The sequence below is a fragment of the Methylobacter sp. S3L5C genome (genome assembly GCF_022788635.1).
In the GTDB taxonomy this organism is placed as follows: domain Bacteria; phylum Pseudomonadota; class Gammaproteobacteria; order Methylococcales; family Methylomonadaceae; genus Methylobacter_C.
On the sequence record NZ_CP076024.1, the window covers coordinates 863,150 to 920,820 of the forward strand.

Sequence of the window (57,671 nt, forward strand, 5' to 3'; positions counted from 1 at the left end):
CATCAAACAGGTTGATGAAAGAACACGTAGCAAAACCGGAATTAATGAGCTATTAAGGGATTAATTATACCGGCCGGGTTAACCTTAACTTAATCCGGCCACTGCTACTGAATCACCGGGGAGTTATCTACGCTACGCATGAAATACAGGTAAATTCCTTCATCGCAGCCGGATAACATACCTAAAAACACTACCCAATAAAAAATAAGTTTATGATTAATAATGATGTATTACGCCGGGTTCGCTACGCTTTGGATCTAAACGACCAAGCCATGATTGATATTTTTGCCTTGGGCGATACCGAGATAAGTCGGGATGATTTACTCAACGTACTTAAAAAAGATAATCAGGAAGATTATGTCGAACTTGATAATCAACTGATGGATGCTTTTTTAAAAGGTTTAATTATTTATAAAAGAGGGAAATTGGATGAGCAACCCGGGCAAGTGAAAAAGCCGTCGGTGCCGGTAACCAATAATAGTATTCTCAAAAAACTAAGAATCGCCTTAAACTTTAAAGAAGACGATATGCTTAACACCTGGAAACTGGCTGATTTTGAAATATCCAAAGGTGAACTCAGTGCTTTTTCCAGACAAAAAGGCCATAAAAATTACCGGGAATGCGGCGACCAAATACTGAGAAATTTTTTACAAGGCCTGACTATTCATTTTAGAAATCCAAGCGAATAAACTGCCGTTAAACAGCAAAGAGCCTGTAGACTATAAAATGCTATCCGGACAGCCTCTTAGGTAAAGTAGATAAAAAAGGCCTTGCCAACCAAGCTGATTAACCACTTTTAATTTTTTTCTTAACCTTAACCACACTTATACCATGACTGAAAAAATCTCAAGTAATGCCATGATTTACGCCACACTGGCCCTTAACAGTGAAGTAGACCTACAACGAGAATATCTGGAATCCGATGATATTCTTGAAGATGACCGCGAAAACGAAGAAGAAATTCTGGCCGATCTCGAACAAGCCTTTATGGAATTTGTCGACCTGTATAAAAATCGTTGTAAAACTGACAAAGAATTACCCAGCATTGATGAGTTATTAAACAGCCAATTATAAGCACAAAGCCATGTACACGCTTTACGGCATAAAAAACTGCGACACCGTCAAAAAAGCGCGGCAGTGGCTGGATCAAAACGGCATAGCCTATCAGTTCCATGATTTTCGGACTGATGGGCTAACCTCGGTACAGCTCAATAACTTTGCCACGCGCGTAGACTGGAACACCTTACTTAATCGCAGCAGTACCAGTTGGCAACTCAGTGCGGAGCAACAAAGCGATTTAACAGCAGAAAAAGCAATCGCATTGATGGTAAACACCCCAACCCTTATTAAACGTCCGGTTTTAGATACCGGCGATAAACTGATTATTGGCTTTACTACCAAGGACGGAGGCTATGCTGCACACCTGCCGGAAGCCGGTAAAGTAAAACCCGACCATAACCAAACCGAATGACTATGAGTGAAACCCTGGAACTTCTTAAAGACCTTGTTAGCAGGGAATCAGTCACGCCTGAAGATGCCGGTTGCCAGGATGTTATTGCGGAACGCTTAACCCGACTAAATTTTAAAGAAGAACGTCTGGATTTTAATGATACTAAAAATATCTGGCTTAGACGTGGCGATGTAAAGCCGTTGTTTACCTTTCTTGGCCATACCGATGTTGTACCGCCGGGGCCTTTAGATGCATGGTTATCACCACCGTTTGTGCCGACTGTTCGTGATGACAAGCTCTATGGCCGTGGCACCGCTGATATGAAAGGCGGCATTGCCTGCTTTATTACGGCCGTTGAGCGTTTTATCACCAAACATCCCGACCATAAAGGCTCTATTGCCGTTATGTTGACCAGTGATGAAGAAGGTATCGCTACCAATGGCGTGGTTAAAGTGGTGGAAATACTGGAACAACGTCATGAAAAAATTGACTGGTGTCTGGTAGGTGAACCTTCCAGCGATAAAAAGATGGGGGATGTCATTCGTGTCGGTCGACGCGGCTCTTTGTGCGCCAAATTAACCGTTATTGGTGTTCAGGGGCATGTCGCCTATCCTGAAATGGCAGACAATCCGATTCATACCTTTGCCCCGGCATTAAAAGAACTAACCGAAGAAATCTGGGATCACGGTAATGTTTTTTTTCCACCGACCAGCCTGCAAGTTTCAAATATCAATGCCGGAACCGGCGCGGAAAACATTATCCCGGGCTTTGCAGAAGTACAGTTTAACCTGCGTTTTTGCACCGAATTAAACGAAGAAACCATTAAGCAACGCACCTGCGCCATTCTTGATAAATACGGCTTTAAATACGAGATAATATGGCGCTTGTCCGGCAATCCTTTCTTAACTGAAAAAGGCCAATTAATCGATGCTACCCATGCCGCCATTAAATCGGTAACCGGCTTTGATACGCTGGATGATACCGGCGGTGGCACCTCGGATGGACGCTTTATTGCACCAACCGGCGCACAAGTAGTTGAATTGGGGCCATTGAATGAAAGCATTCATAAAATCAATGAAAATGTGACCATAGGAGACTTGACGATTTTAACCAATATCTACGAGCAAATATTGGTTAATTTACTGGTGTAGCCGACTTTACAAATCACTAACGAAGCTGTGTATTCCGTTCTACCAATACGGACTCTTGGCTTGCTAAAGAATTAAAACCATTATCATCACGAAGGTGGCGAGGTATATTTATTCATATCCTTCGTGATAAATAAAATATTTTTTGTGACAATAATACTAACATGCTATAACAAGCATCAGACGTAACCTGGAATAAGACCGCCAAGCCGTCTGGAGCTTATCGTAGGTCGTAGTAACGTTTGCTGCATTCACACGATGTATGCAGGAAACGCTTGTTCTCGCTTACGCTTTAAAAAGCCTTATTCCAACCTATCGGTTTCTGATATTGGTTATATAGATTTTCAGATAAATAATTTCCATGCTGACAGATACAATCCCTTGAAGGAATGTTATCTGTGTGGACTTACCGCGATATAAATTGGAAGTTTAATTTCTGAGAGTCTAAATACTGGAATCAAACTCTTTAAAAAATTCACAAAAATCGATGATTTCGGCTACCTCATAGTTATTCTGAATCGGGAAACATACGATGATAAAAGCCGGAGATCAGTACCTATAAACAAATAGTTATTTCTATGAGAGGGTATTATGAAACGTTATTTATTATCCATCTATCTGTTGTTATTGAGCGCTTGCTCAAATCTCCCACCGGCAATTGAGGACCCGCCTTTATTTGATCTTTTGTATAGTCAGGCAACCCAGAAAATTTCCCAGTATAAAGAAGCGCCTGTAAGATGGGGCGGCATTATTATTGATGTGGAAAATGAACAAAACTTCAGTCTTGTTCAAGTATTATATTACCCCCTTAACAGCTATGGTCGACCACGACTGGATCAACCCAACAAAGGACGTTTTATTTTTAAAAGCGCCGAGTTTCTGGATCCGGCTGTTTATACAAAAGACACAGAGGTTACTGTTGCCGGAACACTTAAAGGCGATATCGAACGTTCTGTTGGAAAAAAAATACTTCGATTGCCCGTCATTTCAGCTACCACTATCCATCTGTGGCCAGTTTATGTACCCGTTAATTATTATGGTTACGATGGTTATGGCGGCTATGGCTATCGTGGTTTTGGCTATGGTTACCCTTATTACGGATACTATGGCTATTACCCCCGTTATTGGGGGGGGTACTATTATCCTTATTGATGTAAAAATCAATCCAGCGGCTTGATAGCTGTAAGCTAAAGATGGGAATAACGTTCAGAATGCTTTAGCCGTTATTAACTATAACGGCTAAAGAAAGTATTTTTCAGCTTATTAATTATCGATAAAAGGTATAAATACTGCCTGGTTATAGCAATAAATAAGCATACACCGATTAATTTATCAAAAAGATGTTGTTTATTAAACGATTAAGAACTTAACTAGATCGTTGGCTTCTGGTATATTCGGTTGCTGGCGATTTAATTAACTAAACTGACCGGATGCGTCTCTTCGGCCGGTAACAATAAAAAATAAATTTAAGAGTTGGAGAGCGGTTATGTTTGAAGTGTTGTTTATATTAACTACAATTTTTGTTGCTTATGTTGTTTATGAAGTGGTAAATGAAAAAAAATCAGTACCTAAACCTGAAGCGCCAAAAGTATCTGTAGAACAACCTGTGCCTGAAACCATTGTCGAAAAAATTAAACCGACAAAAATTAAATCGGCAGCTCTTAAAAAAACCACACCTAAAGCAGCAACTCAAAATATAGTTAAAAAAGGCTTACGCGACCCAAAAACCGGAGAAGTAGCCACTACCTATAATAACTATCGTTTCACCAAGCGCTGGATAAAAGATGCCTTGGTTACCGAAGGTTTACTTGAAAAAGTCTATAAAAATAACGAACTGGATCCTGTAATTGAAGCATTAATAAAAAGTGCCCTGATTAAACTTGAAGCCATCGATAACTATAAGCCTTAGGTGATATCCGGGAGGCTGTACGAAAGCTGCCTAGGTAAATCATGGCGTCGATGTAAAAACTTAAAAAAACTTGCCGGACTTTACCGGTCAATCAGGAGCAACAAATGAATATTCATGAGTATCAGGCCAAACAGTTGTTTCAGATTTATGGAATACCTGTACCCGATGGAAAGCAGGCGACAACGCCAGATAATGCCGAACAGATTGCCCGCGAGTTAGGCGGCGATGCTTGGGTTGTTAAGGCTCAGGTACATGCAGGAGGCAGAGGTAAAGTCGGCGGCGTAAAACTGGCTAAAAATTTGGCTGAAGTCGCCGGATTTAGTCGGGATATGTTGGGCAAACGACTGGTTACCATTCAGACCGATAGCGCAGGATTACCTGTCAATTCTCTGTTAATAGAGAAAATGTACCCGATTAAACGTGAATTATATCTGAGTATGCTGATTGACAGAGCCAGTGAACGTATCAGTTTTATCGCCTCGGCAGCGGGTGGCATGGATATAGAAACGATTGCCCATGAATCGCCTGAACAAATTACTTCGGTACACGTTCATCCTGCCGCAGGCTTAAAAGTCTATCAATGCCGGAAAATTGCCTACACATTGGGTCTTAAAGGATCGCAAATCAAGGCGTTGGAAAAAATAATGCAAGGCATGTATAACTTGTTTTTAGCCAAAGATGCCAGTCAAATTGAAATTAACCCGCTAATAGAAACCGAGAGCGGCGATTTATTGGCATTGGACGCTAAAATTAACTTTGATGATAACGCGGTAGCCATTCATCCTGATATTTTAGCGATGAAAGATCCTGCCCAGGAAGATGACAAAGAAAACCACGCCCAGCAATTTGGGCTAAATTATATTACCTTGAAAGGTAATATAGGCTGCATGGTTAATGGTGCAGGACTGGCAATGGCCACTATGGATCTGGTTAAATTAAAAGGTGGCCAGCCTGCAAATTTTCTTGATGTTGGCGGCGGTACCAATGTTGAAAAAGTCTGTGAAGCATTCAAGTTGATTCTGTCTGATACCAGTGTAAAAGCGGTACTGGTCAATATTTTTGGTGGCATCGTGCAGTGTGACGTTATCGCAGCGGGTATTTTGGCCGCTATAGAACAGATTGACGTTACCGTACCTGTGGTAGTGCGTCTGGAAGGTACCAATGTCGAAGAAGGCAGGGCTTTATTGAGTAATACAGGCCATAACATATACGCTGCAAATGATTTGGCACAAGCGGCAGAACAAGTAGTTGCTTTGGCGGAGATGGCATGAGCATTTTAATAAATAAAGACACTAAAGTTATTTGCCAAGGCTTTACCGGTAAACAAGGCACGTTTCATTCCCAACAAACCCTGGACTACGGCACCCAATTAGTGGGAGGCGTTACTCCTGAACGTGGTGGCGATATCCACTTGGGATTACCAGTTTTTAATACCGTTCAAGATGCCGTTAACAGCACCGGCGCTTCCGCCAGCGTAATTTATGTACCGCCTTTTTACGCAGCGGATGCCATTCTGGAAGCCGTAGATGCTGGTATCAAACTCATCGTTTGTATTACCGAAGGCATTCCCATTTTACAAATGTTGCGGGTCAAAGCGGCAATGGCCAATACGGGAGCCTTATTAATCGGCCCCAACTGTCCGGGGATTATCACCCCTGGCGAATGTAAAATTGGCATTATGCCGGGTAAAATTCACTTACCCGGGTCTATCGGTATAGTGTCACGCTCAGGTACCTTAACCTATGAATCAGTTCATCAAACGACTCAGCAAGGTCTTGGACAAAGTACCTGTGTAGGTATCGGCGGTGATCCAATTCATGGTATGAACTTTGTCGATGTACTCAGTCGTTTTCAGGCGGATGACCAAACCAAAGGTATCATCATGGTTGGTGAAATAGGTGGCAGCGAAGAAGAAGATGCCGCTGAATACATTAGATCTTACGTGACTAAACCCGTTGTTGCCTATATCGCGGGACAAACCGCCCCTGCCGGAAAACGCATGGGCCATGCAGGTGCCATTGTAACTGGCGGAAAAGGCACTGCGACAGGAAAAATTGCTGCATTAAAAGCGGCCGGGATTGAAGTTTGTTTATCACCAACTGATCTTGGCGTAGCCATGAAAGGTTGCTTGTAAAAAAACCATAACCGCTAAATCTATAGATTCTCAAATAAATAATTTCGATACTATCAGATACCATCCCTTCAAGGGATGTTATCTGTATGAGCTTAAAGCGACGTTTATTGGAAATTTAATTTCTTAAAATTCATACAATAATTTTAAAGAGTATCAACACGAAGAAATAAACTTCGTATCTTCGTGTTTTTGATCCGATCATGGCTTTCCAGCTCAACCCGCGTTCTAACGGTTCTTGATCCATAGCCAGTCTTTGTGACTTTTTATAATTACCACAACCTTCTTGTCTCCAGTCAAGTCATCGGTCTTTTTCTTTTATTCACTGATGTTGCGCAGCAGTTAATCGTAATTTTTGTTTGCCGCCCCGAGCACCTAAACAATAAAAGCTATCGCGATAACGATACTAAAATTCTTCCCTGCTACTCATTACAGTCGCCAAGACTTCTTGCAATAAATCCGCTTGCCCGGTCTGAAAACTGATTGCATCCGTTTCTCTACGTAACCAGGTAAATTGGCGTTTAGCTAATTGTCGGGTCGCGATAATGCCTTTTTCTGTCATACTTTCAAGACTGTCCTCACCTTGCAGATAGGCCCAGATTTGACGATAGCCTACGGCACGAATTGCCGGCATTTTTTCGTTTAAATCACCACGTTGGTAGAGCGCTTCTACTTCACTAATAAAGCCTTGTTCCAGCATATTTCGAAAACGTTGAGCAATGATATCATGTAGAATTTTCCGGTCTGACGGGGCAATAATCAGTTTTATTTGTTGATAAGGAAAGTCTTCACCCTGAACTGTATCAAAAAAAGAGGACAAGGGTTTGCCACTAATTTCGTAGACTTCCAAAGCGCGTTGAATTCGTTGTGGGTCATTTGGATGAATCCTCGCCGCCGCCAGTGGATCAATATCAGCCAGCCGTTGATGCAAGGCCTCTTTACCCAAGCGTTCTAAATCGTCATCCAATTTAGCTCTGATCGCCGGATTGGCTTCAGGTAATACGGCAAGTCCCTTTAATAGCGCATTAAAATAAAGCATGGTACCACCCACTAAAATCGGTATTTTTCCACGCCCGGTTATAGAGGACATTAAAGCAAGTGCTTGTGTTCTAAACTGGCCGGTAGAAAACGATTCTGATGGATCCAAAATATCTATCAGATAATGGGAAATACCACCTCTTTCTTCCAGTGTGGGCTTGGCTGTACCGATGTCCATGCCTTTAAATACCAACGCAGAGTCCACACTAATAATCTCACCATCCAACTCCTGCGCCAATTGAACAGATAGAGCCGTCTTCCCTGAAGCCGTTGGTCCCATTAAGAAAATAGCTGGCGGCAATGGCTGTTTTTTTATCATACCGGAATTCTGTTACGCATTACTGATATCGGTTATTGACCGCGCATGAAAAATTTATCAAGATCGTTAGTTGATAATTCTATCCAAGTCGGCCTGCCGTGATTGCATTGTCCTATTCTTTCGGTTTGCTCCATATCCCTAAGCAATGCGTTCATCTCGTCTACGCTCAAACGGCGACGCGCACGGATAGCACCATGACAGGCGATAGTTGCCAATAACCGGTTGGATTGTTCCTGTATACGCTGACTCATGCCATGCTCGTTTATATCAGCCAGTACATCACGTATCAAGGTTTCTTTATCAATGTTGCCCAATAAAGCTGGCGTTGATCGCAAAACAATCGTTTCAGGGCCGGACCGGTTAAGCTCAAACCCTAACGTACTAAAAAACTCATGTTCTTGTTCTGCCAGATCAGCTTCTGCCAAACTGACGTTTATCTTAATCGGCAGCAACAAAGGTTGGCAAGGTATCGACCCTAATTGATATTGCTTTTTCAGACGCTCGTAGGTCACTCGTTCATGGGCTGCATGGGCATCAACGAGAATGATGCCTTTAGGAGTTTCGGCCAGAATATAAATATTATGCAAATGCGCGATAGCATAGCCTAACGGATGAGTATCCTGTGTTGAAGATAGTACTGGTACTGGGGCTAGCGATGGTTGCTGCTTTTGTACAAACTGATCGTCCGGATACAATGAAGCATAAGCGCTTATTGTTTCCGCTACCGTAGGCAGTGACGTTTGTAGAGGCTGCCTTGGACTATAATCCGGTTTACGATCAAAATTTGAACTTGCCTGCGGCGTTGGTTTAAAATGCGGCTCATATTGCCTGGTTACGTTATCGCTAACCTGATCGACTTCTACTACCTCGACACCGTGTTCCGGCCTGACATTGGCCAGGGACCGGTGTAATGCTGTAAACAAGAAATCGTGAACCAAACGACCTTCTCTAAACCTGACTTCCAGTTTTGCCGGATGTGCATTAACATCAACCAGAGTCGGGTCAAGTACCAAATACAAGACAAAAACCGAGTGTCGCCCATGAAACAAGACATCCTGATAGGCTTGCTTAACAGCGTGGGAAACCAGTTTATCCCTTATCAACCGACCGTTGACATAAAAAAACTGCATATCCTGCTGACTGCGGGAAAAGGTCGGCAACCCAACCCAACCGCTTAATTGCAAGCCTGATGCGGCAAAGTCAATTTTTACCGAACTCTCAATAAAAGCGGATCCGCAAATACCGGCAATCCTTTGCTCTTGCGCGCTATCCGTTACTGCGGGTTTTAAATTAAGCACTTCTTTTTGATTATGCGATAACGTAAAACCAATATCAAAGCGGCTCAGCGCCATTCTTTTTATTAACGTTTCAATATGGGCAAATTCGGTTTTTTCAGTTTTTAAAAACTTGCGTCTGGCTGGTGTATTATAAAATAAATCGCGCACATCAACCGTAGTGCCTTGAGGATGCGGATCGGGTTGCGGATCAAAGTTCTGTTCGGAGCCGTCTGCCATTACACTCCAGGCGCACTGGGCATCGGCAGTACGGGAAATTAAAGTAAGTCTGGCAACAGAACTGATACTGGGCAGGGCTTCACCACGAAAACCCATGCTGGCTACCTGTTCCAGATCCTGTAAGCTGGAAATTTTACTGGTCGCATGTCGTGATAAGGCAAGCGACAAGTCCTCTTTGACTATACCTGAACCATCATCCCTGATTTTTATCAGCCGGGCACCGCCCTGCTCAATATCAATGGTGATCTGCCTCGCTCCGGCATCAAAACAATTTTCAACCAGCTCTTTAACCACAGAAGAAGGTCTTTCGACTACTTCACCTGCAGCAATTTGATTAACCAGTTGAATGGGGAGTGAATGAATACGCATAGACAGTTACTATAAATTATTTATCTGAAAATCTATAGTATTATTGATTTGGTAGTGGGTGAAATCTGTAATCATATGTAAATATCAAGTCCAAACTCAACTTTATTGATTAATAATCCGATGACCCTATCATGCATCAATTCCAGCTTCAAAAAGCAAATTGTTTTGCGTACCAGACGTTTAATCCACGTCCTAAAGTTTAGATTTTTACGTTCTATTTTTTGGGTATTGCGCTTACCAATTTCATGCTTATCGGCATCAATATGGCGTTCATAGGCACCCCAATCATCTGTGTAGTACCGCTTGATGCCAAATGGTTCAAGTAACGCTTTGAGTTTTTGAAAAACCACATCCTTACACTTGCCGAACATATAGGCAAGCACGGTGTTGGTAGCGTGGTCAACAGCGTGCCAGAGCCAACGTTGGTTGGATTTATTACCGACATAAGACCACTGTTCGTCGAGTTCTGCCTCACAACCTGCGTCCTCTAGCCTGACGTTCAGTTCGCCGCTGGCACTCAGCTCAAATATTTTGGGATTAACCTGAACAAGACTGACGGCTTTATTTCTCAACGTGTTAATAACCGTATTCTTATCGATTTTTAGCACACGACCAGTATCACGAATACCGCTGCCATTGATTGCCATATCAATCACCCGCTTCTTTATGCCTGGCTCGCAGGCTCGGTAACGATATTTCAGCATAAAGGTTTTAGTTGGGCAATCTGGCTCTCGGCAACGGTAACGTTGTTCACCGTGCGCATTATATCCGGCTGACGAAATATGGTTGCTGTTACACTGGCGACAGGTAACTTGTTGATAACAGGTCATGGTCAATATTATGGGTTTTAATCGAAATGTCATAACTTCAAGTATATTGAAAATTACAGATTTCACCCACTACCGATTATTTTAAAGGCAAGACTGTTTTAATGGGGCTCGGCCTTTACATTCAATTATTCCACCACCATACCAAAGAACGGCTTTATGGTTTTGTTTGATAAGCGGTACCTGACGTTACCGCAGAAACAAGACAGACTTAATATCGGAGTCTGAAGATATATGTTGCAGAAGTAGACTATAACTTTCTGGCAGTATATAGAGCCATAAATTAAGTACGCACTACAGAAAGTATATCGCTAAATCAACTTTAGACTATTTAATTAATGTCTGTTTGAAAGCAAATACTTACCGTTGCGGCGAAGAGTTTTATAACACTCAATGTTCAAGTTTTTAATTCTTGATTTTAAAGAATGCTGATAAATCATGCCTGACAACCAAGTAACTATGATATAGCAGCTGAACGCATTGACCAAAATTCCTTGATTTATCTGGGACCATCTCAGTCAAGCTAAAAAACTTGAACATCGAGTAACAGGCTTATCCACAAAATAATGTGCATAATTTTTGTTGGCGCTGTGATCAAAACCTACATATCCAAGGCCGCAACTCTGTCATCAACGGGAGCAGATTGTCTAAAATAACCCAGCACACCTTTAAAAATAGCATTAGCTACTTTTGATTGATAGCTATTACTTAATAAGTTTCGCTCTTCTGATGCGTTAGAAATGAAAGCAGTTTCAACCAATATGGAGGGTATATCAGGCGATTTTAATACCAAAAAACCTGCTTTTTGTACGGAAAGCTTATGTAATTGCGAAATAGTATCAAAGTGCTTTAATACCTGCTTGGCAACATTAGCACTCGCTTCCTGAGTTGCCGTTTGCGACAAATCCAATAGAACTGATGCTAAAATATCCTCTTTATCGCTAAGACTAACGCCCACTAAATCAGCAGCATTTGCGGTATCCGCCAGCCAACGCGCGGCTTCACTTGAGGCTCCGGTGGTGGATAAGGTATAGACGGAAGCCCCCTTAACGCCGGCATCCTGAAAAGCATCGGCATGTATTGAGATAAATAAATCCGCTTTAGCGGCTCGGGCAATTTTCATCCGGTCTCTAAGACCAACATAATAGTCACCTTTACGAATCATCACGGCTTTCATACCAGACTGTTTACTAATCAATGCTTCCAATTTCTTGGCAATTTCAAAGGTAACTTTTTTCTCTTCAGTGCCCTGAGGTCCATGAGCACCGGGATCATTACCACCGTGCCCCGGATCAATGGCGATCACTATATCATTGGCGGTTACCGCTGCAATCAATTTACCGGCAATTGATTTAGTCGCGACTGTCTTGGGTTGAAAAGACTGGCTCGCAGCCAGCTTGGTCACTTCATCTCCGGTTATTGTGGCGACAATAGGATCTTTATTAAGCAAATCAATGACCAGAACATGTTCATTGCTATTATTGGCGCTTAATGAGAATTTTTTCGTGCTAATCGGCATTTTCAAATCAACAACAATTCTTAAATCAGTGCCGTCTTTTATTCCTGAGCGGACTCGGGTAAATAATGGATGCGCTATAGAAGGTTGATTTAATGAATGCTTTAACCGGGCATTTTTAATATCAATGACCAATCGCGACGGATTATCCATAACAAAAAACCGATGCTCTGTTGATGCTGTCACATCAAACGCCATGCTATTTTGTTTTGAACTAGTAGTATATCGTAATGAATTTACGTTGATTTGTTGCGCATAACTCGACACAGACAATAACTGTAATCCAACGAAGAACAAGATTTTCCAGTAATTTATCATATCAACATCCCCCAACGACAATAATTTGCTTTAAATTATGCCAATATGTCGTTGTTTTTATAAATCCTTTGCAAGTTTTTTAAAGTTTTAAGAAACATACTCTAAATTTACCGACCGGGCAAGCCCTTGTGGTTTTAAAGTAACAATTATATTCGGTTGTGGCAAAAAACCTTTGCCGTTATCTGGCCACTCAATAAAACAGACACTGTCTTGGTCAAAATAATCTCTTATGCCTATCCATTCAAGTTCTTCAGGATCAACGACGCGGTATAAATCAAAATGAAATATTTTACGACCATCGACCACGTACTCTTCAACTAACGTGTAAGTTGGGCTTTTAACCGTGCCATTATAGCCAGCCGCCCGAAGAAAACCTCTGGCTAATGTCGTTTTTCCTGCTCCCAAGTCGCCCTGTAAAAAAATCAGACATTTTGTGGGCACCGACTTAAACAATTCGGCACCCAATTGCTCGGTTGCTTCCGTACTATCCAAATAGCGCTGCATCATACAATCTTTCTGAGGTAAGGCATTAAATCACTGGCCAACAGACCTCTTTCACCGTCCTTTTCTGCAGCTAAATCAGCGGCCAGTCCATGATGATAAACGCCTTGTTGTGCCGCATTTTTCAAGGACAAGCCTTGTGCAAGCAAGCCGGCAATCACACCCGCAAGTACATCGCCCATACCCCCTGAAGCCATGCCCGGATTTCCTGTCGTAGAAACGGCACAATCATTTTCAGAGGCAATTAGTGTACCGGCACCTTTAAGAACCGCAATACCGTCATATTTGGCCTGAATAGCTGAAACAGAGGCAAACCGGTCTTGTTGAATTTCCGCCGTAGAACAATTTAATAAACGGGCGGCTTCACCTGGATGAGGAGTTAAAACCCAGTCAGCATTTTTTACCGGCGAGCGAGCCAATAAATTTAAACCATCAGCATCAATGATCAATAATTTTTGCGCTTTTATGGTCGCTGTAAAAAGTTCTTTTGCCCAATCACTTTGCCCCAAGCCCGGGCCTATCACAATAATACTGGCCTTTTCCAACAAACAGGCAAGCTGCTTTGCACTGTCTACACCATGACACATTAATTCAGGCCGGTTTAGATTCATTAACCCGGCATGTTCTGTCCGTGTTGCGATACTAACCAATCCGGCACCCACTCGCAAAGCCGCTTCACCAGCCAGTCTTGCAGCACCGGAATAACCCAAATCACCACCGACTATCAGCACATGTCCGTAATTACCTTTATGAGCACAACGATCGCGACGCGGTAACGGCGTTTTAACAACACGAACCGCCGACGCTGCAACTTCTTGAAAAAGAGACATCGGCACGGCTAATGAAGCATAAGCAATTTCACCGCAATAGTCAGCCGCTTGCCCGGTAAATAAACCTTGTTTTAACGCAATAAAAGTAACGGTACAGTCTGCTTTTACAGCGCACCCCAGCACATTACCGGTATCGGCATTCAAACCAGACGGACTATCCACTGCAACAACATGGGCAGGTGCCTGATTGATAACCTGAATAGCCACTGCATAAAGCCCCGTTACCGGCCGATCCAGTCCGGTTCCCAACAAGGCATCAACAATGACATCTTCATCAATCAGTTCATCACCCTGAAAGGGAATAATAACCCCCTTTGCCTCACTATAATTCTGGTAAGCTGTCAAGGCATCACCTTTGCTGTTTTCAGGGTTTGCAAGAGCATAAACACTCACTTTCAAGCCGGCTTCCAACGCCAGCCTGGCAACAATATAACCATCGCCGGCGTTATTCCCCGCACCACAAAAAACGGCTACGGATCGTGTATTGGGCCATTTATTTCTGAAACATTGAAAAACCTCATAACCCGCCCTACTCATTAAGTCAAAACCGGAAATGCCTCGATCTTGTATGGCAATTCGGTCAAGCTCTCTAACTTGAGCGGTACGATAGAGCGTTAGGGGTAATTTTTGCATAATAATTATTCGGGTTTAATGCAAGCGGAAAAGAAGGGTCACTGATAATAAGTATAATTTTTTGTAGATTCCAGGATAAATAATTTCGATGCCAACAGATAACATCGCTTCAAGGGATATTATCTGTATAAACTTATAACGACGTGTATGGAAATTTAATTTCTGAAAGATTATAGGCGAACGATTATGCTTTAAGATGCGTATAGCTAACTTCAGGCTTGCCTTCAGACTCAACAAGTTCGCCAATAACAAAAACCGTTTCGCCCAACGATTGTAAAACTTCAATAGTCATTTTTTCATCTTCTGCAGCAACACACACTATCATGCCAATACCGCAATTAAAGGTCGTCAGCATATTTGCCTGAGATACGTTGCCCTGCTCCTGTAGCCACAAAAAAATATCAGGAAACGTCCAGGAAGACAAATCAATACTTGCGTTAAGTCCTTCAGGAAGCACACGTGGTAAATTTTCGGTTAAACCACCGCCAGTGATGTGGGCAAAAGCATGTACAGGTACTTTGTCCAATAGAGATAATAACGCTTTGACATAAATACGGGTCGGCTCCAGTAACGCTTCGCCTAGTGTTTTATCATTAAATGCATCAGTAAGTGCCGAATTACTGTGAGCAATTATTTTTCTGATTAATGAGTAGCCATTGGAATGTGGGCCGGATGAGGCAATACCGATCAGCTTGTCACCGACACTTACTTTACTGCCGTCCAAAACTTTGCTTTTTTCCACAATACCAACGCAGAAACCGGCCAGATCATACTCTCCATCAGCATACATACCAGGCATTTCAGCCGTTTCGCCACCCACCAGCGCCGCGCCGGCCAATTCACAACCCTTACCGATACCCTCTATTACTGATGCTGCCGTATCAACGTCCAATTTTCCGGTAGCAAAATAATCCAGAAAAAATAACGGCTCAGCGCCTTGCACAATAATGTCATTGACGCACATGGCAACCAAATCAATACCTACCGTGTTATGGATGCCTAAATCTATAGCCAGCTTTAGCTTGGTACCTACGCCATCAGTTCCGGAAACCAGAATCGGATTTTTATAACGATCCAATGGCAATTCAAACATTGAGCCAAATCCGCCCAATCCTGACATAACGCCCGCTGTGCGTGTTCTGGCCGCGATGGGCTTGATGCGCTCAACTAATTCATTGCCTGCCGCAATATCAACGCCAGCACTTTTATAATTCAAGCTTTCTTGGTTTTGTGCGCTCAATGTAATTGTCTCTTAAAAATTTAAACTGTCGATATTGTACAAGAAATTGTCGTTTTTTGTGAATGATATGGAAGAAAGCTTGCCAGTGATTATCGATTAGTTGTAAGTTATTACCGAAATAATTAAATCGACTAAAAAAATAATTAAAGTAGCTTGCTATGTCAGCGAGTTAATCTTTAAAAAAACACCAGGTCTTGATTGAGGAATCAATATGAAATTAACAAACTTGTTTAAATCTACACTATTTATTGCTGTTGTTTTATTTAATGGCGCAGCAAATGCATATAGTCCTGAAGAATTAGAGAAAGAGTGCAAAAAACCACGCTTCACTGATTTTAATCTTACCAAATATAACGCAACTGATAATATTGAGGTTGCACCGGAATCCGAGTTTACTATAAAAGTATCACCTTGGGCAGACCCCACCACCATTAAGCTGATGGCAAAAAAACAACCTCTGGCTTTTACTGTAGAAACCAATAGCAGTTTTCACAAAATAAAGGCAAAATTACCTGCTTCCCTGAATGGCAATTTTGTCAGAATTGATGTCAGTGCCATGGCTGAAATGGGATGTGATGATAAAGATGGCTGGCTTATTAAAATAGCCAAGTAACAAAATTGTACCGCCTTGTGTTTGGCAACCAAGTACAAAGCGGTTAGCTGGCTTTAATTTTAAAATATTTCCGCTTAAACCTTGAACAGAATGACATGCTGATGTAGTTATTCTGACCAGCAAATCGTGTGGGCCTCTGATTTAGTCAAGTCCACATTAGCTTTTAATGACTAATGCCGCGCTTCGATTTTTTCATAGTCACAAATCTTACTCACTATTTCATATCCACAAGACTTGATACGCCTGTTCTTTTTGATCAGATTAACGCTCCCGCTGCCCGTATTGATATTTGAATTTACGCTTTAACAATCCGGCCGGATCATCGGGGATTCTTTTCAGCCATTGTTCATTGGCTTGCTGTTCTTCATCCGAAGGCTTTGCGCTGGCGGGTACTTGTTTGGGTGGTTCTTTTTCCTTACCCTCATCTTTTTTCTGCTCGGCTTGCTGAGCCTGATCGGTGCCCGGTTTTTTTTCTTCCGGTTTATTTTGTTGCTCTTGCTTTTCGTCAGATTTTTGTTCATCAGCTTGTTGCTGCTGGGATTTTTTATCTTCAGTCTGTTCGGGCTTTTGCTCGGCTTTTTTCTGCTCTTCAGATTTTTCTGATTGATCATCCGCCTTTTTTTGCCCGGAATTCTCTTTGGACTGTTTTTCCTTATCGTCGGGCTTATCTTTCTTATCCTGAGGCGGCTGTTCTTGCTTTTGTTTTTCCAGGGCTTTTTCTACCAACTCTTTATTGTATTTGGCATCGGCGTCATCTGGGTTACGTTTTAAAGCTTTCTCATAGGCCTTTACGGCTTCTTCCAACTGACCTGATTGTGCAAGCGCATTACCTTGATTGTAGGCACTCAAAGCACTCTGGTTGACTTTCAGACTGTCCAACGCCTTATCGTAGTCACCGGCTTTATAATGTGCTGCTGCTTTCCAGTCAGGATCTTCAAATAGGTTTGCCGCTTCCTCAAATTGGTTGTTTTTATAAACCTGTTGCGCCTGTTGGTCTTTGTTCTGCCATAGATCCTGCCATTCAAAGGCATAACTGTTTTTAGGCAACGGTAATAGCAGTAATAAGCCAATACATAACAGGCCTTTTCTAAAACTTAATGCCGCCAGCGGTAAAACCAGTAACAACAACCAAGGTCCTTTATCTTCCCATTGATCCAGCAATAAATTTTTATTCTCTTTGCCTTCCTGCTGTACCGGCTCGTCTATATTGGCCAGAAAGGCTTTAATATCGGCATCATTTGCTGTTATGGTTTGATAAATGCCCTTGCCTGCCTGAGCCAACTTTGCCAAATCACCGGCATCTAATTTGGGAATCACAATAGTACCTTGTTCATCTTTCAAAAAACCGCCCTCAGGCAACGCTATCGGTGCACCCTCAGTGGTTCCTACGCCCAATATTGACAATCTGTAGTTATCAAGTACGGTTGCTGCATCCGCCGCTTCATCACTATTAATACCGTCGGTAATCAACAATATCTGACCTTTTTGCAGACCTGCCTGTTTGAATAACTCAACGGCTTTTTCCAGTACCATCCGGGTATTACTACCTTCACTGGGCATAATGTCAGTAGTGAGTGCCGATAACTGACTGTCTATGGTTTGCGTATCATTGGTCAGCGGGGTAACAGTAAAAGCATCACCGGCATAAACCAGTAAGGCCGTCTGTCCATCTTTGCGTTGCTTTAAAATATCGGCAATTTTGTAACGTGCCCTAATCAATCGACTGGGTTTAATATCTTCTGCATCCATGGACCGCGACAAATCCAGCGCAATCACCAGCGCCGATTCATTTCGAAATACCGGTGAAGGCAAGCGCTGCCAAGTTGGCCCGGCTAATGCGGCAATGACTAATAAGGCGGCAATAGCACCTGTTGTTAATGACCGATAGCTTTGGTTAACAGCCTTTTCCTGTAATAAATACGGCAATAATTCCGCATCGCACACCGCTGACCAGTTGCCTTGACTGAGTTTGTTTCTTAACATTAAAACAAGTATTACCACAAAAGGGATAATAGCCAACAACCAGTAAGGTCTGATAAAGTGAAATTCAGCCAAGCTCATGACAACCTCACGCGAGATAAACAGATAAAAGCGGACAACCCCAGCGCCAGTGATAATGGCCAGTAATACAATTCACTGCGCGGTCTAAAATATTGTTTATCTTTTTCAACGGGTTCAAGCTTATCCAGTAACATATAGATATTATCCAGTTCATCCGTATTTCTGGCTCGAAAATAACGGCCGCCGGTACTCTCGGCAATCTTCACCAAAGTATTTTCATCCAGATCACGTGATGGATTGACTTTACGGTTGCCAAAAAAACTGCGAACGATCATTTCATCCGCACCGATGCCAATGGTATATATTTTTAATTGGCTTGCAGCAGCCAGTTCAGCGGCTTTTAAGGGTGAAACTTCGCCGGCGGTATTGGCACCATCAGTCATCAAAATCAAAACCCGGCTATTGGCAGGCTGATTTTTAAGACGTTTAACCGCCAAACCAATCGCATCGCCAATAGCTGTATTATCGCCGGCAAGACCAATAACGGATTCATTTAACAAGGTCAATACGGTTTTTCTGTCAAATGTTAACGGCGTTTGCAGATAAGCCTGGGTACCAAATAAAATTAACCCTAATCGGTCTCCTATCCGTCTGTTTATAAAATCGCCAGCTACCCCTTTGGTTGCCGTCAGTCGATCCACAGGCTGCTTGTTAATGATAAAATCCTGTTCTTGCATACTGGCAGATAAATCCACTGCCAACATTAAATCCCGACCACTGACTGCTTGCTCAATGGGCTCTCCCAACCATTGTGGACGAGTACATGCTATTACCAATAAACACCAGGCGATTGCCGCCAATAATAATGGCCATTGTCGGGTTTGGGAAACAGCCCGTGTTTGACCTTCAGAAAAATCATCCATAAACGGGACTTTTAATGCCGCCTGTTCCATAGGAGTATTAGCCGGAAACAGCCAGCGAATTAATAAAGGCAAAGGTAAGGCCGTTAAGAGCCAGGGCCATTCAAAATGAATCATGATTTTTGTTTGCTTTTGGCTGGTAAGGTTTGAGCATTAAGCCAGTCTTCGCACAGACTGATTAACTGAGAAATTTCCGCTTCGGTAGGCGGAGTATTTCGATAAGGTGCGGTGGTTAACAACTGACCACAACCGTCACTAAAAGGCGCCCCTGTTAACGATTTATCAAGAAATACCAACCATTGACGCCCGGTTAAACTCGCCACCTCGGTTCTCGATGTAACACTGATAGCAACACGGCGAAGCAGCATGGACAGTTCACGCAGTTTCTTGTCATTATCCACAACAGAATATTGCTTGATAAAAGCCAGCTGTTTTTTAGCCGTCTTAATGGCTGTTTTACGTGTCAGGCGTTTGTAAAGCCAATATAAAAACACGATAAATAGAGGAATCAACACTGCCAGCAGCCACCAGCCAATTGCCGGAGGCCACCAGCCGATTGCTTCAGGAAGATGTATATCTTTAAGGGGTAGCTGAGTGGTTGGCATTTGTTTATTTCAGTTTATTAAGTATTTATGCATTTTATGCACAATTTAAAACCATGTAATATGGTGTAAATTACATCTTACTCAATTATGTCCGGGAATATTAACGAAATAAGCTGATTACCGTTTTTACGATAAACTTTAAAATCACTGTCCAACGTTAAAATTTGGCTTTGCGGATAAATTTCGGCCAGCCTGACCAGGCATCCATCCGCTAATGACATAGGAACATCGCTATATTTTTTCAATAATATGTTAAGTGGCTGTATTTCATTTTGTAAACTAAATGGCAATGATAAAACGCCTTTTTCCAACCATTGCAACAGTAAGTTAGATTGTTGATAGCGCCTGAGTAAGAAACAGGCTTCAGAAATTATTGCTTCACACGTTAGTAATGGCGGCTGTATATTGGAAAATTGTTGAATAGCCCAACCATGGTAACTGTCATTCTTATTAATAATGGCAACCAGCACGCCAGTATCAACAATTACCTGTTGTTTCATTCACCGTAGCCTTTCATATATTCCGGGTTTGACGATAAATCCCTGGGAGCATCAACAATAACACCCACTTCCCCCTGAACCATATCCAAACAAGATACATTGTTTTTATTTTCGGCCGTAACGGCCTGATTTTCATCTTCGCTTAAGACAATAATTTTTACTTTTTGCCCTTCATGCCAATGCCGATAAGCCTGCGGTAAATGAATAATACCTTCGTTAATTTGAGCTTCAAATGCTATGGTTTGCATAAGGTTTCCTTTCTGGTTGCCAAGCTTTATTCGATTATTGCATTAGTATAATAGGATTCACTATAAGGTGATTATCAATCCTGAATCAGGAACAAATCTCCTACTTAAAATTATCTTAAAGATTGTATGGGGTCTTCGGTAGTACTGCATTGAATGACGGCAATACTTCTTCTTTTAGCCAGTAACTCCAAGCGTTGCAAGCGTTGGGAAAAACGCTGTTGATAACTGGTCAGGCGCTCCTGATCGCTGCTGTCAATAACCACATCCCGCGTCTCATCAGTAAAACGATAGCGACCTTTAATGGGCAAACTGCTTTCCAGCGGATCATAAACAAAAATCAACACCACTTCACAATGTCGGGACAGCTTTGCTATATGCGTTTCGGCTTGTTCATTAATACCACGAAAATCACTGATAATGTAAACCAGACTGCCCGGGCGTGCATGTTGTGTCAATCTGGCCAAGACCTGTTCCAGGGTAATAACCGGAATAACTTCCGTTGACAACTGGCTGACCGGCCCATTGGAATCGCCTCTGGAAACAATCGCATTTAAAAAGCGCAAGACCGCATGCCGGCCATTTTGCGGCTTTAACTCACGGCATTCCTGTTCATAAAATAGCTGACCGCCTATCCGGTCACCATGATGCTCGGCTGTCCACGCCAACAAGCCGGCCAATTTTGCCGCCAATACCGATTTAAAAACGCCACGGGTAGCAAAGTGCATGGTGCGACGGTTATCCACAGAAATAAATACCGGCCTTTCACGTTCTTCCCTAAACACCTTGGTATGCGTTTTTCCGGTACGCGCTGTCACTCTCCAGTCAATACTACGAATATCATCACCTGGTTGATATAAGCGAGCCTCATCAAACTCCATACCGCGACCTTTAAAGCGGGACATATAACCACCGCTTTGCCCGGAACGTTTCTGGCTATGCTGCAACGTTAAACCGCCGGCAGGTCTTGCCAAATCAATCAGCGTCTTCAAAGAGACAGAAACCCGCTCGTCTGCAGGAATTTCCTGTTTATTAAAAAGCATCAAGGTACAGCAATCCTGGAAATCAGCTCTTTAATAAAATAATCCGTAGTAATACCTTCGGCTTCAGCTTCATAAGACAAAATCAGGCGATGCCGCAACACGTCAAAGGCAATATCCTGAATATCTTCAGGGCCGACAAAATCCCGTTGTGACAACCAAGCCTTGGCTCTGGAACAGCGATCCAAAGCAATACTGGCTCTTGGACTGGCACCATATTGCAGCCACGATGCCAAGTCTTTTCCGTAAGCCCCAGGATTACGGGTTGCCAGTATGATTTGCAATAAATAATCTTCAAGGCTTTCCGCCATGTAAATATCCAGCACTTCATTACGTGCCTCAAACAAGGTGCTTTGGCTTATTGGCTCAAATTTATCGGTACTTTTTGATGAATCCGAACGGGCTTCTGACCTGGCTAGATGCAGAATGCTTTTTTCATGTTCGGCCTTCGGGTAATCAACTTTTACATGCAGTAAAAAACGATCCAGTTGCGCTTCAGGTAAGGGATATGTACCTTCCTGTTCGATAGGGTTTTGCGTTGCCATTACCATAAACAATTGTGGTAAGGGGTAAGTTGCCTGACCAACTGTTATTTGCCGCTCTGCCATAGCCTCCAATAACGCCGCCTGTACTTTTGCCGGTGAGCGGTTAATTTCATCAGCCAGTATCAGATTATGAAACAAAGGCCCTTTTTGAAATTCAAAAGTACCTTGCTGGGGCCGATAAATTTCAGTTCCGGTTAAATCGGCAGGTAATAAATCGGGGGTAAACTGGACCCGATGAAAATCGCCGCGAATACCTTTACTCAACACATTGATTGCTCTGGTTTTAGCCAGTCCCGGTGCACCTTCAACCAGAATATGACCATCGGCCAACAAGCCAATGAGCATCCTTTCAACAAGCACATCCTGACCAATAATCTCTTGATTAATGTAATTTTTTAACTTGATTAACAGAGCTTGATTGGTGTCTTTAGTCATTTTTGTTTTGCTGTTATGTTCTGACATGATAATAGTTATTTGTTAATCCATAGTACAAAAGCGTTACGCCTGAAATATTTTATCCCGCTTACCTAAAAGCCAGTTTAAAAAGACTCTTGGTTGCTTACGCAATCTCATAAACCATTTATTTAAGCATTCACTTCCTGCTTTTGAAAAAGAGCAGGGACCCAATAATTACCATTTTTTTTACTAAAATGTTCCCTATTCTAACCGGATATGAGGCGTAACTTGTCATTAATTAAGCAGTAAATCCACAAAAACCGTAAAAGATTATCATCGTGAAGATACGAAGTTTCTTCTTGTCTTCAAGGTTAATCAATCACTATTAATTAAGCTGCGTCTCCATAACTGTAAACTTTAATCATTTCAAAATTCACAAGTATAAAACCCAGTCAGCCCCACTCGGCATAGCCTATATTGTAGGCAAAAAAGCGTGGCAAGGTAAACACGTCCCGTTATCCGTATCCGTCCTTTTGCAACCTATTGCCAGTTATGTTAACTATGGTAACCGACTAATCACACTTTTTTGGCTATTTTATAAAAAAATAACTCTCATCCGCTTCGGGCGTTATCTGATATTTATCCAATTAACTGGGATGTTTTCGATAATTCCGGCGTGATAAATCATGTACGCATAAGGCAAGTTTTTGCGGCTTTAAGTTGTTTAGACATCTATGCCCCTGAAAGAATGTTATCTGTATGAGTTTACAGTGGCATGTATTGGAAATTTAATTTCTGAAAATTTATATATTAATTTTCTGGTGAGAAAAATCTGCCTGTTTTGCCTGATTCAATGCAGTCTGGTAGGCTGGATACGCTTTTTGTGCCTACGCGGAATTAAAGCGCTAGCACCAAAATAGTGGACAAAAAAGCGTTGCCCACCCTATATTTTGAATACTGCTTAAGGGTCGTTAGTCGACGCCCTATGCAGCCTATGATAATATTGACCGATTTTAGTTTGGCTTGGTAAAAATGCACTTAATCAAAAGAGGTCGTCAGCTCGGGATTTAATAAACCGTGCTACCACGATAATCAAGTTGCCTGCGAGGCGACTTTCTCAACACGAAAATTAGCACTGTTACTTGCCATTCCTGGTTAACCTCCCTTACAGACATTAAATAAACGATGACTTTTTTCTCTCCCCAAACAAATCGCTCTGCCGGTGATGACGACATATCCTCTATCAAGCACAATCGCTGGATTCTGGTTTTTATCTTTATTATCAGTATCTATATGCTGTTTGGTCGCTTGGGAGGATGGCCATTATTATCACCTGATGAAGGGCGTAATGCAGAAGTGGCCAGAGAAATGAGCCAATCCGGTTCCTGGCTGGTCCCTACTTATGACGGATTGGCTTATCTGGATAAGCCGGCCTTTTATTTCAAAACCATTGCCTTATCTTTTTCACTGTTTGGCGAATCGGAAGCAGTTGCCAGACTGTCATCTGCTTTCTTTGGTTTTTCACTGGTCGTGGCAGTTTTTCTATTTTGCCGAAAAATGTATGATCTGCGCACCGCCATGCTGGCCATGCTAATCATAACCACGACACCGCTTTACATCGCGTTTTCGAGATTTGTTATTTTCGATATGTCTCTGGCATTTTTTGTTAGCTGCACCATTTTTGCCTGTTTTCTGGCCGAGGAGTGCGAAGACAAGCAGCGGATACGTTGGTATCTGATAGGTGCCTTATGTGCGGGGATTGCCACCCTGATTAAAGGCCCGGTAGGATTTATTATCCCGACGCTGGTGATTGCCATTTTTAACGGCTTTGAGGGAAGATTGAGCGCCATGAAGCGTGCTTTTACGCCCCGCAATTGGGCCGTTTTTTTGGCCATTGTGCTGCCGTGGTTTATCGGCCTGTCGATTCTTCGCCCTGACTTCCCTTATTACGGGATTATGAGAGAATCCATTGCCCGCTTTACTACGACTGAATTTCATCGAACGGCACCTTTTTATTACTATGCACCCATTATTTTAGGTACTTTTTTTGCCTGGAGCTTCCTGCTACCGGAGTCCATCGTTGTTGCCTGGAAAAAAAGGAAAAGCTGGTCTCGCGCTGATCGCCTGTTTATTATCTGGGCCCTTGTTGTCGTCGTATTTTTCTCTATTTCACAATCAAAATTACCCGGCTATATTCTCACTGCAATAGTGGCTCTTGGCGTCCTGACCGCACGTGTTTTTGGCAAGGCAATGAACGACACAAAAGGACAGGCAGCACGCGTTATCTGGCATGGAACAATGCCATTACTGCTTTTTAGCGTCCTGGCAGCTATACTATTGGGCGCTATTGCTTTTGATCCCGAGCTGCTTAAAAGCAGACTCACGTCCAAACAGGATCTCTTTGATCCTTTTATACCTGCGATTCTGCCTTTGGCACTATCCTTTGCTTTCGTTGCTTTGCTTTCAATGTGTGCGCTCTGGAGTCGAAACACGCGACTGATATTTGCAGCCTTTATTAGTTTTCCCCTGCTGCTGTTGACCATTAATTTTAATGCATTATCTATTTATGCAGAGACGCGCTCCGCACGTAGTCTGGCAGAAAAAATTTCAGCAACTTTGCCGCCGACCACCGAACTGGTTTGTATAGAATGCCTGCCCAATGGTCTGCCATTTTATCTCAAACGCCTGGTGACGGTCCTAAGCCGTGACGGTAATGAACTGACCAGTAACTATGTCATATTTACGCTAAATTCCGACAATCCTTGGCCAGAGGGCATCGTACCGATAGCACAAGCCCATGCCTGGCTTGCCACGCGCACTCATCCGGTCTATTTGCTGGCTGATAAAAACCAGTTGGCAGCGCTTAAAGCCATTGCGCTGGAACGCGGCGTTGAAGTCATCAATCTTAATTCCAAATACTCGGCAGCGCTGCTGCCCACGCCAACAGGAAACTAATATGTGCGGTATCTGTGGTTTAGTTATGCTGGAAGGAATCGTTGACGACGACATCATCCCACAACAGGTTAACAAAATGATTGATGCATTAATGCATCGAGGCCCTGATGACACAGGGATTGACGGTGATCATTCGGCACTTTTCGGGATGACCCGGCTGGCCATTCGTGGTTTAAGTGACGGCAAGCAACCCATTATTGACCGTGACAGCGGGGTTATGATGGCCTGTAATGGCGAGATTGATAATCACCTTGAACTACGGGAATGGTTGCTCGAGCGTGGCCGAACTGTTGAACAAAGTACCGACGTTGCCGTCATCCCCGCCATGTATCTGGAACTGGGCGATGCCTTTGTGGAACGGCTTAAGGGAGCCTTTGCCATCGCTATCTGGGATCCGCGTACCAAAAAGCTGTTGCTTGCCCGCGATCGGGCTGGCGAACGTCCACTGTTCTTCTCGATTAACGATGGCGTCATTGCTTTTGCCTCGCTGATAGCCGCACTGGTATCGCCAGGTAAACATGACGTTACTGTCAGTACTAATGCCGTCCACAGTTACTTGCAAGCAGGTTTTTTTGTCGCTCCTGAAACACCTTTTAAAAATATTCAAAAAGTGTTGCCGGGAGAAGTTCTCACCATAGATACCAGCGGCATTCAACGTCGGCATTACTGGAGCTGGAACGCCGTTAATACAACCAAAAAAGCCGGTTCTTTGGACGCGTTCGACGATATTTTCCGGGAATCAGTGCGCAGGCAAAGCGAAGTTGATGTCGATTTTGGCCTGTTTTTAAGCGGCGGTCTTGATTCTTCTTTAATTACCGCCGTTACCCGAGCCATTCGTCCGGAAAAAACCTTGAAAGCCTATAGTCTACGCTTCACTGAAGCATCGTATGACGAAGGACATTATGCCGAGCAAGTCGCGAATACGTTGGGTGTCGAGTTCGTACCCGTTTGGGTGCGCCCCGAAGACTTTCCGCCAACTATCGCAAAACTCGTTCGGCAAGTTGGCGAACCATTGGCCGACCCTGCCTGGGTTCCCAGTGCGCTTTTGGCCAGTCGTGCCGCACAGGATGTTCGCGTAGCGCTGGTTGGCGAAGGTGCGGATGAACTTTTCGGCGGCTATCCGACCTACTTTGGTGCAAATCTTGCCGGCTATTATGCGCGACTGCCCGGTTCAGTCAGGGCACTGGTCAGACGTGTCGTAGAAGGTTGGCCCACCAGTGACAAGAAAGTCACCATCCCCTTCCTGCTTAAACGCTTTATTCAGGGTGACGAGCTCAACTTTCTGGGTCGCCATATACTCTGGACCTCCTGTATTTCTCCGGCAATTTTAAATCGCCTCGGCGTAACACCACCGTTGATTACCAGACCTGATTATTTATCAACAGAAATGCTGGATAGGCTTCAGCAGCACGATCTGGAAACTTCACTGGCGGAAGGGCTATTAACCAAGGCAGACCGTGCCAGCATGAAATCGGCATTGGAACTGCGGGCACCGTTTCTTGATAAGGAAGTCATGGAATTTGCCGCGACTTTACCGGAAAAAGAACGTATTAACCGGCTACAAACCAAAGTTTTTTTAAAGCAGTATGCGCTACGGTATCTGCCTGCCGATATCGTGCATCGTAAAAAACGCGGGCTTTCTGTGCCTTTAAGTAGTTGGTTGCGCGAACCGCTTTATGAATGGGCAAAAGCAAAATTATCGTCACCGTTGCTGGATCAGGTTGGTGTTAATCGTTACGTTGCAGTGGAACTGTTGCAAGAACACATGCAACGTAAAGCTGATCATGCCCGGGCAATCTGGACGCTGTGTGTCCTGAGCGAATGGCTGGAGTGGGTATCTGAAGTTAAGGCAGAGTCAGCAAATATTTTGTAGCCGGATGATTCCATGAGGTTGCCGGAGAACAGGAATCGTAGCGAGGGAAAGCTGTTTTAGTCATTTGAGGTAAATAGTTGTTCCATTAAACGAAAATGAGCGGAAAACAGGGCAAAAATAACTTTTCCGCATCAGGTTTTCTATTTCCGAATAGTCCCCTAACTTAGGCTCGCATTTTTACGTTGCCGCTGTGCCAGAATCCACTTCAATGACAGGGTCAATAAAAAGAAAGCACAGGCAGCGATACCTAAATATTGTGCCAGATGCGATATATCAGCTTGTATGGCACCAGCACCAATAAGTGTTGCCGTCACCCCCAAAGGAAGAAATCCCAACGTGCTTCCTATCCAAAAATCACAATGACTAACAGAGCTCAGTCCTAACAAGATATCGTTATAAAGACCGCTAATTGGCAATTGCCGCATAAATAATACTGATCGCCATCCTCGCGCGTGAGTAGATTGCGACAAGGCAATAATTTTTGGAAATTTTTGCTGAACAAACTCACGCCCACTCCAGCGAGTAAAAATAAAAGTGCCATAAGCCCCCAGCAATGTCCCAAAGTGGCTCCAAAGAAATCCCCAGGCAAAACCAAAGACCACTCCTGCCAGTGTACATAAAAGCAATCTGGGCATACCAATAGCGGTAAGCATTGCGGCAGCAAGCGTAAATATTGCCGGTCCGGCATAGCCGGTTGTAGCCAACCATAATTTAATTTGCTGACTTTGGTTTAACACTTCTTTTAGCGGCATGGAGTAGATTAAATAACTACAACCAATCACCACAACAAGCAGCAAACCCATCGCGATTTTTTTGGACAACGTACTGGTTGATTCAGCCACAACTCACCTGAAATAATAATTAAAAAGCATCTTGATACCAGAGGCTATTAGATGGCACTAAAGAAAAACCCGTTCCGGTAAATGACTCTATCCATTTCATAGGATTCGATATAACTTCCTGAGTCAGTATTTTGGCTATCAACTGATGACCGGGCAACACAGGCCAAGCGACCAACAAGGCCACATCCCATTGAAAAAGCAGCGTAATTCTAACACATAAGCTTGTAGCCATTGCCATTACCGTCAAAGTAAATATTTGCTGAAAAGAAATAATTACCTGCTCTCTGCATTATTAAGCTCAATAAAATGCAGTTTCTGCCGCTATAAAAACCATATCTATCGACGATTTAGAAGATATTCTGTACCGAAAAATCCCTAAATTAGATAGTGTCTAATGCCAATACTGCCATTAATATTCACACTGTCACAGAATCTTAAACAAACTTTCATTTTTTTGTCACAAAAGAGTTTTACTCTTTGACCTGATAGCCAAGAACAAATACCACTGGAAATCTACGATTTTCATTACTGCAATAGCTCGATAGTGACTTTTGCAGAACTATTCTTTATCAGAGGATAAAAAAATGAAACTGCTCTATTCAATCCATAAATACGACGTTTTCATGTTCACCTGGTTAATTAATACCAGAGCGCACACTGCCTTAACGCAAACCAGCCGATACCTGTCAAAAACCGGCGATGGTTCGTTATATTTATTAATCGCAGGATTTTTATTTTGCTATAAAGGGATAGAAAGTCCGCTACTGCAAGCAGTTCTACTGGCATTTTTAATAGAAAGACCCGTTTACTTTATACTAAAAAACGGCCTGAAACGTAATCGTCCCGAAGCAGCGATACAAAACTTTCACAGTATTATTACCCCATCAGATCAATTTAGTTTTCCATCCGGACATACCTCAGCCGCTTTTATGATGGCAACCTTACTTAGCTATTATTTCCCGGCTTTATTAATTCCACTTTATTGTTGGGCGACTGGAGTCGGCTGCTCTCGAGTCATACTGGGTGTACATTTTCCGACCGATATTTTGGTTGGACTTCTTTTGGGTATCAGCGTAGCACTTTTTAGTTTAGGACAAATATGAAAATTTTTTATGGCGTACAAGGAACCGGAAACGGCCACATCACACGCGCAAGAGTTATGGCAAAAGAACTCTATGCCGCCGGGATTGACGTTACCTTTCAATTTACCGGCCGCCCGGCCGATAAATATTTTGATATGGATATTTTTAATGGTTACCAAGTGCGTAGCGGTTTAACCTTTAATACCGATAAGGGACAGGTTAATTATCTAAAAACAGCTTTCGAAGCCAAACCCGTCACCTTTATAAAAGATGTAAAAGCATTGGATTTAAGTGGTTATGACTTGGTCATCAGCGACTTTGAACCCGTTACCGCATGGGCTGCAAAAAATCAAAAAAAGCCGGTTTTAGGCATTGGTCATCAATACGCATTTAACCATAAAATTCCCAGAGCCGGATCCGATCCTATTGCCAATCAAGTCATGAAATATTTTGCGCCCGCCGATACTGGTGTAGGCTTACACTGGCATCATTTTGGTCAGCCCATTTTACCGCCCATCATTGACACGCCAGAAACCCCCAAAAATATTATCAATAATAAAATTGTTGTCTATCTACCTTTCGAGGACCAACAGAAAGTCATCACGCTTTTATCGCCCTTTGAGAATTTTGAGTTTCATCTCTACTCACCTGAACTGGCCCATTCAAAATTTGACCATATTATTTGCAACCCGCTCTCACGTGAGGGATTCCAGAAAGACGTGTATGATTGCTCGGGCATTATCAGTAATGCCGGATTTGAATTGGCCAGTGAAGCACTGCAACTGGGCAAAAAAATCTTGGCCAAACCCTTACACGCACAAATGGAGCAAATATCCAATGCTGCAGCTTTAAAACAGCTGGGCTATGGCCAAACCATGCATGATATGGACATTTCAGTTATTGAACAATGGCTGCATGATAGCCACGCCATTCGCATCACTTACCCCAATATAGCCAAGATATTGGTTAACTGGATACAGAGCGATATGCCCGAAATGGAACCTGATTTTATTGAGGATATTTGGAGCACTGTTGAAGTCCAGCATATTAATCCTTAGCCGATTTCCAAACTTATAACTGATGTTCATTGTTTCATCTAAAACCATATTACTTTTAAACACAATAAAATGAGTTTTAGATGATTTTTAATAATCGCTCAAAAATTTACTCGCTCCAATTCAACTACCAACGGCATTTTACGTACTTGTGTATGAATAGACCCTATGTATTCACCAAGCACACCGATAAAGAATGCTTGAATTGCACCAAAGAAAAAAATGCCTATTAACATTGGGGCGGTACCCAATTGAAAGGAATCCCAAAAGATGAGTTTCGCAATTAGAAAAACTACGGCAACAAAAAGACTCAAAAAAGACAGCAAAAAACCACTCATTGCCATTAAACGGAGTGGTATCTTGGAATGATTGGTAATGCCCAGCATGGCAATATCGTATAGTGTGTAAAAATTATTCTTGGTAATACCACGTTGCCTTTTAGGCTGCCTAAAAGGAACTGTTGCTATAGGAAAGCCTATTTCACACAAAAGTCCGCGAAAATAGGGATAGGGATCATTGATATCACGGAGAATATCAATAACAACCCGATCAAACAGACCTGCTCCAGTCGCATTCTGTACCAATGGCACTTCAGATATCCGGGTTATGAAGCGATAATAGGTCTTTCTTAGAAAAAACATCATTGATGACTCTTCACTTTCCGGCTTGACTGCAAGCACTGTCTTAAAGCCCTCCTCCCATTTTTTTATAAAATCGACGATCATTTCAGGCGGATCTTGCAGATCGGATGCAATCAAGACACAGGCATCTCCCTGTGACTGAAGAATTGCATAATAAGGCGATTTAATATGTCCAAAATTGCGTGCATTAACGATCAGTTTGACTCGTTTGTCCCTTGTAGCGATCTCTTTGATCTTGCTAACAGTATTATCAGTTGAGGCATTATCGATACAAATATGCTCGTAATCATAGGGCAATCCCGCCATGACTGCGACTATACGCTGATAGAGTTCATCAATATTTTCTGCCTCGTTATAACAAGGAGTGACAATACTTATTAATTTTTTTTTCAACATCCTATTTATCCTTTTTATAAACCCAGTAATTCATTAACAGCCAACTTATAATTACGCTTAGCGGAATACATAAAGCCTGACCGATGTAAGGGTTAAATTGGAAATGCTCAATTAAAGCATCCAGCGCGGTTGCATTGATGCCATACACCAGACCATAGGCAGCAATAAACTTACCAAAAACAATCAGCCCACCCCGCAATTTAAAAACCAATCGGCCAATACTAAAATAATTAAAAATTACACCCATTATGGTTGACATAAGCAGTGCAACTAAATAAGGCATATTTAAGGCGATTAAGATGCCATAAATCCCGTAGCCTACAATCGTATTAAGCAGTCCAACACCTATAAATCTGGCTATTAGTTTTATTCGGTCACGGCTTTGTTCGGGTTGAAGATTTACCGGGTTGATGGCTCTTCGATTTGATTTGGGTTGGCGATCTGACCTTCGTGATCGATTACTACTTGGTTTACGCCGCTTCTTCAAGGCAAAATGCCTTCACCGGCAAGCTGCAATTGCTTCCTTATTTCAAGCAGAACCCCCTCTAAAGAGGTTAATTGCGGCTTATAGCCAAAACCAGCAGCACGAGTATTCAGTGAATAATAGTGGGGTTTACCTCCCGTTGCATTAATACCGGCAGTTGCTGCTATCATTTCATATTGCAACCCAAATTGTTCTTGTAGGGCAGCCAATAAACTCGGCTTATCAATAGGAGCTTTGCTGTAACAATCAACGGATGTGTTGGTAGCAGGCGACCTAAGCAAGGCGGCAACCAAATTATAAAAATCCGCTGGGTGAAGAAAGTCACGCACGATGTAGTCGGTTGAGGTCTTTAAAACAGTATTATCACGAATGGCACGCAATATATCAGTTATTAAAAATCGAGCCGAAATATCCTGGGTATGGCTAAAATAGTTAAATACCCGAATATCGACAATCGATAAATGCGGTAACAAGCGATGTCGACATTCAGCATGCAGCTTAGCAACTGAATACCAATCTTGTGGTTGAAGGTTATTGATTGCGACCACAGCCTTGGTATTTTCATCAACGGGCGCGTCAAAACTGGAACCATAAGCAGCACCACTACTCAGAAAGATATAACGACACTGCGGATGCAATCGCACATAGCCCAACGCTATTTCATCATATTTCTGTGTTACGTCAAAAATCGATGCACCCATTGCTGCGGTCTGTGCCGGATTTCCTACACCAACGAAATTAAGAAGGGCATCAAAGTGCTCATCCGCACTAAAAGCTGTGAAATCAGTAACAACGTATCGGTCTGACAAACCTACGTTTGTTAGCCACTGCGCCACAACCTCCGGGCGCCGTGCAAAAAGTGCCAAATCATGGTTATCTTGTTTGGAGAAGGATAATACCAAGTCTTTAGCGATCTGGCTGGTGGCTCCGAGAATGGCTATACGCACAAATACTCCTCAGTTAATCCGCCTTGCGCATTCATCGTCGATTGCTTGGCAACCATGCCGCAAACCTTTGCATCCAGCGCCTTTATATTGATTCTAGCCAAAAGCTCGGGGCGTATTGAGGCTGATTCCAATAACCAGCTTCCAAAACCCCCATCCATTAAATGATCTTCTACCGTGATAATGCTTTCAAAGGCTTCAATCTGTTGAGCCTGATCTCCTTTCGTCTTCATGCTCCACAAAGGCATTGAATTAAGGGAGTAAGACTTCATATCGGATCTCCGGGTCAACAATTGATTGACAAGATCCAGGGTAGCTCCGGTCGTTAAATAACTAATACCACCTTTTTCACCTTCACGAATAGTCAGCCATTTACCCGGTGATACCTTTGGTATTTCAGCATGAATACATGGCTCTCCAGCTTTACCTATGCGAAGGTAGCCAGGCTGTGGATTATTGATGAGATAGCGCATACATGCCCTGACTTCCATTGGATCGCCAGGCGCGGCAATCAGCATATTCGGCATCGCGCGGATCAAGGCATAATCTTGCACAGCATGGTGTGAATAACCAAGATTCCCGTAAGCCATTCCGCCGCCGACAGCAACTACCGTTACTGGAAGATTATGGTAATCGACGTCATTACGAATCTGTTCGGCGCATCTAAATGTCGGAAAGTTCGCAATGGAATAGGCAAAAACATGAAAACCTTCCGAAGCCAGGCCTGCAGCCATCCCCATCATGTTCTGTTCTGCTACTCCGGCATTGAAAAAACGCTTTGGGAAGCGGGAAGCAAATGGCTCTACGACGCCAAAGCCCAAATCCCCGACAACTAATACGATGTTATCGTTAATTTCTGCTGCAGCGACTAGCTCACTAATAAAGGCACTACGCATGAGCCATCTCCAGCTCAGCCAGCGCCATGGCTAATTGTTCATCATTTGGATTTTTGTAGTGCCATTCAACGCGATTTTCCATGAAACTGACACCTTTCCCTTTGGTGGTGTGGGCGACAATAACGGTCGGTTTATCATCGGAAATACTGGATAGTGCTTGGGCAATTAATTGATGATCATGCCCATCAATTTCATGCACCATACAACCAAAGGCTTTTAATTTATCGACGAGTGGCTCCAGGTTCAATGTATTCGCTATTGAATCAAGGCTCTGAAGCTTATTGTAATCAATGATGGCGGTGAGGCTTGTAAGCTTGTGATGTGCCGCAAACATTAAAGCCTCCCAGTTTGTACCTTCATCCATCTCGCCATCGCTCAATAAAACAAATGTTCGCCAAGTCTCACCACGCGCTTTAGCCGCCAAAGCCTTACCTACTCCGAAAGGTAACCCGTGACCTAGTGAGCCGGTTGAAAACTCTACGCCATTAACTTTATGGCTAATATGATTCATTAGCCATGAAAAATCATCGCCATAAGTTTCCAACTGTTCTTTCGGAATAAAGCCGACTTCGGCAAGCGTTGAGTAAACAGCGACACAGGCATGGCCCTTGCTCAAAATAAAACGGTCACGTAACTTGTCATGATGGTCAGCAGGGTTAAAACGCATGACTTCTCCATACAGCACCGCGAGAATATCCGTAATAGAGAGTGCACTGCCAATATGAGAGGCCTTTGCCCTATGGACCATTTTTAGGGCATTTTGTCGGATTCTGTTAGCGAGTATTTGAGTTGTTGACATCAGACATTGACACCCAGACACGCTTCGATCTTACTGACCGCAAATTCCAACATTTCTTGAGTTAATGCGGGTTGCACACCAATCCAGAAAGTATTGTTCATCACATTGTCGGTATTGGTCAGATCACCGCTGATACGGAAGTTGGCACCGATCATATAAGGCTGACGAGTCAGGTTACCGGCAAATAACAAGCGTGAGCCAATTTTGTGCTGATCCAGATAAGTCAGCAGATCCAGCCGTGTAACCGGACTATTGTCTTTCAAGGTAATCGGGAAGCCAAACCAGGAAGGGTCAGAGTGTTTGGTCGCTTCAGGCAAGTGCATAAACTCTTCGCAGCTTTTCAGGCGATTTTTGAGATAAGCAAAGTTGTCCTTGCGAGCCTGGATAAACTGCGGTGCCTTGTCGAGTTGGGCAACGCCACAAGCAGCCTGCATGTCGGTAATTTTTAGGTTGTAACCCAAGTGACTGTAGGTGTACTTGTGGTCGTAGCCCTTGGGCAGTTGACCTAACTTAAAGCAAAAACGTTTGCCACAGGTATTGTCTTTGCCGGGTGCACAGAAACAATCCCGACCCCAATCCCGAAAGCTTTCAGCTATCGTTTTTAGTTTTTTGCTATTGGTAAATACCGCACCGCCCTCACCCATGGTGATGTGGTGAGCGGGATAAAAACTTAAGGTACCAATGTCACCAAACGTGCCGACCATCTGACCACGATAAGTGGTACCCAACGCATCGCAGCAATCTTCGATCAACCACAGGTTGTACTTTTTACAAAGGTCGGTAACGACATCAAGATTAAAAGGGTTGCCCAGTGAATGCGCCAACATAATCGCTTTGGTTTTGGGGCCAATGGCTGCTTCAATCTTGCCGGCATCAATATTGTGGGTTTTAGCATCGACATCGACAAATACCGGTACTGCACCAAATTGAAGAATGGGGTTAACTGTCGTTGGAAAGCCCGCAGCTACACCGATCACTTCATCGCCGGGTTTTATGGCACGGTCGCCCAGCTTGGGAGACGTTAAGGTGCTAAAAGCAACGAGGTTTGCTGAAGAGCCCGAGTTAACGGTAATAAGATGTTTAATACCGATGAAAGCAGCCAGTTTTTCTTCAAATTCTGCATTAAAACGACCTGTAGTTAGCCAACCATCCAGTGAAGCTTCGACCATGAGTTGGCGTTCTTCTACGCCGATTACCTTGCCAGAGGGGGGGATGACACTTGATCCAGGTATGAAGCTTTGTCGCGTATTGCCAAATCTATCGAATCCGTTTACTTCATTGGCAATAACTGCGCGATATACTCGAGCCATGGTTGCATCAGTGAGCTGCGCCCACTGTTTGATTACCAATGATTCATGGAGGAGTATGGATTTATCCAAACGGATATGGCTTTGTATCGGTAATGGTTCGCCAGAAAAATCTGTAGCATCAAGTCCTATGGCTTTTTCAGAGGCTTCAGGTGGTGTGGTTGTAATAAAAAGAAACTGTGCATCCCCATTAGCGTCGCTATCGGTCAATGCCAATGCCGGACGCACTTTGGCTTCAGTTAGATCGGTAAATGGAAATGGTATCTTGTAGATACTACCTGCTTTAAGTTTACAGGTCATTCCAAACATCCTCCGCAGGGGATCCTAAAACATGTTTTGCAAAACCTGTTTGCTCCTGCATTCGGGCCAAAGCAAAGCTCTCAACAGGTGTTGCAGAAATACTATCAATATCTTCAATAATAATCCGTACTTTGGCACCTGCAAGCTTTTCGAGTTGGAGATGAATATATCCCGACTCGTCAACCATTTCTATACGTGTAATTGCATGCATTTTAAAACTCCGCTTTTTAATCTGATTATTAGTGTAGGATATATTTTTCCCATATTGCGTCTTCTTCAGGGTCGTTTTCAATTACGGCTGAATAGGCGGCCAACATAAATTGTTCATTATCATTGAGCTTATCTATTGCTTTAGATTGAATGGGTATTACCATAACCTTAAATTCATTTCCCATTTCGGCGGGCACGTCAATGTATAGCTAATGATTTGGATCAATATGTAAAATGTCTCTTAATACTGCTTGTCTCATGACTAACTCCTGATTTATCTACATTCTATTTTAGTAATCATTTGACAGTCATGCCAAGTTTTAAACGGCGGGGGAAAAGCGTCTACCTTATAGCCCCTAAGTTCCGGAGTGGGAACGCCGGAGCGTTGCCGGATAAATTCCCACGCCGGAGCATGGGAAACAGACAAAAATAAATTATTTATGTCTACGCACCTTTTAAATAAAGGTCAATTTGTTCCAGCGTTACTGCTTTTATGTCCGCACCTTGCTGATACTGTTTTTGCCAGTCCACAATTCTACCGAGAGTTTCATCCAAATGCCACTTCGGATGCCAGTCCAGGCGTGCTTTTGCCTTGGAACAATCCAGCTTCAGGTAATGCGCTTCGTGGGGATGATCACCCTCTTGCAATACCCAGCTTGCTCCATCACCCCAAGTCTTGGTTAAATTATCGACAATCCATTGTACCGGCTTCGCGTCTTCATCGTTTGGCCCAAAGTTCCAACCTTCCGCGTAACTGCTACCTTCCTCGTATAGTTTTTGCGCAAGTATTAAGTAACCGGATAGCGGCTCCAAGACATGTTGCCAAGGACGGGTAGCGTGAGGGTTGCGGATATTAACAGGCTTGCCTTGCGTGATGGCGCGCATTATATCAGGAATGAGTCGATCTTCTGCCCAATCGCCACCGCCGATAACATTGCCCGCTCTGGCAGAGGCCAAAGCTACACCATGCTCTTTATATTTATCGGAATGAAAATATGAGTTACGGTAGGCAGCCGTTACCAGTTCTGCACAACCCTTGCTATTACTATAAGGATCATAACCACCCATAGGCTCGTTTTCACGATAACCCCAAACCCATTCGCGGTTTTCGTAGCATTTGTCGGTAGTGATATTGACTACTGCTTTAACACCATGCGTGTTGCGCACTGCTTCAAGCACATTGACCGTGCCCATGACATTGGTGGAGTATGTCTCGACCGGATTTTCGTAGGAGTATCGCACCAACGGTTGGGCTGCCATGTGAATAACAATTTCAGGTTTGTATTCGGCGAAAACCGCTTGTAATTTAGTCAGGTCACGAATGTCCCCGATAATGCTGGTCATACCATTGCCAACTTTAGCAGCATCAAATAAACTCGGGTTGGTTGGCGGTGCCAAGGAATAGCCTGTCACTTGTGCATCCATGGCCTGCAACCAGAGAGAAAGCCAGCTGCCTTTAAAACCGGTGTGTCCTGTCAAAAGAACCGTTTTGTTCTTCCAAAAATTCGGATTCATAACCATACCTTCCAGGGGGCTTTACCGGATTGCCATAATTCTTCAAGATGCATCTTGTCGCGTAAGGTATCCATGGGTTGCCAGAAGCCATGATGATGAAATGCAGCCAGGCTGCCCTCTTGGGCAAGTCGCTCCAAGGGATCGCGTTCCCAGATTGTCTTGTCGTCAGCAATATAATCAAGTACTTGTGGTGACAGCACAAAGAAACCACCGTTGATCATCGCACCGTCGCCTTTCGGCTTTTCCATGAAGCTGTTAACTTTGTTTCCGGCAAGATCAAGAGCGCCAAAACGTCCGGGGGGGACCGTCGCAGTCAACGTAGCTTTAACATTTTGCGCCTTGTGAAAAGCAATAAGCTCGGTAATATTAACATCACTCACGCCATCACCATAAGTTAAGCAAAATAACTCTTCATCCTTAATATGCTCCTCTACGCGCTTCAAACGGCCGCCCGTCATGGTTTCTTCACCGGTATCAATCAGTGTTACTTTCCATGGCTCCGCAAAGCGCTGATGGACTTCCATCCGGTTATGCTCCATATCAAACGTTACATCAGACATGTGCAAAAAATAGTTGGCAAAATATTCTTTAATAACATAGCCTTTGTAACCGCAACAAATCACAAATTCGTTGATTCCATGATGGGAGTAAGTCTTCATGATATGCCAAAGAATAGGCTTGCCACCGATCTCCACCATGGGTTTTGGTCGTGTGGAAGTTTCTTCGCTTATACGAGTTCCAAGACCACCTGCGAGAATGACTACTTTCATTTTTTTTCCATATGTATCATTGTAAAATATAACCTTAAGATGTCGAAATAGTAGATCAACATATATCTTGGTGTGGCCTTGCAAATTTATTTTCAAAAAGTAAACGGATTAGCCCTATGCCAAAGCCTCCTATTATCAATCATACTAATTTTCTACAGGAAAGTAAGTTGTGACAAAAGAAACTCAATGTAAGATGCTTGCCCAAATCAATTGACTTCCGATACTCAAACAGTTCGTCCTCTAAACGATGCTTTTCAATTACCGCCGACTTTTAGATTAACAAATCCAAGGCTAATCCTTCGGGCATCACTTGAAATACCCAGTTCTAAGGGGGACGTAACATCATGATAAATAAATTCAATTTTTAGCTTATTCTCCTTTCCAACCAGGCTTGAGGGTACCATAATTTTTTTAGTTTCAGGAGTAGATCCCAACGCACTAAAGTTCCAGGTAGCGGACATTTGTCCATTGACCTTAATATCAACCATTAGAGGTTTGCGCTTTTCATTAAGAAAAGGGGTGACCAAAAATTGCAAAGATAATTCTTTACCTTTTATTTCGTCCAATGTTATCGCAATTATGGAAAGATCTCCGTCAGACCATCGGCCCCATGGTTCTGTTAGAGAAAACCCACTGATAATATACCGGTTCGAGAATATGGAGTTAAAATTTATAGTCTCTCCATTTTTCAAGTTATTTGTATAATAATCAATGCCTTGAGAAACGGCAATCGTACCTGAATCATATATCGTATTTACATAACGACTACCAGAACTGGAGATTACGACTTTACCAACATCTGTTTTTTTAAGTTGCCCCATGCCGATCATACTTTGCGAAACGGCATCCCAAGGATGCTGCAACTCAGCTAATGTTATAAGCAGGTTAAACATATTAGGGATCGGTAATTGGGAGATTGTGTTATGTAAATTCATACCTGCATTATCATACTGATAATACTGCTTCACTTGTTTCTGATATTCTAAAATTGGCTTCAAATCAATACCGGGTCTATTAAACAATCCAAAAACAATCATAGTGGAGAAAAGAAAAACAGGTAACTCTGAAGAGGTATATTTTTCAGGAATGCTCAATTGCTTGAAATCGCCCAAACTTTTATTCAATAAGCGTCCAATCTGAGACAAAATGAGGATGACAAAAAAAGTAAACAAAATAAATAAATATTTTTTTACGGCATAGGGATTACTGAGATCCATACGATATAAAATATATTGGCAAAATGATAACCCGGCCACCGATACAACAACCGCACTTAAAAACAATATTGTCCGATCGCTTCCTTTTGATTTTATATCCTGATTCCGTGACCTCCACAAACAAAAAAGCCCAGATACACCCGCGACAATAATCAGAGTGATTACCCAAATTGTAATATCTAATTGAGTTGTCGTAAAAACTTCAAATTTTAACCCGCCATTATGTTTCGCTGCCCCAGCTATGGTTCGAACATATGGATTAAAGAAAGCACTTGCTCCCACAAGAATAATGAATAGAACAAGATAACCTAAATCATTTTTTATGCTCTTTTCTCGAACTAATTCCATAAAAATAATAATAATTGAAGCCCCGAACAGGATTACTATCGGCAATGGATAGGCGAATAATCCAATGTTAATTACAATAAGGAGTGTTAAGAGCCTTGATATTAAAGACTGTGACGTTCTGTATAACCAGAAAAAAATGGCTACAAAATAAGCGGTGGTGACAAGCTGTGGAAAAAAATAATTTTCGATTACCTCATAACCGATAAGGGGAAGAATTATCTTTGAATAATATAATAGAAATAGAACAATACTGACCAGAAGAAAGGATATGAAACCAGTTTCTAATAAAAAATAGCCAATTATGGCAAAAATAATCACACTTGAAATAAGTGTAGCAATGTTTAACCCCAATAAACTGGAATCAAAAAGCAAACCGACGCCCGCGCCAAGATAATGGGTAAGAGGTGGATATAGCTTCATTTCCAACAAGTTTTCCTGATACCCTCCCGATATACCACCATCAGTCATAATCTTGTTGACGAGCGCATTATGCGAAACAAGGTCAATGCTGTCTGAATGAATCTGTCCCCAATTAAAGGCTATAATCATCAGCGTGATTAATACAAAAAACAAAGATAATTTAATCTTATTCATTTTATTTATAATATAAATTGCGAATGTCTTCAACCCGTCTTCCCGATACTTCAAAGCATAATGGGGATTCAGGAGCTATTCTTTAGTCGTCAAGACCTACGTATTGCAGGTTTCAACTTAAAATTCACTTTACCCCGTTAACTAATCGCTATTACTGAGTAAATATTTCAGTGACTAAGGAAGTATATTCAATAATAACTGTTTTATACTTTGCTCCCATGTCAGCCAAGGCATATCGTTGGATGGTTGATGCTGACCAGCGGCATAAAGCTGCAACCATTTGGTAATCGACTGCGCAAACTCACTAGGCAACCTACCACCGAAATAAAAAGCATGCTCTCCTGACACTTCGCGAAACACCGGAATATCTCTGGCTATAATCGACAGCCCATGTTGTGCGGCTTCGATCAAAGGCAGACCAAATCCTTCACCTTCGGAGGCAACAATCAGGCAAGTAGAGGTTGCATAAACTTTTTCCAAAAACTCATCACTAATAGCTTCGAGCCAAAAGAGTCGCTTATTGAGCTCTGGATGGTTGCGTAGACAGTTAACAATTTCAGGTATCGTCCGCCGCATATCCTTAGGCAAGCCTTTCCACCCCTCACTGCCAACGATAACGAGGTTAATATCGACACCTTCCTGCCAGAGTTGTGTAAACGCTTCCAAGGTTTGCAGATACCCTTTCCTCGGCTCAAGGGTGCCAACCATTAGAAAGCTTGGGCGGGCCTTGAGCTTTGCCAGTGTTTGCCCTGCGTTCTTTGGCAAGCCGCAGGTCGGAGCGGAGTTTTCCATATCGGCACCAAGATGAAACCAGCCAATCCTGAATGGACGCTGACGCTTTAAACTATCGGTTTTCAACCAACCATTTAGTTCATCAGCTACAGCGCGGGAGATGCAAACTGCGCCGTCAAACTTGGTAATAGCGTGCAGCCATTGAGCATGGCTTGCATCTAAACCTGATGGGAAGAACTGAGGTAGTTGGAGTGGCAGCAGATCATAAACAATGAAATGGACTTTCACACCAGCATTACGGTAACAAGTGAATAATCCGGCTGCCTCCGCCTCAATCAAAATCTGACCGGATAAATCCAGTCCCAGCAATAAATCACCGTTCTGGGGTTCTACTACTTCATCAAACAATTCATCTGCCGGGCAATCCAGGAGACCTAAGGTATAGCGGCTTGCGTAGCGGTAATGCCAGGCACCGCCTTCGTTGCTCAAATAAACGGGTTCGACCCGGAATCCGGCTGGTGGTGATTTCAGCATTCCCATAACCATAGCGCGAGCCACTCGCTCAATCCCCGTCTTTAAATCCGTTTGACAGGTAGTGGATATATCCAGCAATAGTTGCCGTAGGGGTTGCTTGGCAGGCAACGACTGTGCAATGTTTTGAGCGATGATCCGATACTCCGCATCTGTGGGTGAGTAACCCTCAATTTTGACAATAGCTTTATCCAGGGCGTGAGTACCACATTGAGAACGTGCATAAAACTGTTCTATGGCCTCGACATATTGTTCGGCGCAGCTGTCCGGGGCATGACGGGTTCTAATTATTTCTTGTGCCCGCTGGCCCAATCCGCTTCGTTTTTCATCGTTGTGCCACAAGGTTTCCAAAGCCTCGACAAGCTGGTGGTCTTCAAAGATATCGGGCAACACCCACACTGTATCAGATGACAAGTCAGCCATTGATCCATTGGCATTAACGATGGTGGGCAGAGCATAATTCATGCAATCCAATACCGCTGCAGAAGTTTCACCCCGCGAATTAGTACGAAGCTGTACAGCCAGATCAGCAGCAGCCAAGTAGTTTCTGTATGTTGCCATATCTACCCAACCTGTAATGCGGATTCGTTGATCCAATTTGCTCGTGCGGATAGTCTCCATTAGCCGGGTACCATATTCCGTATTATCATTTTCACCCACAAACACCAGGATACAACGTCTGTCTTGTATCAGGCCAGAGTGCAGCCAAGCATCCAGTAAGTGTTGGTTAAGCTTGGTTACCCCCAATAGACCAAAGCTACAAACCACATAATCATCGGATTTCAATCCTAACTGTTGCCGAGATAGATCTCGATTGCCATCAGTGACTGGTGCACGCAACAAGGGGATTACCGCCCAGTCAGCGGAAAATTGATGGCCATACCACTTGGACGCGAGGTGTCGGGAATATTCCGAGTGGACAATAATACCCTGGGATTGCTGCAATACCTCAAGATTGAGGGGAAATTTCCGCACTGAATCAGTGACACTGCTCGCGTGAAAGTACTCAGCGACAGCGGCATAGCCGTGAGATTGATACAATGCTCCCGCTAAAGTGAACTGAGAGTTGTTACGTGTATCACGGCACCACTGAACGTCACCAAGGTAGAAGTCATGTAACACTACCGCTCCCGGAATGTTAGCCAGCAGATCGAACATATGCTGGTGAAAACCAGAGTTACCAAAATGATAAAGTACCCGGTCATATTGATGAGCATTTTTAACAAACCAGTCGGCTGCTTGCACTCCGCAGTTGGACGTAATCCATGGATCTGTGGTTTTTTCCTGAGCAATAATTACGTCAATATCATAAAAACGTGCCAGTTCCGGCAATAATTCAGCACTATAATCAGATATACCACTTCGCTCTGGTGGAAGTGGTGAAATATAGGCCAACTTCAGCCGCCGACTCAATGGCAACTTAACTACTTGAAGCGGCACAGCAGTTAGCTCCTCAAATATGTTGATCAGGTTTTTTGCCTCGTTATTTGCTTCATGCTGGTTCGTTCCAGATTCACCGACCATCAAACCAACCTTTACACGCTCATGAGGTATTTTAAGGCAAGAACAAATTTCATTTTCGTTAAGTGGCGACAACGCTAACAGCAAGTTGGCCCTTTTAAGGTATTCAATTTTGAGGAGCGTAAAAACATTTACATCTGGATTATCACCAATATTATCTACGTTATCCAATCGATTAATTGCAACTACAGTAGTTAATTGCTGATCAAAAGAACCAATACTAACGACACCGTTATCCTCATAACCTTCAAAAAAACTGGGGATAAACACCACATCCGCTCGTAAGCTGGCGAGAAAAGCTTCACGAATACGCTCGGCAACTTCGCGCCGCCATTCATTACCTGGTTCTGACTCTCGCACCGGACCCGGAGCATACCAGATACAGATATTTTCCTCCGAAAGCAGTCCGTCAAAGGCAATACGAATAGACTCGATGGTGTCAGGAAAGAGGCTATTCAGTGCAAGGATTATTTCATGCTCACCCCGGTTACGCGCTATGGCTTGGGCGAGCGACAAAGTATAGCTGCCAATCTCTCTAAAACGGCTTTCAGTTTGAGCGCCCTGCATATCGATAACGATCCGCACTAAAAATTCTCCTTGTTGTGATTTTGTCTGGCAGCTTTAAGGTCGGCGTAGATAAGACGTGCTCGCGGCGTCAGGCCTGCTAATTCGGCTGCAACCGGAGGAAAGGCATTTCGCCGGGATGATGCATTTCTGGTTGCTCGCCTAATATAACCTTCCAAAGCAGGGAATTTAGCCAATACGACGAATACCATTCGCCTGAGTTTAGATCGTTGACTAACATATAGCTTTATATGCGTCAGCAACAGCTTGATTTTTTCTTTACTTTTTAACTTTGCCACCTTGGGGAAACGAAATAGGCTTTTCGCAGTGCGCCCGAGCATTCTAAGCGGCTCGGTAAGTCGCCATGACAAACTATTATTTATGGCAATTAAAGCTACTTCAGCTTGATGAGCTTTATTTTCGGCTTGCCGAGCTTTAACTTCGGCCTGATAGATTTTAGTTTTTATCTGTTGATCGTAACTATTGGCAATACTTTCCAACGAGAGCCCATAATTAGCCTTAAATGCCTTAACTGTTGCGGCAATAACTTTTGGAGCATTGCCTTTCTGGGCCACAACAGCGTAATCTTGACTAACGTCATTAAGTACATTCATTAATGTCAGTTCGTTATTATCAGCAATTCCGATTGGTTCTTGTAACCTCAAAACCTTTACCTTTGCAAATCCTGAATACTCTGCGATAAAGGACAGTAACTGTAATGGGATAGGCCGCTGATGTGTCGGGTCCAAATAAAAACTTGCAGTACCAACTACAATATTTTCGGGATTGGGCGTTTCAAGGATTAGCAATCCGCCAGGTTTAAGGATTCGTAGCGACTCATTTATTAGAGTTTGAAGCAAATCAAAAGGCAGGTGTTCAGCCAAATGAAATGCCGAAACCAGCATTTGACTTTCCGACGCAACTGATTTCAGGGTTTCGATGGCATCGCCTTGGCTTACATTGAGTCCACGCCTACGAGCAGCATCAAGCATGCCTTGATCAAGATCAACGCCCCGCACATCAATCCCGTTTTCCTGCATAAGTTCCAGCCATTCTCCACGACCACAGCCTAAATCAATACCTTGGCAAGAAATGTCGAATTGCTTAAGCGGCAAAATAAATGGGAGATAGATCTCCAACCGCGATTTAATCAGTTCCTGTGATCCACGGTGACGCTCTTCAAAAGCCCGGTAAAAGTTGAGATCAGCCACGTTGTAACTCCCAAGTAGGCGGCAACCAGGCTACGCCAGTAAAGCGTGGGTGATTGATATTGACAATATTGAAAAGTAGCACCCTGTCTTTCCAAACATAATTGGCGGCAAGATGTGAGTCTGAAGCATGCAATGCAAGGGTGACAGAGTATGATCCCTCCCCCATATTTGCAGGAAAAGAAAAATGATATTTTACACGCTCACCCGGTTCAAGCGTTTTTAAAGACAATCCTAGGTGATGCGTATTGGTACCGTAAATCGATTGCCCTAGACGATCTTTAATCAGGTAGCCCAACACTAGTTCCGGAATATTGACATTTGCACGCACAGTAATTTTAAGAGTAATATTTTCGCCCACATTAACCACTTCCACAGGTTCTCCCTCGCTATTAACAATAACGGCGGATTCTATCTCCGCTTCACCCGTGCCTGAAATGGTTTGTACCTTGCCGGTATCCAGAACTATCTGTTCTATTTTTGAATTTTCTTTTTGCCCGATCACGGCATTGTAATAATCCATGACATCTTCAGGCTCGCCCTGCATGGCCAACTTGCCATCGTTGAGCAGTATCGCACGATCACATATTGATTGGATGGCACTTTTATCGTGTGAGACAATCAGCAAGGTAGTACCTTGTTTACGAAATTCGCGTATACGATCAAAACTTTTATGCTGGAAATAATCATCGCCTACCGATAACGCTTCATCAATAATTAACACATCCGGTCGACGTGCCGTTGCTACACTAAATGCCAAGCGCATTTGCATTCCGCTGGAATAGACACGCACAGGCTGATCCATGTAATCGCCAATTTCGGCAAATGCCTCAATATCAGGAATCAGGCTGGCAATTTCTTCAACGCTCATCCCCAATAATTGCCCTGCCATGTAGGTATTTTGCCGTCCGGTAAAATCGGGATGAAAACCCATGCCAAGCTCCAGTAAGGCGGCTACACGTCCGGTAATATTAACGCTACCGGTAGTGGGTTGAGTCGTACCGGTGATCATTTTAAGCAGAGTACTCTTGCCAGCGCCATTGATACCGATAATGCCCACCGCTTCCCCAGAATTAACGGTGAAATTAATATCCTGCAATACCCATTTAAGCTGATGCTGAGACTTGCTAAAAGGCACTAACCACTCTACCAGCCGCGACCAGCGTGTGGGATATTGTTTGTAGGCTTTGCCTAAATTAGTAATAGTAATGGTGCCCATATTTAATGTGTTTTCGTATCAATTGGGCATTGCCAAAATGAGTTTATGCAAAAAAGCTGCAATAAATTGCAGGCGATCGTTAGTTATAATAGTTATAAATTCGTAAACAATTTGGATATCAATATTCATATAGTCATGTAGAATTCGGTCGCGTAAGTCAATCGCCGAATTCCATTGAAGTAACTCTTGCGGGTTTTATATCACCATTTTGTTCAATGCTGGTAAAAGTATCATAGTCAAATACAGGTATCGGCTCGCCCGCTGACTTGAGCAAATGTTTTGATTTACCGGCAACATTTTCTGTGAAAGCTTTAAAGGCATGCAGACTCCACTTTGCTCAAGTCGAGTCATAGCTCATCGACCATTTCACCGGCATGTTTGCGAAAAAGGCGCAGACCGAGAACACATAAGGCAATAGCAACGATGGTTACAGGCAACAGGCTTTGCCATATCGGCCACTTTCCGGTAACGAGAATATCCTGGAACGCATTAATAAGATTAGCCATAGGATTATAGCCCATCAATGAGCGCATGGATTCAGGTAGGATACTGATCGGATAGACAATCGGAGTGAGCCAAAACCAGAACTGAATGACGATACCAAAAAACTGTCCGACATCGCGAAAGAATACATTAAGCACCCCAAGACTAATGCCTAGACCAATGGCCAAAACAACAAGAATGGCAAGCAAAGGAAACAGCGCCAAATAAACCAGACCGGGAAAGTTACCGGAAATAAGCAAAAAAATACTGAACAGGCCAAATACAATGAAGAAATTAACCATAGCATTAGTAACAACAATAACCGGCAAACATAGCCGAGGAAAACTCAACTTCTTAAGCAGGTTGGCGTGTTCAAGAAAGGTATTTTGCGCGCGGCTAACAATTTCAGCAAACAACCCCCAAGTTAGTATGCCGGCACATAGGTAAATGCTGTAAGCAAAAGAGCCATCAATACCCGGTAATTTAGAGTGCATTATTTGCGAAAAAATCATCGTATAGACTATGATCATAGCTAGCGGATTAATCAACGTCCACGCGGCACCCAGCAAAGAGTTACGGTATTTCGACTGAAATTCGCGCTTTACACTACCAAAAATAAAACTACGATATGCCCATAGGGAATTCAGCATACTCTTCATAAATTAGCCCTTCAAATCAGAAAAAATACGGGAGGTCATTAATAATAACGTAATCTGATTATGCAGTGATTTTCTGCTCTTATGGGAAAAGTCACCATGGCAAGTTTAAAAGAAGAAGAGTAATAACATACTGACTCTGCCGCCATAAATATCGTATTCAACATAGTGATTTCGCCACTTTTCTGTTTTGTTAGACGCCGCAGAGAATCTTGACTACATCTCTCATTCGCTTACTGGCCTTCCACCCCAATATTTTTTCGGCTTTATCAGGGTTTCCCTGGCTCCAAGTAATTTCATTCGGCCGCATAAATTGGTCGCTTTGCAGGACATGTTCGGTCCAATCAAGCCCAAAGCAGGCAAAAGATTGAATCACAAAATCCTTGAGCGAATTAGTTTCCCCTGTAGCAATTACGAAGTCATCGGCGTGGTCAGCCTGAAGAATGCGCCACATTGCCTCTACGTATTCAGGTGCCCAACCCCAATCACGTGAGATACTTAAGTCACCCAACGTTAGCTTTTCTGATGATCCACATGAAATTCTATGGGCCGCCTGAACAACTTTTTGAGTTACAAAACGTGCCGGACGAAGCTCGGATTCGTGGTTAAACAAGATGCCGTTCGCAGCGAACATATTGTGGGCTTCGCGGTAATTTCGTACCAGCCAGTGCGCCGCAGATTTAGCTACTGCGTATGGACTTACCGGATTAAATGGTGTGTGTTCATTTGCAGGCACTCCACCGGTATCGCCAAAACATTCACTTGAGCCGGCATGATAAAATCTTGCCGGCAACTCCAAAAATCTGAGCGACTCAAGAATATTAAGTGTTCCGATGGTAATACTTTCAATGGTTTCTGAAGGTTGTTCAAAAGATAGTCCAACTGATGTTTGCCCGGCAAGGTGATAGATTTCATCCGGGCGTGCTTTCGATATTGCTGTCAGTGTACTTTTAAAATCATGCGGTGCCATTGACAGCAAGTTGACCTGCCCTGAAATACCGAGTCGGGCCAGTGAATCAAATCTTGACGCACCTGCATCCCTGGACGTGCCGAAAACCCGATAACCTTTGCTTATCAGTAATTGCGCAAGATATGCACCATCCTGGCCACCAATACCGGTAATAAGTGCTGTTTTCGTCATTTCATAGTTCTCGTAAAATTAAGTTGGGGCTACCAGATGTAGAGGTAATTATGGCATAGATTGCGAAAGTTAATTGTATATTAAGACAATCTACTCTTCAGGTTAGCTGTTATCGTTGTTGACTACATCTTCCTGCGGTGGCGGCCTCCAGCCTATGTTTTAATCAAATAAAACTGTTCAAAGTATTGTAAAATGCCAATCATTCGGATGTCAGATCTTAAAATGAAGCATTTTAAACAGTAGCTTCCAATCCAGCGAGCAATATCATCGCTATACACTTTCAGAGATTAAACTTCCAAAAATTCCGTTAGATTCTGTCCATTTAACAAAATCAAGCCAGAACGACCTTGTCAATTTGGGTCAAAATGAATGGAATAGGGATTTACCACGACCAAATCCGATTAATTTACTCTTCTTGGCAGGCTTATTTTGGTCCACTATACACTTTGCCATAATAAATCAACGCTGTTGCTAATCGGTATGTTTGAATATTTTTTAATTTGAACGAGGTTAACAAACTTGCTCGTAGTTTTTCTAACAACGCTTTGGAAAAAGATATTGATAATACTGCCATTGATATGATGACTTAATTAACTCCTGGTTTTAAACCAGTACCTGAAAAATTTTCAAGCTGACAATGTCATACTGCTGAGGTTGATGCGAGAAAAAATGACGCAAAGCATCTTTCAGAATTTGTTCAATTGTACATCCTTGTTGCACTGCCTGATGCTTGGCATAAAGTAAAAATTAATCATCAATATTTATAATGGTTCGCATAAATTTATCACCCGATAACAAATGAGTACAAAATAAAACAGAAAACCCTAATAAATGCAAGTATGTATCTATATCTAAAGAAATAAAGGAGTCTGACTCTTCTTAGCTCTTTCAATTGATGACGAAAAAAGAGCCCGCTTTGTTGTCATGTCACTTATGTGCCGACAAATAATAAGGCAATCCCAACAATCGTGATAGTGCGCCAAAAATTTGAAACAACAATCCTATGATCGCGCCATTCTGAATCAGCAGTAAATGGGAGAGCAAAAAGTCAAATGCCGCAGTGCCAAAGCCAAAGCCACCAGCCACTCCAAATACCCCGCCAAATATAGCCAATGGAAAAACGATAAAGCCTTTCATTGGTGATACGGCATCACCAACCGCAAATGCAATAAACAGCAATGAAGTACACCAAAAAATATGATTTAGCAGTGACAATCCCAAGGCCACAAGCAAGACTCTTGGATTTTCACGTAATGCATTAAACGATGCAATCATCTGTGTCAAGCGTTGTCCCCATGTATATTTTCCAAGCCAACTCCTGATATAACTATTATTATAAAGGCACCGAGAACCGGCAATACGAAAAGCAATCAAAGGGCCTATGCCCGCAGCAAATGACATTCCAACAACAAGATTACGAGCAGGGAGATCTTTTAACATATCCCAACCGATTATGCTGACTACATTGGCCAGCAGAAACAAACCCAACAAACCAATAACACGATCAATAGCGACAGCCATTACCGCGCGAGTTCTTAAACCAGCGCCCACATGTTCAACGACGTAACCGGCTTTAATAAAATCACCACCATTTGAACTGGGCATAGCAAGATCAAAAAAAGAGCCAATCATTGTCCAGCGCAGCGCCTGCCAAAAAGGCACAAAAAAACCTTGGCTCGCCAATATAACTTTAAAACGATAAGAAACAATCCAGAAAGGTGGCAGTGTTAGTAAAAAAGCAGCCAATAACCAAGGCCAGGTTTTTGATAATGATGCCAGAACAGCAACATCAATACGATTAAAGTAAACCAACAACCCGATAATAGTAGCCGCAACAGCCAATTTAAACCAAATAGAAGTAACCGTGCGACGCAACCAATAGTGCAAATTCAACATGTATAGTTACTCAATCGCAACGAAACAACTCAAACCAAAGATAGACAAGTAAACGCTTACCCGTTGGCCAAATCTTGAAATGCGTTTCACCATAGCCACGAGATATTTCTTGTGTTGGAAATTCGATTCGTGGAATATTCAATTTGTAAGCGCGTACAACCATCTCAATGTCAATCGACAAGCCAACATCAAGAACTTTCATTTGCGTAAACGCAGATCGCTTCCAACCCTTAAAGCCATGCAGTACATCGCGTACCCAAGGCCCTTGGCGATTCCAAGCTAGCGCAGCAACTGCAGCTAACCCAAGTACAGCCCACTTACGCGGACGCCAAAAATGTTCATCTTCTTCATTAACAGATCCTGCAATCTGTCTGCTAGCAACGACTAGCTCGTTACCTTGCTCAAAAAGTGGCCTAAATTTACGCAAATCATCTGCTGGCAATGTTCCTTTGGCAAAAAAAACAACCACCGCATCACCAGTAGCCATGTCATTCGCATAAACATAAGCGGCATTTAAACCACGTTTAGGCTGACGATAAACCGAAATTCCTTGGCTTTTAAGATACTGAACCGTACCATCAGTGCTACCACCATCGACAGCAAATACTTCATCAAACTCATCAATCGGTAACTTTGGCACATCTTCTAGGCAGCCTTGTAGTTCATTCCATACGATCAAACATAACGAAATTTTCATATTACTTCCTTGTTAGTTAGTTAATTCACTCGCCATTTGTAATGATTCAGCTACTGCAATATCTGAATTCATGTGCTCCCATCTACCCCATCGTCCAAGACCAATAATGCCATTTTCTCGCGCCCAAGCCAATATTCTCTCAACTTTTTCCGGCTTACCAAGCGTATTAATAGGGTAAGCAAATTCATTATGAAAACGCACACCATCAGTCGGTAATGATCGAGTAGCATTGGCTTCAGTCCAGTAACCTTTTGCCCCTGGGGAAAAATTTGAGCGCAGTAATAATCTGTGATGTGCGATTGACTCATCGGGCTCATAGGTCCAATGCGATTTACTGTCCAACGTTTCCGAATAATAATCAACGTCGATTGGTGCATTTTTAAGGCTTGTAATTGCCGTCAAAATATCTTTTGGCAAAGCACAATAGCCAGACCATAACGTCCAGGGAATAGTTGAAATAATCGTGTCTGCCTGCCAGCTCCCATTGACTGCGCGTTTTACCAAATCAATATTCTCGACGGTGCAGTTTGTAATTAGCGAATCACCTAGCGCTTCGCCCATACGTCGCCATACTTCGCCATAACCGAATTCCTTCGGATAAAGAAAAGTACCGTGCGCAGGTAATGCGCCCATAGGCCGACCTTCCAAACAACTCAACAAGGTTTCCCGAAACGAGACATTGGGCAGCTTGTACAACCAATAAGTGCCAAGTTCATCTGGATCCATAGACCAGATTTTGCGATTATAAGGCAACATGTATTCCTGAGCGATAAGATCACCCAGCTTCCATTTAATCCATGCGGCAAATGATTCAGGCATTGCTTCACCGCGTACACAACCAGCCTGCGCAATTGATTCAAGATAATCTGCCTGTACTTCACTCGGAAACTGCCAAAGATTGGCCTCAAGTGGATGATCGACTTCCATGCCCCGAATACGGATCTTGGACACACGGTCATGAAGATTCCATTCTTCTCGCGGCATAAAGCGAAAGAGAAAATCGAGCACTTCCTTGCGCTTCACATCCAGAAAATGACCGCCACCGATATCCAGTGGCGCACCATTGACTATTTCGGAACGACAAAGTCCTCCGGCAAGACTTTGTTGTTCTATAACAAGAATATCATCCAAGGTGTAGCCCGCATCAAGCAGTGCATGTGCTAATGTCAAGCCGCTTGGGCCAGCACCAAGCACTACAAATTTATATTTTTTCATTATGTTTAGAGGAAAAGATTTTTGAATCTGTAAAAAAGTAATAAGGCATTTTATTGTTTTAAAATCATGGGTTTTTAATAGCAGTTTCCGAGGCTTTTACAATAGTTGACCTCCGCCATAAAAATCCATTGCTCCATTGAATATTTTGAAGGTCATCGGTAAGTTTACCTGATATATTCCAACTCGGCACATACACGATACCATTTTGAAGTTTTGCCAATGCTTGGCTACCTGTTTCGGTTGTTAACACAAGACTTTCAGTATCACTGCCTGCTATATTTGCCTGGCCTTCTCCAGCCTTCCAATTATCAACCAGATCAGAAGCCGATTTAATTTGAACATACATTTTGGATAGATTGATAAATAGTGTAAACCGGCTTCCATCCGGTTGTGCGACATCCAAATCCACAGCCTTATATTTTGGGTCTTTTTTAAGCTGTGCGACTATCCCAGAATCAAGGCGCGAAGAAAATGGAGGCCAATTATCGCCACTTTTGTAAATTATTCCTGACGGGGATTTGTTTTTAATAAATTTAAGCGCGTCATCAACTGACATCGATGTGTTTGAATAGTATGGCAACACCATATAAGTCAAATAAAAACCACCCTTCAAGCCTTCGTAGTCCAAAAGTCTGAGATGGTAATAGCGATTTCCCCCCAGAAAAATAACTGTCTTGCTTGCTTGAGCAGCATCAAGCTTTTTGGCAATTTCACTAACTATCTTATCAGTATTCCAATTCCTAGAATCTGGTCTTGCCTCCGCGTCCAAAGCCAAAACAGGATTTATTTTAAAAACAGATCGGAATTGATTTGCTAAATTCTCGCTTAATAAACTGTTGCTATATAAATAGCCTGATAAGGGAAGCATATAAGCCAGCGCTACCAAAATAACGGCCAATTTACTCCTAGGAAATCGAGATACCATAATTCCTGCAAACACAAAGACTGGCACTAGACTTGGATAGAGATAACGGGGGTCTTTAATCTCGCCAAATGTAGCAAGTATAAAGGGAATAATGAGCCATAAAAATAATACTTTTATTAAAGTTTGCGTATGAATATTGACATCGACTTTCTCAACATTTTTACGAGGCTGTATAAATCTCAAAATCAACATAACCACCGCGAAAAAGCTCGCAATGAGCATTGCTGGGAGTGTAAAGACATTACGCAAATATTCCAGCACAACATGGATATCAAAAGCGTTTCCAAACCCATATAGCTGAGCCATACCGTGAGATGACAATAAAATTGTCATCTCAAAAATCTGCCTCAAATTATAAAAATAATATAATCCAGCCAGAATTGTAAAAAAGATTACAGGAATGAAAAGTACAAATGTACTCCAAACAGATAATTTTCGAATATTGCTGTAGACCAAAAAAATAAAGGCTGGCAAAACAAATGCAACAAAAGTAACTTTTGTTAATAGCCCTAAAAAAATAAATATCCCGCTTATTACAGACCATTTCCTTTCTCGTGTTCTGTACAACAACCACAGTGAATATATTGCAGCGCAAACAAAAGCAACAAAGGGAAGTTCAACCAGATAATTATGTGAAAGCATTGTGGTTAATGGGTGAAGCCCAAATAACACAAATACAAAGAAACCTGCCTTATCACCTACTTGTGGACTTGCTAATTCCCGTGCAATCCCAAACAATGCCCAAGCGAGAATAAACCAAGTGAAGTTGAGTGAAATGACTGCAGCATCCAAACTTGGACCAAAGAAATAAAATGCGGGTTGAACTATGACTGGTAAAAGAGGAACTCTTCCCCGATCCAAATTGAAGATGGATATAAAAAAATCAAAGAAGCCATTTTGCATTAAAGTGTTGTGTAAAATAGTGGCCTGATAAAGATAGAGCCCCTGATCCCACGCTGGAGGGCTGATATCCAAACATGACCAACGTACTGACAAACCAAAAAAAATAAAAACAGCAAGAATCGTCGCAAGCCTCCATGCTGCTGACATAGAGCTTAAAAAGCGATTACTTGTGATCAAAAATTCAGTTTGTGACAATATAATTCTCCAAAAAACATTTAATACTTGCATCAATAAAAATAAACAATGTACTTTGCGAATTTTTTATAAGATGGTACTTAAAGCCTTCGAATGCGATGGCATTGGATTACAGGAACATCCTTTGTTCCAAAAGAAAGTTCCCGCCTAAACTCAAATACCTTCGCGGCATTCATTGTCAGGACAATAGAGAAAGGTCTATCGCCATTTATCCCTCCAGGGTCATTTATCTTTAAGATAAACATCTTCAATCTTAATCAACAAACTCTAATTTGACTTTTTAAAAAGACCGTTCAAAAAAGCTGGCGCAAGCGCTCCCATACAAGCAAAAGTAGGAATAATCGGCATTATGTAGCGTGCTTGTATAGCGCTAAAAGAACTGGCATCAATAATGCCAAACAATGCAATGCGCGTAATAATAGCGGTCGCTAGGACTACAAAAATACCCCCCCCCCCAGCGAGGTGTTCTCTATGAACGACTAACGAAAAAATGCCCCCTATAATCAAGAGACAGATTACATATCCTATCCATTCGTAAACTGTACAAAGTTTCAACAACCATTGATCCGCTCTATGTATTTTCGGATGTACATCCAACTTATCGATACCGATCTCCGCTTTTACATCACCCTTAAAGGTCGACACAGCTCCTGCTTTTAATTGGCTTAAGGCAATGCTTCCTTTTTTGCCATCTAGCGTTAAGTAATGTAGAGTTGTTGTGGGTGTGATACTGATGGATGAAACAGTAAATGCATACGCACCGGGAACATCTGCACGCTGCTGTCCAGACAAACTCGACCATGGCGGTATCTCGTTTTCCGCACCCAGGCCGATTAATGTACCTGTCGGCAAGATTGTCCAGCCAGTTACGACTGTGTGGGGCGGTGCGGTTCGTCGCCCTGTAATTGTTACATAGTTATCAAACTGGCTGACCGATGCGTTCTCTTTGGGCGATTCAAGATATTGAAATTTTGGTTCTACTAAAAGTTGTAATACGTTAAAAACAGATTTCGGTACATCCGGCATCCATTTATCCACATCGGGATCAAGAAAAGAAGAAAGGGTAAATCCTCGCTTCTTCAACCGGCCGGTTGCAAATGCATTTTCGAGTTCATTTGCTGCTGCTGCGTACTTGCTATCTGCAAATCTGGCATCCTGGTGCCATCCTGCTTGTGCTGCAACATCGCGTAGCGCCCAGAGAAACCATCCGTTACCAATCGCTCCTGCAATGCCCGTATTCTGACTTGATATAGCAATCCACATTTTACCAATACCAGTTTCCATGAAAGGTTGAAGCTCACGGAAGGTAGGGCTTTCTTTATAGGCCATAGTAAGCGCCTCTTTAGTGACCGTAAAGTGCTTCGGTGTTCGTCCGACATCAATGCCATTGAGTGCGGCAATCGCTTGTTGATATCCTGGTGCCGCCAGCTCATAACGGGCAAATACACCCCATTTCAGATAATTACCACCGGCTACTATTACACCTAAAAAAATTATTGATAGTAATGGCGCAATCAACAGCGGTATCGCTAATTGTTGCTTACCCCAACTACACCACCAACGCTGACGGTCTAACCAAGACCAACAGGCAATCACTAATAGTGGCATGGCCAATACGATTCCTTCTTTGCGAGTATGGAAAGCAATTGCGAATCCCACTATATAAACGACAAGAGCAATTCTACGTCGGTATGTGAATCCTTGCTCGCGGCAGTTCCATAACTCGATACCTGCACCGATGATGGCAGCAAAAACTACAGTTAGAAATGTTTCGGCAAGCGCCCTGTCAAAAAAACTGATTGTGTAGGGATGAAAGGCCAAAAAGGCAAAAAGCAGAGCTGCCAACCAGGCCATCCGAGCGAAGCGAAGAAAGGCAAAGGCAAGATAACCGATAGCAAGCAGCCAAGCCAAATCAATTCCTAATCTGGCTGAAATGCCGAACAATTGTAAACAGTATAACCATGCTGAATAAATCGGCAGGTGAATAAAAGTCATCTGATTGTAAGAATCACCACCCCAAATTTTATTAAAGGCTGTTTGAATATACCAATATTCGTCATGTGGCGAATTTAACGCCAGAATGTCACGGTCTCCGGTAAGAATTAGCCTGAAAATGGCTGTCATTACAATAAATATCCATAACAAGCGCTCGTTTCCCATTTTGATCATTTATTTAATACCTTACGCATCCATGCGGCAGTTTTAACAATCCCATCTTCAATCCTTACCTTAGGTTCCCATCCCAGTTCCTGTCGTGCCAAAGAATTATCCAGAACGCTTATTGGGACGTCAAACGGTCGTCCAGGCTGGTAATGCCTAATCACTTCGCGCCCGAGAACCTTCTCCAGCAGGACGATCATGTCATTCAGACTGGTGCCGACGCCTGAGCTGATATTGAAGACGGAATTTGTTCCTTCGTAATTTACGGCGAGAGCAAATGCCTCGGCGACATCGCTAACATAGAGATAGTCACGGGTAACACTGCCATCACCCCAGATTTCAATTGGTTGGTTTTGGATTGCTTTGCTCAAGAACACGCCCACTGCGCCTTGAGCAGTCTCGACACGCTGGCGCTCGCCAAAGGGATTGGCAACCCGAAGAATATTGGCATTAATGCCATGCAGTTCTTGATACATTAGCAAGTATTTCTCAATGGCCAGCTTTGTTATGCCATAGGATACTCGTGGCTCCGTTGGATGTTTTTCGTCTATGGGTAGATACACGGGATTGCCATAAACAGTACCCCCAGATGAAATAAAGACAATCTTGCGAACCTGTTTAGCAACCATCGCATTGAGCAACTGCAAGGTGGCGACAAGATTGCTCTGCACATCATAAATCGGGTCATCATTAGAGTTCTTGGGCAACGTTGTCGAGACCAGATGCAAGATGACATCAACGTCGTCTATTGCGCTACTTACATCATGGACGCTCATCAAATCGCCCGTC

The 57,671-nt window shown here is 42.9% G+C and carries 51 protein-coding genes and 2 pseudogenes (2 of these 53 running past the window's edge); 14 read left to right on the top strand and 39 right to left on the bottom strand.

Annotation, left to right across the window (positions count from 1 at the left end):
• From dapD to sucD, 9 genes and pseudogenes are all read left to right on the top strand, one after another.
• Positions 1-64 carry the end of a 2,3,4,5-tetrahydropyridine-2,6-dicarboxylate N-succinyltransferase gene (gene dapD, locus KKZ03_RS04085; RefSeq protein ID WP_243220228.1) on the top strand. 755 nt of this gene lie to the left of the window's left edge, so only the last 64 of its 819 coding nucleotides appear in the window; the start codon falls outside the window, past its left edge; it ends in the stop codon at positions 62-64.
• Between the two features lie 148 nt (positions 65-212).
• Complete coding sequence (locus tag KKZ03_RS04090; protein ID WP_243220229.1) at positions 213-689, top strand: DUF1456 family protein; 477 nt, start codon at positions 213-215, stop codon at positions 687-689.
• 142 nt (positions 690-831) lie between these two features.
• Positions 832-1,074 carry a hypothetical protein gene (locus KKZ03_RS04095; protein ID WP_243220230.1) on the top strand — a complete coding sequence of 81 codons (243 nt, stop codon included), beginning with the start codon at positions 832-834 and terminating at the stop codon, positions 1,072-1,074.
• Between the two features lie 10 nt (positions 1,075-1,084).
• A complete protein-coding gene (locus KKZ03_RS04100) occupies positions 1,085-1,471 on the top strand; it encodes an arsenate reductase (RefSeq protein WP_243220231.1) in 387 nt (128 codons plus the stop codon).
• A gap of 2 nt (positions 1,472-1,473) precedes the next feature.
• A complete protein-coding gene (dapE, locus tag KKZ03_RS04105) occupies positions 1,474-2,601 on the top strand; it encodes a succinyl-diaminopimelate desuccinylase (protein WP_243221534.1) in 1,128 nt (375 codons plus the stop codon).
• Positions 2,602-3,189: 588 nt separating this feature from the next.
• Positions 3,190-3,750, top strand: a complete 561-nt coding sequence (locus tag KKZ03_RS04110; protein ID WP_243220233.1) for a Slp family lipoprotein — start codon at positions 3,190-3,192, stop codon at positions 3,748-3,750.
• 334 nt (positions 3,751-4,084) lie between these two features.
• Positions 4,085-4,507 (top strand): hypothetical protein, encoded by a 423-nt coding sequence (locus tag KKZ03_RS04115; RefSeq protein WP_243220235.1) that lies wholly within the window; start codon positions 4,085-4,087, stop codon positions 4,505-4,507.
• Between the two features lie 101 nt (positions 4,508-4,608).
• Positions 4,609-5,778: pseudogene (sucC, locus tag KKZ03_RS04120) on the top strand (ADP-forming succinate--CoA ligase subunit beta); the annotation flags it as partial.
• The gene (sucD, locus tag KKZ03_RS04125; RefSeq protein ID WP_243220237.1) at positions 5,775-6,641 is read left to right on the top strand and encodes a succinate--CoA ligase subunit alpha; all 867 of its coding nucleotides are present in this window, start codon (positions 5,775-5,777) and stop codon (positions 6,639-6,641) included. The pseudogene sucC and the gene sucD, both read left to right, overlap by 4 nt.
• 403 nt (positions 6,642-7,044) lie before the next feature.
• Here sucD and miaA read toward each other — a convergent pair whose 3' ends face one another.
• The 7 genes from miaA to purM form a co-directional block, all read right to left on the bottom strand.
• A complete protein-coding gene (gene miaA, locus KKZ03_RS04130) occupies positions 7,045-7,995 on the bottom strand; it encodes a tRNA (adenosine(37)-N6)-dimethylallyltransferase MiaA (protein WP_243220239.1) in 951 nt (316 codons plus the stop codon).
• A 32-nt stretch (positions 7,996-8,027) separates the two neighbouring features.
• The gene (mutL, locus tag KKZ03_RS04135) at positions 8,028-9,878 is read right to left on the bottom strand and encodes a DNA mismatch repair endonuclease MutL (RefSeq protein WP_243220241.1); all 1,851 of its coding nucleotides are present in this window, start codon (positions 9,876-9,878) and stop codon (positions 8,028-8,030) included.
• Positions 9,879-9,949: 71 nt separating this feature from the next.
• Complete coding sequence (locus tag KKZ03_RS04140; protein WP_243220242.1) at positions 9,950-10,708, bottom strand: IS1 family transposase; 759 nt, start codon at positions 10,706-10,708, stop codon at positions 9,950-9,952.
• Positions 10,709-11,306: 598 nt separating this feature from the next.
• Positions 11,307-12,539, bottom strand: a complete 1,233-nt coding sequence (locus tag KKZ03_RS04145; protein ID WP_256451996.1) for an N-acetylmuramoyl-L-alanine amidase — start codon at positions 12,537-12,539, stop codon at positions 11,307-11,309.
• A gap of 87 nt (positions 12,540-12,626) precedes the next feature.
• On the bottom strand, positions 12,627-13,043 hold the full coding sequence (gene tsaE, locus KKZ03_RS04150; protein ID WP_243221535.1) for a tRNA (adenosine(37)-N6)-threonylcarbamoyltransferase complex ATPase subunit type 1 TsaE: 417 nt from the start codon (positions 13,041-13,043) through the stop codon (positions 12,627-12,629).
• A complete protein-coding gene (locus tag KKZ03_RS04155; protein WP_243220245.1) occupies positions 13,043-14,503 on the bottom strand; it encodes an NAD(P)H-hydrate dehydratase in 1,461 nt (486 codons plus the stop codon). The genes tsaE and KKZ03_RS04155 overlap by 1 nt, the downstream gene beginning before the upstream one ends.
• Before the next feature lie 184 nt (positions 14,504-14,687).
• Complete coding sequence (purM, locus tag KKZ03_RS04160; protein ID WP_243220246.1) at positions 14,688-15,743, bottom strand: phosphoribosylformylglycinamidine cyclo-ligase; 1,056 nt, start codon at positions 15,741-15,743, stop codon at positions 14,688-14,690.
• Between the two features lie 211 nt (positions 15,744-15,954).
• On the opposite strand from purM, the gene KKZ03_RS04165 reads away from it, so the two are divergent.
• Positions 15,955-16,356 carry a hypothetical protein gene (locus tag KKZ03_RS04165; RefSeq protein WP_243220247.1) on the top strand — a complete coding sequence of 134 codons (402 nt, stop codon included), beginning with the start codon at positions 15,955-15,957 and terminating at the stop codon, positions 16,354-16,356.
• 261 nt (positions 16,357-16,617) lie between these two features.
• On the opposite strand, the gene KKZ03_RS04170 is transcribed toward KKZ03_RS04165, so the two are convergent.
• From KKZ03_RS04170 to KKZ03_RS04200, 7 genes are all read right to left on the bottom strand, one after another.
• Positions 16,618-18,417 carry a VWA domain-containing protein gene (locus KKZ03_RS04170; RefSeq protein ID WP_243220249.1) on the bottom strand — a complete coding sequence of 600 codons (1,800 nt, stop codon included), beginning with the start codon at positions 18,415-18,417 and terminating at the stop codon, positions 16,618-16,620.
• Positions 18,414-19,394 (bottom strand): VWA domain-containing protein, encoded by a 981-nt coding sequence (locus tag KKZ03_RS04175; RefSeq protein WP_243220250.1) that lies wholly within the window; start codon positions 19,392-19,394, stop codon positions 18,414-18,416. The genes KKZ03_RS04170 and KKZ03_RS04175 overlap by 4 nt, the downstream gene beginning before the upstream one ends.
• Positions 19,391-19,882, bottom strand: a complete 492-nt coding sequence (locus KKZ03_RS04180; protein ID WP_243220252.1) for a DUF4381 domain-containing protein — start codon at positions 19,880-19,882, stop codon at positions 19,391-19,393. The genes KKZ03_RS04175 and KKZ03_RS04180 overlap by 4 nt, the downstream gene beginning before the upstream one ends.
• Before the next feature lie 77 nt (positions 19,883-19,959).
• Complete coding sequence (locus KKZ03_RS04185) at positions 19,960-20,382, bottom strand: type II toxin-antitoxin system VapC family toxin (protein WP_243220254.1); 423 nt, start codon at positions 20,380-20,382, stop codon at positions 19,960-19,962.
• A complete protein-coding gene (locus KKZ03_RS04190) occupies positions 20,379-20,630 on the bottom strand; it encodes a hypothetical protein (protein ID WP_243220255.1) in 252 nt (83 codons plus the stop codon). Before KKZ03_RS04190 ends, KKZ03_RS04185 begins: the two co-directional genes overlap by 4 nt.
• Before the next feature lie 110 nt (positions 20,631-20,740).
• Positions 20,741-21,670 carry a DUF58 domain-containing protein gene (locus KKZ03_RS04195; RefSeq protein ID WP_243220257.1) on the bottom strand — a complete coding sequence of 310 codons (930 nt, stop codon included), beginning with the start codon at positions 21,668-21,670 and terminating at the stop codon, positions 20,741-20,743.
• Positions 21,670-22,647: a MoxR family ATPase gene (locus KKZ03_RS04200; protein WP_243220258.1), complete on the bottom strand. Its 978-nt coding sequence runs from the start codon at positions 22,645-22,647 to the stop codon at positions 21,670-21,672. Before KKZ03_RS04200 ends, KKZ03_RS04195 begins: the two co-directional genes overlap by 1 nt.
• Before the next feature lie 1,146 nt (positions 22,648-23,793).
• Here KKZ03_RS04200 and KKZ03_RS04205 point away from each other — a divergent pair.
• The gene (locus KKZ03_RS04205; protein WP_243220260.1) at positions 23,794-25,563 is read left to right on the top strand and encodes a glycosyltransferase family 39 protein; all 1,770 of its coding nucleotides are present in this window, start codon (positions 23,794-23,796) and stop codon (positions 25,561-25,563) included.
• A 1-nt stretch (position 25,564) separates the two neighbouring features.
• Positions 25,565-27,436 (top strand): asparagine synthase (glutamine-hydrolyzing), encoded by a 1,872-nt coding sequence (gene asnB, locus KKZ03_RS04210; protein ID WP_243220261.1) that lies wholly within the window; start codon positions 25,565-25,567, stop codon positions 27,434-27,436.
• Positions 27,437-27,594: 158 nt separating this feature from the next.
• On the opposite strand, the gene KKZ03_RS04215 is transcribed toward asnB, so the two are convergent.
• Both KKZ03_RS04215 and KKZ03_RS04220 read right to left on the bottom strand, forming a co-directional pair.
• Positions 27,595-28,278: a TVP38/TMEM64 family protein gene (locus KKZ03_RS04215; protein ID WP_243220262.1), complete on the bottom strand. Its 684-nt coding sequence runs from the start codon at positions 28,276-28,278 to the stop codon at positions 27,595-27,597.
• A 19-nt stretch (positions 28,279-28,297) separates the two neighbouring features.
• The gene (locus KKZ03_RS04220) at positions 28,298-28,510 is read right to left on the bottom strand and encodes a hypothetical protein (RefSeq protein ID WP_243220263.1); all 213 of its coding nucleotides are present in this window, start codon (positions 28,508-28,510) and stop codon (positions 28,298-28,300) included.
• A gap of 352 nt (positions 28,511-28,862) precedes the next feature.
• Between KKZ03_RS04220 and KKZ03_RS04225 the strand changes: the two genes are divergently transcribed.
• Together KKZ03_RS04225 and KKZ03_RS04230 are read left to right on the top strand one after the other, a co-directional pair.
• On the top strand, positions 28,863-29,381 hold the full coding sequence (locus tag KKZ03_RS04225; RefSeq protein ID WP_243220265.1) for a phosphatase PAP2 family protein: 519 nt from the start codon (positions 28,863-28,865) through the stop codon (positions 29,379-29,381).
• On the top strand, positions 29,378-30,418 hold the full coding sequence (locus KKZ03_RS04230; protein WP_243220266.1) for an MJ1255/VC2487 family glycosyltransferase: 1,041 nt from the start codon (positions 29,378-29,380) through the stop codon (positions 30,416-30,418). Before KKZ03_RS04225 ends, KKZ03_RS04230 begins: the two co-directional genes overlap by 4 nt.
• Positions 30,419-30,516: 98 nt before the next feature.
• Here KKZ03_RS04230 and KKZ03_RS04235 read toward each other — a convergent pair whose 3' ends face one another.
• The 23 genes and pseudogenes from KKZ03_RS04235 to KKZ03_RS04335 all read right to left on the bottom strand — a co-directional run.
• Entirely contained in the window at positions 30,517-31,452 is a 936-nt protein-coding gene (locus tag KKZ03_RS04235; RefSeq protein WP_243220268.1) for a glycosyltransferase family 2 protein, read from the bottom strand.
• A 1-nt stretch (position 31,453) separates the two neighbouring features.
• Positions 31,454-31,939: a GtrA family protein gene (locus KKZ03_RS04240; RefSeq protein WP_243220270.1), complete on the bottom strand. Its 486-nt coding sequence runs from the start codon at positions 31,937-31,939 to the stop codon at positions 31,454-31,456.
• Positions 31,936-32,883: an NAD(P)-dependent oxidoreductase gene (locus tag KKZ03_RS04245; protein ID WP_243220272.1), complete on the bottom strand. Its 948-nt coding sequence runs from the start codon at positions 32,881-32,883 to the stop codon at positions 31,936-31,938. The genes KKZ03_RS04240 and KKZ03_RS04245 overlap by 4 nt, the downstream gene beginning before the upstream one ends.
• The gene (locus KKZ03_RS04250; protein WP_243220274.1) at positions 32,874-33,776 is read right to left on the bottom strand and encodes a transketolase family protein; all 903 of its coding nucleotides are present in this window, start codon (positions 33,774-33,776) and stop codon (positions 32,874-32,876) included. Before KKZ03_RS04250 ends, KKZ03_RS04245 begins: the two co-directional genes overlap by 10 nt.
• Positions 33,769-34,575 (bottom strand): transketolase, encoded by an 807-nt coding sequence (locus tag KKZ03_RS04255; RefSeq protein WP_243220275.1) that lies wholly within the window; start codon positions 34,573-34,575, stop codon positions 33,769-33,771. The genes KKZ03_RS04250 and KKZ03_RS04255 overlap by 8 nt, the downstream gene beginning before the upstream one ends.
• Complete coding sequence (gene rfbH, locus KKZ03_RS04260) at positions 34,575-36,182, bottom strand: lipopolysaccharide biosynthesis protein RfbH (protein ID WP_243220276.1); 1,608 nt, start codon at positions 36,180-36,182, stop codon at positions 34,575-34,577. The genes KKZ03_RS04255 and rfbH overlap by 1 nt, the downstream gene beginning before the upstream one ends.
• Positions 36,172-36,393 (bottom strand): hypothetical protein, encoded by a 222-nt coding sequence (locus KKZ03_RS04265; protein WP_243220277.1) that lies wholly within the window; start codon positions 36,391-36,393, stop codon positions 36,172-36,174. Before KKZ03_RS04265 ends, rfbH begins: the two co-directional genes overlap by 11 nt.
• A 28-nt stretch (positions 36,394-36,421) precedes the next feature.
• Positions 36,422-36,556 (bottom strand): hypothetical protein, encoded by a 135-nt coding sequence (locus KKZ03_RS21770; protein WP_256451997.1) that lies wholly within the window; start codon positions 36,554-36,556, stop codon positions 36,422-36,424.
• Between the two features lie 280 nt (positions 36,557-36,836).
• On the bottom strand, positions 36,837-37,907 hold the full coding sequence (gene rfbG, locus KKZ03_RS04270) for a CDP-glucose 4,6-dehydratase (protein WP_243220279.1): 1,071 nt from the start codon (positions 37,905-37,907) through the stop codon (positions 36,837-36,839).
• On the bottom strand, positions 37,904-38,677 hold the full coding sequence (gene rfbF, locus KKZ03_RS04275) for a glucose-1-phosphate cytidylyltransferase (protein ID WP_243220281.1): 774 nt from the start codon (positions 38,675-38,677) through the stop codon (positions 37,904-37,906). The genes rfbG and rfbF overlap by 4 nt, the downstream gene beginning before the upstream one ends.
• Positions 38,678-38,931: 254 nt before the next feature.
• A complete protein-coding gene (locus KKZ03_RS04280; protein ID WP_243220283.1) occupies positions 38,932-40,836 on the bottom strand; it encodes a hypothetical protein in 1,905 nt (634 codons plus the stop codon).
• Positions 40,837-41,010: 174 nt separating this feature from the next.
• Positions 41,011-44,205: a glycosyltransferase gene (locus KKZ03_RS04285; protein ID WP_243220285.1), complete on the bottom strand. Its 3,195-nt coding sequence runs from the start codon at positions 44,203-44,205 to the stop codon at positions 41,011-41,013.
• On the bottom strand, positions 44,205-45,395 hold the full coding sequence (locus KKZ03_RS04290; RefSeq protein ID WP_243220286.1) for a bifunctional 2-polyprenyl-6-hydroxyphenol methylase/3-demethylubiquinol 3-O-methyltransferase UbiG: 1,191 nt from the start codon (positions 45,393-45,395) through the stop codon (positions 44,205-44,207). Before KKZ03_RS04290 ends, KKZ03_RS04285 begins: the two co-directional genes overlap by 1 nt.
• Complete coding sequence (locus KKZ03_RS04295; RefSeq protein ID WP_243220288.1) at positions 45,388-46,611, bottom strand: ABC transporter ATP-binding protein; 1,224 nt, start codon at positions 46,609-46,611, stop codon at positions 45,388-45,390. Before KKZ03_RS04295 ends, KKZ03_RS04290 begins: the two co-directional genes overlap by 8 nt.
• An 18-nt stretch (positions 46,612-46,629) precedes the next feature.
• Positions 46,630-46,782, bottom strand: a pseudogene (locus KKZ03_RS21960) (HepT-like ribonuclease domain-containing protein); the annotation flags it as partial.
• A gap of 176 nt (positions 46,783-46,958) precedes the next feature.
• Positions 46,959-47,753: an ABC transporter permease gene (locus KKZ03_RS04300; RefSeq protein WP_243220290.1), complete on the bottom strand. Its 795-nt coding sequence runs from the start codon at positions 47,751-47,753 to the stop codon at positions 46,959-46,961.
• A gap of 190 nt (positions 47,754-47,943) precedes the next feature.
• On the bottom strand, positions 47,944-48,891 hold the full coding sequence (locus KKZ03_RS04305) for a GDP-mannose 4,6-dehydratase (protein ID WP_243220291.1): 948 nt from the start codon (positions 48,889-48,891) through the stop codon (positions 47,944-47,946).
• A gap of 927 nt (positions 48,892-49,818) precedes the next feature.
• Positions 49,819-50,787, bottom strand: a complete 969-nt coding sequence (locus tag KKZ03_RS04310; RefSeq protein ID WP_243220292.1) for a lysylphosphatidylglycerol synthase transmembrane domain-containing protein — start codon at positions 50,785-50,787, stop codon at positions 49,819-49,821.
• 10 nt (positions 50,788-50,797) lie between these two features.
• Complete coding sequence (locus tag KKZ03_RS04315; RefSeq protein WP_243220294.1) at positions 50,798-51,484, bottom strand: glycosyltransferase family 2 protein; 687 nt, start codon at positions 51,482-51,484, stop codon at positions 50,798-50,800.
• A gap of 12 nt (positions 51,485-51,496) precedes the next feature.
• Positions 51,497-52,699: an NAD(P)/FAD-dependent oxidoreductase gene (locus KKZ03_RS04320; protein ID WP_243220296.1), complete on the bottom strand. Its 1,203-nt coding sequence runs from the start codon at positions 52,697-52,699 to the stop codon at positions 51,497-51,499.
• Positions 52,700-52,763: 64 nt separating this feature from the next.
• The gene (locus KKZ03_RS04325) at positions 52,764-54,722 is read right to left on the bottom strand and encodes a glycosyltransferase family 39 protein (RefSeq protein WP_243220298.1); all 1,959 of its coding nucleotides are present in this window, start codon (positions 54,720-54,722) and stop codon (positions 52,764-52,766) included.
• A 267-nt stretch (positions 54,723-54,989) separates the two neighbouring features.
• The gene (locus tag KKZ03_RS04330; protein ID WP_243220300.1) at positions 54,990-56,891 is read right to left on the bottom strand and encodes a hypothetical protein; all 1,902 of its coding nucleotides are present in this window, start codon (positions 56,889-56,891) and stop codon (positions 54,990-54,992) included.
• A protein-coding gene (locus tag KKZ03_RS04335; RefSeq protein WP_243220301.1) for an NAD-dependent epimerase/dehydratase family protein crosses the window boundary here: on the bottom strand, positions 56,888-57,671 show its 3' portion. The gene runs 149 nt beyond the window's last position; 784 of the gene's 933 nt are visible here — the last part of the coding sequence; the start codon falls outside the window, past its right edge; the stop codon is at positions 56,888-56,890. Before KKZ03_RS04335 ends, KKZ03_RS04330 begins: the two co-directional genes overlap by 4 nt.

Bases quoted from the DNA above. Each gene is read 5' to 3' on its own strand.
- KKZ03_RS04090 (WP_243220229.1), top strand. From the start codon at position 213: ATGATTAATAATGATGTATTACGCCGGGTTCGCTACGCTTTGGATCTA.
- KKZ03_RS04095 (WP_243220230.1), top strand. From the start codon at position 832: ATGACTGAAAAAATCTCAAGTAATGCCATGATTTACGCCACACTGGCC.
- KKZ03_RS04100 (WP_243220231.1), top strand. From the start codon at position 1,085: ATGTACACGCTTTACGGCATAAAAAACTGCGACACCGTCAAAAAAGCG.
- dapE (WP_243221534.1), top strand. From the start codon at position 1,474: ATGAGTGAAACCCTGGAACTTCTTAAAGACCTTGTTAGCAGGGAATCA.
- KKZ03_RS04110 (WP_243220233.1), top strand. From the start codon at position 3,190: ATGAAACGTTATTTATTATCCATCTATCTGTTGTTATTGAGCGCTTGC.
- KKZ03_RS04115 (WP_243220235.1), top strand. From the start codon at position 4,085: ATGTTTGAAGTGTTGTTTATATTAACTACAATTTTTGTTGCTTATGTT.
- sucD (WP_243220237.1), top strand. From the start codon at position 5,775: ATGAGCATTTTAATAAATAAAGACACTAAAGTTATTTGCCAAGGCTTT.
- miaA (WP_243220239.1), bottom strand. From the start codon at position 7,995: ATGATAAAAAAACAGCCATTGCCGCCAGCTATTTTCTTAATGGGACCA.
- mutL (WP_243220241.1), bottom strand. From the start codon at position 9,878: ATGCGTATTCATTCACTCCCCATTCAACTGGTTAATCAAATTGCTGCA.
- KKZ03_RS04140 (WP_243220242.1), bottom strand. From the start codon at position 10,708: ATGACCTGTTATCAACAAGTTACCTGTCGCCAGTGTAACAGCAACCAT.
- KKZ03_RS04145 (WP_256451996.1), bottom strand. From the start codon at position 12,539: ATGATAAATTACTGGAAAATCTTGTTCTTCGTTGGATTACAGTTATTG.
- tsaE (WP_243221535.1), bottom strand. From the start codon at position 13,043: ATGCAGCGCTATTTGGATAGTACGGAAGCAACCGAGCAATTGGGTGCC.
- KKZ03_RS04155 (WP_243220245.1), bottom strand. From the start codon at position 14,503: ATGCAAAAATTACCCCTAACGCTCTATCGTACCGCTCAAGTTAGAGAG.
- KKZ03_RS04165 (WP_243220247.1), top strand. From the start codon at position 15,955: ATGAAATTAACAAACTTGTTTAAATCTACACTATTTATTGCTGTTGTT.
- KKZ03_RS04170 (WP_243220249.1), bottom strand. From the start codon at position 18,417: ATGAGCTTGGCTGAATTTCACTTTATCAGACCTTACTGGTTGTTGGCT.
- KKZ03_RS04175 (WP_243220250.1), bottom strand. From the start codon at position 19,394: ATGATTCATTTTGAATGGCCCTGGCTCTTAACGGCCTTACCTTTGCCT.
- KKZ03_RS04180 (WP_243220252.1), bottom strand. From the start codon at position 19,882: ATGCCAACCACTCAGCTACCCCTTAAAGATATACATCTTCCTGAAGCA.
- KKZ03_RS04185 (WP_243220254.1), bottom strand. From the start codon at position 20,382: ATGAAACAACAGGTAATTGTTGATACTGGCGTGCTGGTTGCCATTATT.
- KKZ03_RS04190 (WP_243220255.1), bottom strand. From the start codon at position 20,630: ATGCAAACCATAGCATTTGAAGCTCAAATTAACGAAGGTATTATTCAT.
- KKZ03_RS04195 (WP_243220257.1), bottom strand. From the start codon at position 21,670: ATGCTTTTTAATAAACAGGAAATTCCTGCAGACGAGCGGGTTTCTGTC.
- KKZ03_RS04200 (WP_243220258.1), bottom strand. From the start codon at position 22,647: ATGACTAAAGACACCAATCAAGCTCTGTTAATCAAGTTAAAAAATTAC.
- KKZ03_RS04205 (WP_243220260.1), top strand. From the start codon at position 23,794: ATGACTTTTTTCTCTCCCCAAACAAATCGCTCTGCCGGTGATGACGAC.
- asnB (WP_243220261.1), top strand. From the start codon at position 25,565: ATGTGCGGTATCTGTGGTTTAGTTATGCTGGAAGGAATCGTTGACGAC.
- KKZ03_RS04220 (WP_243220263.1), bottom strand. From the start codon at position 28,510: ATGGCTACAAGCTTATGTGTTAGAATTACGCTGCTTTTTCAATGGGAT.
- KKZ03_RS04225 (WP_243220265.1), top strand. From the start codon at position 28,863: ATGAAACTGCTCTATTCAATCCATAAATACGACGTTTTCATGTTCACC.
- KKZ03_RS04230 (WP_243220266.1), top strand. From the start codon at position 29,378: ATGAAAATTTTTTATGGCGTACAAGGAACCGGAAACGGCCACATCACA.
- KKZ03_RS04235 (WP_243220268.1), bottom strand. From the start codon at position 31,452: ATGTTGAAAAAAAAATTAATAAGTATTGTCACTCCTTGTTATAACGAG.
- KKZ03_RS04250 (WP_243220274.1), bottom strand. From the start codon at position 33,776: ATGCGTAGTGCCTTTATTAGTGAGCTAGTCGCTGCAGCAGAAATTAAC.
- KKZ03_RS04255 (WP_243220275.1), bottom strand. From the start codon at position 34,575: ATGTCAACAACTCAAATACTCGCTAACAGAATCCGACAAAATGCCCTA.
- rfbH (WP_243220276.1), bottom strand. From the start codon at position 36,182: ATGACCTGTAAACTTAAAGCAGGTAGTATCTACAAGATACCATTTCCA.
- KKZ03_RS04265 (WP_243220277.1), bottom strand. From the start codon at position 36,393: ATGCATGCAATTACACGTATAGAAATGGTTGACGAGTCGGGATATATT.
- KKZ03_RS21770 (WP_256451997.1), bottom strand. From the start codon at position 36,556: ATGGTAATACCCATTCAATCTAAAGCAATAGATAAGCTCAATGATAAT.
- rfbG (WP_243220279.1), bottom strand. From the start codon at position 37,907: ATGAATCCGAATTTTTGGAAGAACAAAACGGTTCTTTTGACAGGACAC.
- rfbF (WP_243220281.1), bottom strand. From the start codon at position 38,677: ATGAAAGTAGTCATTCTCGCAGGTGGTCTTGGAACTCGTATAAGCGAA.
- KKZ03_RS04280 (WP_243220283.1), bottom strand. From the start codon at position 40,836: ATGAATAAGATTAAATTATCTTTGTTTTTTGTATTAATCACGCTGATG.
- KKZ03_RS04295 (WP_243220288.1), bottom strand. From the start codon at position 46,611: ATGGGCACCATTACTATTACTAATTTAGGCAAAGCCTACAAACAATAT.
- KKZ03_RS04300 (WP_243220290.1), bottom strand. From the start codon at position 47,753: ATGAAGAGTATGCTGAATTCCCTATGGGCATATCGTAGTTTTATTTTT.
- KKZ03_RS04305 (WP_243220291.1), bottom strand. From the start codon at position 48,891: ATGACGAAAACAGCACTTATTACCGGTATTGGTGGCCAGGATGGTGCA.
- KKZ03_RS04310 (WP_243220292.1), bottom strand. From the start codon at position 50,787: ATGTTGAATTTGCACTATTGGTTGCGTCGCACGGTTACTTCTATTTGG.
- KKZ03_RS04315 (WP_243220294.1), bottom strand. From the start codon at position 51,484: ATGAAAATTTCGTTATGTTTGATCGTATGGAATGAACTACAAGGCTGC.
- KKZ03_RS04320 (WP_243220296.1), bottom strand. From the start codon at position 52,699: ATGAAAAAATATAAATTTGTAGTGCTTGGTGCTGGCCCAAGCGGCTTG.
- KKZ03_RS04330 (WP_243220300.1), bottom strand. From the start codon at position 56,891: ATGATCAAAATGGGAAACGAGCGCTTGTTATGGATATTTATTGTAATG.